This window comes from Enterococcus sp. HY326 (assembly GCF_026157065.1).
GTDB lineage: Bacteria > Bacillota > Bacilli > Lactobacillales > Enterococcaceae > HY326.
In genome coordinates this window covers 57,672-115,342 of sequence record NZ_JANLGQ010000005.1, presented here as the reverse complement: position 1 = coordinate 115,342, position 57,671 = coordinate 57,672, and the positions used below count along the sequence as shown (strand labels likewise).

The window sequence follows — 57,671 nt, the reverse complement described above, 5'->3', positions numbered from 1 at the left end:
AGATTCAAAGTTAAAAATTGAATCGAGACTGGAGGAAATCTCGTTTTGAAAATTTATTTATTATATGGAGGAAAAAGTGCCGAGCATGATGTCTCAATCATGTCCGCTTTTTCAGTACTCAACGCAATTTATTTCAATTATTATCAAGTGCAGCTGGTGATGATTACCAAGCAGGGCCAATGGTTGAAGGGACCTTTATTAACTGAGGCACCTGAAACGGCAGCTGAATTGGACTTGGTTGCGCTAAATAATGGCGAAGAAATAAACCCTGGTATGATTAAAGATGAAAATGGAATTGTTTTTCCAGTTCTTCACGGTCCTAACGGCGAAGACGGAACAATTCAAGGATTTTTGGAAACCTTGAACATGCCTTATATTGGCGCCGGTGTGATGACGAGCGCCACAGCGATGGATAAAATTATGACCAAATATGTTCTGCAGGCGGCGGGAATTCCTCAAGTTCCTTATGTCTCAGTGTTGGCGTCTCAATGGAAGGAAAATCCTAAGCAGGTTTTTGATGAATGTGAAGGAGCTTTGTTGTATCCGATGTTTATTAAGCCAGCCAATCTAGGCTCTAGCGTCGGCATTTCAAAGGCGGAAAATCGTCAAGAGTTACAAAAAGGTCTATTGGAGGCTTATCAATACGATTCCCGCGTTATCGTCGAACAAGGGATTGAAGCCCGTGAAATTGAAGTAGCTATTTTAGGAAATGAAGATGTGCGCACCACTTTGCCGGGGGAAATTGTAAAAGATGTGGCCTTTTATGATTATGATTCAAAATATATCGACAATAAAATTGAGATGGCGATTCCCGCTCAGGTGCCGCCGGAGGTTGCTGCCAAAGCCCGCTCTTACGCTGAAAAAGCTTATGTAATGCTAGGCGGCGCCGGTTTAAGCCGCTGCGATTTTTTCTTGACGGCTCAAAACGAATTATTTTTAAATGAATTAAATACGATGCCTGGCTTCACCCAATTCAGCATGTACCCTTTGCTGTGGGAAAATATGGGCGTCAAATACAGCGACTTAATTGAAGAGCTAATTCAATTAGGCTTAAATCGTTTTAAACAGCGTCAGAATTTTTTTGAATAGGTAGCGGGAAGTGTGCAAAGACAAAAATATCTCAGCAAATTTGCATTTACAAGCAAAGAGCTGTAATGTTTTCTTGAGCTTAATGCCAACCGTAACTGGATTTTCCAATTCAGATTTAATCAAGGTTTGTGACATAAGGCCCTGGGCTTATGCCGCAAACCTTGTCTTTTGTTCGACTGCTAGCGGGTTAAGTTAGCTGAAATTTTTCAACTATGTTAAGCAGACTAGCACTTTAACAAAACACGCAAGAATTGCCTAAGGTTCTCTTATATGAAATTGTCGTTTAAAATTCTTCTAAGAGGATTACCAATTAAGCGACATCCTATACGGCAGGAGCATCAAACTAATTTTCGGCACGAAAATTAGTACCTTAATACGAGTAAGGATGCGAGTTCCGTTTTCGGCAGTTTTCTAGCAAATAGAAATCAACTTTTGTCTTTTACACAAGGCAACAAATGATGTAGTTTAACGGAATCGTATACGGCAGGAGCATCAAACTAATTTTCGGCACGAAAATTAGTACCTTAATACGAGTAAGGATGCGAGTTCCGTTTTGACGGTTTTCTAGCAAATAGAAAGCATCATCTGGTTTTATGCAAGGCAACAAATGATGCAGTTTAACGGAATCCTATACGGCACGAGCATCAAACCAATTTTCTTCACGAAAATTAGTACCTTAATACGAGTAAGGATGCGAGTTCCGTTTTGACGGTTTTCTAGCAAATAGAAAGCATCATCTGGTTTTATACAAGGCAACAAATGATGTAGTATAACGGAATCGTATACGGCAGGAGCATCAAACTAATTTTCGGCACGAAAATTAATACCTTAATACGAGTAAGGATGCGAGTTCCGTTTTTAGCAGTTTTCTAGCAAATAGAAAGCATCATCTGGTTTTATGCAAGACAACAAATGATGTAGTATAACGGAATCGTATACGGCAGGAGCATCAAACTAATTTTCGGCACGAAAATTATTACTTTGAAACGAGTAAGGATGCGAGTTCCGTTTTTAGCAGTTTTCTAGCAAATAGGAAGCATCATCTGGTTTTATGCAAGGCAACAAATGATGTAGTCTAACGGAATCGTATACGGCACGAGCATCAAACTAATTTTCTTCAAGAAAATTAATACCTTAATACGAGTAAGGAGCGAGTTACATGAAATTTACAGTTCAGGAAATTGCCCAGGCGGTTAATGGCGTTGCGGTGAATGAGGAAACAGCTATCGTAACCAGTCTTGAATTTGACAGTCGCAAAATTAAACCAGGGGGATTGTTTGTCCCGTTGGCTGGTCAACGGGACGGTCATGAATTTGTCGAGATGGCCAAAGCAAATGGTGCAACTGCAACTTTTTGGAGTCGTGATCTCACGGAGGCCCCTAGCGGATTAGCGATTATCCAAGTTGCGGACGTCCTGCAGGCACTGCAAATTTTGGCGACTTATTATTTAGCGGTGATTAATCCTGACGTGATTGCCATTACCGGCAGCAACGGCAAAACCACCACCAAGGATATGACCGAAGCTGTTCTGGCTAAAAAATATCAAACCTATAAAACCCAAGGGAATTATAATAATAATATTGGGCTGCCTTACACGGTTTTACAAATGCCGGAAGCAACGGAAAAAATTATTTTGGAAATGGGCATGGATCACGCAGGTGAAATTGCTCTGCTTTCTGAAATTGCTGAGCCGGATGTGGCGGCAATTACCATGATTGGGGAAGCCCACATTGAAAACCTTGGCTCTCGGGAGGGTATTGCCCAAGCGAAAATGGAAATCGCTGAGAATTTAAACGAAGATGGCTTGCTGTTGATTCCATATAATGAACCGCTGTTGACGCCTTTGACTCGTAAAATTATGCAGACGGTCACCACTTTTGGAATTGAAGAAGGGGTGATTGCCGGTAAAATTTTAGCGGAGCAGGCCCATAAAACAATTTTCAGTATCAATGACGAAATTTTTGAAATACCTGTACTAGGAGCATACAATGTCACCAATGCACTGATTGCTTATGGCATCGGGCAGTGGTTTGGTTTAAGTGATGAAGAAATCCGCCAAGGTTTAGCTGACTTTCAATTGACGCAAAATCGCACGCAATGGCTGAAGGCGGAAAACGGTGCGGATTTATTGAGTGATGTTTACAATGCTAATCCAACGGCGATGGCCTTAGTCTTAGATACTTTTGCTGAATTACCACAAGAAGGTGCCAAAAAAGTTTTGTTGGGAGACATGCTCTCTTTAGGAAAAGATTCACCGGCGATGCACGCGGCAATGGCGGAGCATATTAACCCGGAAAAAATTCAAGAAGTCTTTTTATTTGGTCCTGAAATGCAAGTCTTGGCAGAAAAATTGAATGCCGTCTATCCTAATTTGGCGCTGACATATATTGCAGAAGATATGACGCAATTAATTCAAACGCTGCAGGAGAATTTGCAGCCAAGAGATACGTTGTTATTGAAGGCCAGCAACGGTATGCACTTGAATCAAGTCGTCGATGCCTTGAAAGTTTCTGAAAATAAAAAGGAAATAGATTGAAAAACAAGCTTTCCTGTGTTATAATGTGGCATTGCAGAAAAAGAAATGATAGCAAAAGTTTAAATCTTTTTGATAAATGATAAATGATAGGTTGAGATAAGCAGTCCATGCTCAAGCTTCAAACAGCTCGAAGTAGTCGATTTGCTAGTTGAGACAGAGGACAGATGAAGCTGTTCTTGCCATAAACTACTTTTAAGCTCATCCTTTGTTCGGAAGAGAGACCTGATGCAATAGCCAGTGGCTTTTGTTACAGGTCCTTTCCTTTGTTTATATCTTTTTCTGGAAAAAATTCATCATGAAAAGAGGCGCCTGACTTAGCAGCAGCTGAGGGGTGGAGACGAACTTTCGTTGGCCTCAATTTCCATGAACAAAGAAAAACTAGGAGGCTTTATATTTGAAATTCAAAGAACTAAATTTATCCCCAGAACTATTAACCGCAGTAGAACGCTCAGGCTTTGAAGAAGCAACCCCCATCCAAGAAGCAACAATTCCCTTAGCATTAGAAGGTAAAGACGTTATTGGTCAAGCTCAAACAGGTACTGGTAAAACAGCCGCTTTTGGTTTGCCAATGTTAGAAAAAATCGATGCCAAAAATCAAATCTTACAAGGTTTAGTAATTGCGCCAACCCGTGAGTTAGCGATTCAAACCCAAGAAGAATTATTCCGCTTAGGCCGGGATAAAAAAATTCGTGTTCAAGCAGTTTATGGTGGAGCGGATATCGGTCGCCAAATCCGCGGCTTGAAGGATCGTCCACATATCGTTGTGGGAACTCCTGGTCGGATGTTGGACCATATCAACCGCCACACTTTAAAATTAGATACTGTCCAAACCTTAGTGTTGGATGAAGCAGATGAAATGCTGAACATGGGCTTTCTAGAAGATATTGAAAAAATTATCTCAAAAGTACCGACTGAACGCCAAACATTGTTGTTCTCAGCAACAATGCCACCAGCAATTAAAAACATCGGCGTTAAATTTATGAAAAATCCTGAGCACGTTCAAATCAAAGCCAAAGAAATGACGGCTGATTTGATTGATCAATACTATGTGCGGGCTAAAGATTATGAAAAATTTGATATTATGACTCGTTTGTTAGATTTCCAATCACCTGAGTTAACAATTGTCTTTGGTCGGACAAAACGTCGGGTGGATGAGTTGGCTCGTGGTTTAGAAGCACGAGGCTTTAAAGCTGAAGGAATTCATGGCGACTTGTCACAACAAAAACGGATGAGCGTGTTGCGTTCATTTAAGAGTGGTAATTTAGATATCTTAGTTGCAACGGATGTGGCAGCACGGGGCTTAGATATTTCTGGCGTCACCCACGTTTACAATTATGATATTCCTCAAGACCCTGAAAGCTATGTTCACCGGATTGGTCGGACAGGTCGGGCCGGTAAAGATGGTATCTCCGTAACGTTTGTAACACCAAACGAAATGGGTTACTTGCATGTGATTGAAGAACTAACGAAAAAACGGATGTCACCAATGCGTCCGCCAACCGAAAAAGAAGCCTTCAAAGGTCAATTAGGCAATGCCTTAGAAACGATTGAAACCAAGCTTGACGAAAACGGATTGGATCGTTACTTACCAGCAGCAGATAGTTTATTAGAAAAATATTCTGCACAAGACTTGGCAGCCTTGCTGATTAAAACCTTAGCGAAGGATCCAAGTGATGCTGTACCAGTTAAAATTACTCCAGAACGTCCATTGCCTTCACAAAAACGTGGTGGCGGCGGAGGCGGTAAACGCTCCGGCAATTATGGTGGCAAGAACAATCGCAATCGTCGCAGCGGCGGAGGCGGTGATCGTCGAGAAAATAATTATCGTGGCGGCGGCAAGAGCAAAGATGGCTATAAAGGCAACAAGGATAATTACAAAGGCGGACAACGCCGCAGTAATGCTCCCCGTGGCGAAAAGAAAAATTCCGGCTTCACGATTCGTAAAAACAACGATTAATTAACGAGATAAAAAGCGCCAGCAAGCGTAGATTTCATTTCTGAAGTCAAGAGCTTGCTGGCACTTTTTTTATTTTCTCAGCGTTAAAAATCGTTCGAAATAAAAGGCAGTCATTTCAGGGCTGTCAATAAAAACATTATGGCCGGTGTCATTGAGAATAGCGACCTCCAATTGATTAGTTGGAGTAATCAAATTCAGCTGTTGTTGAAAACCGACGACATCATCATTTTTTCCTAAGAGGATTGTGCCACGGTAATCATCTGATTTTTTTTGGATGTCAGCTTCAATGCTTAGGGTGTACTTATTTTCCGGTGAAAATTGGATCTGATGCCAAGCCGCACTTTTAAAGCGGCTGACTCCCGGTAAAATTGCCTGCTGATAGATAAGCCAGTGCTGCTGGCTGATGTTAACATTCATTGCCGCAAAGTTTTCCCAAGCAGGATGGGGATCAACATAATTGTCTAATAAATTAGTTTTAATCTGTGCTATCTGTCTGTTGCGATTATTGGCGACAACAACTGGTGCCGTCAAGAAAAGCTGATCAACCTGTTGTGACATTGCTTGGGCAATTGCCAAGCAGAGATAGCCGCCATAAGAATGGCCGCAGAGCTGGAATTTTTCCTGCGGACTGTCTTGTTTAATGAAGGCCAATAGTAAAGCCAGAACATCATCAGAGGATTCAAGGTCGGCTGGCATTTCAGATTGGCCCATGCCTGGCAAATCAAGATAGACCCGCCGAAAGGTCCGCCCTTTGAAAAAAGGCTCATAAATCACCTTCATGCTAGTTAAGTCGATACCTAAGCCGTGAAGAAAATAAATAGTCGGTCCACTGCCGATGATTTCATAATGCAGAAAATTTTCAAATTTTGCCATCGGTTTGCTCTCCTGCAAAGTCTTGTAATAGCGTAAACAATTCTGCTAAAGCTGCCGCCGGAATCAAATCCAAAGATTCGCCGATTGAAATTTCACAGGCGCATTCATTTTCGCTGATCACCGTCAAATTTCCAGTGATGCCAATGCCAGTTTCATTTTGCAATTTTGTTAGAAAGGCTGCTGTTTCATCAGAATTTTTTGCAAAATGCAGATGGAACATATTGGTCACTGGGACTTGTGGTAGCGTGGAAACTTTAGCGGCGCCATTAAATTTCTCTGCTAAAAGCTTAGCCTGCTGATAGTAATGGGGCATGCGCTGAATATGTTTCTCATAAAAATAATCGGCTGAAAGAATATACGGATAAAGACTGATTAAATCTCCGCCGTAGCGGCACTTCCAGATTTTGCTGGCCTCCGTCAGTTCTGTGGGCCCCGCCAAAATGGCGCCGGCAATCCCGTTTAATCCTTTGTAAAAAGAGACATAGACACTGTCAAATAGATCACAGATTTCAGCAGCGGTTTTTTGATAATAGGGTAGACATTCCCACAAACGAGCACCATCCAAGTGAACATAGATGCCATTTTCATGGCAGTAATCAGTGATTTCCTTTAGCTGGGAAAAACTCGGCAATTGACCGCCAATTTCTCTTTGGGGCAATTCAATCAAGAGACAAGCAAATTTTTCATCGAGTTTTTTTAAATCGGCTAAGGTAAAGAGTCGATTTTTTTCCCCTAGCAGAATTGTTTCAATGCCCATCAGCTTTTTAATGCCATCCTGCTCATGAATTTCTAAGTGAGCGAGTGGATGATAAGCAACTTTTTTATTTTGCTTTTGATCACACCAATAGCGCAGGCCGATTTGCTGGGCCATCGTGCCGCTAGGAAAGAATACTGCGGCAGGCTTGCCTAAGACTTGAGCCATTTTTGTTTGGAAATCTTCGATAACGGCTCCCGTGCCATAAATATCACTGGGAGTATCATCAGGAATTTCGGCTAAAGTCTCCTTCAATAAGCCAACCTTTCGCTCACCGCTGCCGCGAATTTTATAGGCGGTTTGTTGATAGCTTTCAGATAAAGTAGATGTCATTTAATTCTTCCTTTCTTGTTATAAAAACTTTCGTTATCTATCGTAAAGTGGCTGACAAAAATATAGATGCTTAATTAAATTTTGGTAAGCATAGAAAATTTCGCTTAAAAATATTATAGCAACTATTTTTAAATTATAAAGGTGACCGCAAACTAATGTAGTGCCTTAAAAGAACTTCTCAATGGAAAAAATGAAAAGTTCGTTTATGCGTGATTCGTTTTCAGCAAAAGAGAGTGTATTAGCACCTTAAACTTTTCGCTAATATTATTGAAATAGTTTAAAATTTGCTGATTCTCAGCTAAAATTCTGTGGAATTTGCTATAATTAGGTTGGGATTAGCTAAAGGGGGAGTGAGGATGAAAAAAGAAAAAAAACGTGAGCCGCAAGAAGAGCTACCAGATAAACATTTTCTGCCATTGAATAAGGCGCAAGTTGGCTGGTTGGTCGCCTTGGTCTTGTTAACCTTTGTCTGGTTAATTTATCCGGGATATGGATGGAACCATAATGTTTTCACGGCTTTAGCCGGCGATAGTGGCTACTATTCAGACGACTATGATTATGATGAAGACTATGATTATGACTATGAAGCTTTTGCTTTGGAAAATATCGATTCAGTTGGAAATTGGACACGGGAAATTTATGATGGCGTTGAAATTGCAACTACCAGATATGATGAGGATTATGAAGTAGAAAGTTATTACGGTGGTGATGACTTTGAAACATTAGAAGAGCAAGTCGGTCGCCCTCGTTCCACCTATCGGGACGATTGGACAGGCTTTGACACCATCACGGCCACTTGGGAATATAGTTCCGGCAATGAATATATCTCGATTGATATCACCTATCTTGAGGAAGATGGCATGATTATCAGCAAAGATATTTTTGGTTACGATGATTAAGCGGCAGAGAAAATTAGAAAATATAAAAACAATCGTTGAGATTCCTGCAGATGATGCAAACTCTGAAAGCTAGTTCAAAGACTAGCTTCACAGTTTCTGCTGCAAGGGAATTTCAACGATTGTTTTAGTTTCAATCCATTTCGACTTTGGTGATGGTCACCCAGATAAAAAAGAGCAACGTCAAAATAAAGCTGAGCCACAGTGTCAGTGAAGCCTGCAGTAAATTAATTAAACTGCCGACACCGACGCCGAGAATAAAAATTAAAATGGCAAAACCGATTTCGGAAAATTCTTTACGGGCAGTTTGATCTTTATCAATCAGCCATTTATAAAGATTGTTCATTAGATTTTTTGTATTGCCGGTCATGATGCCATCATTAACAGTGGCGATGCCGACCTTTCTGAAAATAGTCAGCTCAAAACCAGCTAGACCACCCAATAAAAAGACCATCAGCGCATCAAAAATTTGTTGTTGGAATAAAGCAAATATTAAGAGTATCAGACTTTGTAATAAAAGCATGATCTGATATTTTTTGCGGGTGGTGCCGCTGACTTTTTCCACCAGCCACTCCCCGCCAAAAGCTCCTAAGGCAAAACCAGCAAAGACGGCAATATGACCAAAGGCCTGACTGAATTGGCCGGTAAATAGTTTACTGCTGAAGGCGACCATATTTCCGGTTTGGGCGCTGACAAAGACGCCGCCCTTTTCCATAAAGGTATAAGCATCAATGAAGCCCATCAAAAAAGTTGCAAATAAGGTTAAGACGGTCAAGGAGCTGAGGGAATTAATTTTTTGTTTGGCCTGTTCCATAGGCTTCCTCTTTTCTAGCAAAAACAGAGGTCAAAATTTAGGCAGATTCCTAAAGTTTGCACCTCTGCAGCTGTTTATTTAATTAAAAAACATCCTTGGCGTTCAAGCCATCACTTTCTTCTTGGTCGAAGGGGTTGCTGCTAATGTGCTTGGCAGCGGCCTGATTGATTTTATCTTGGTCAAACCAAATAACTGGTGAAGCCGCTTCTTCTTGAGGCAGGCTTTCAACAAATTCTTTGGTTAAGTTCAAATGGTCAGCGACAATTTGTGACGGTGTGGTTGCCATCCATTTGTTTAAAGAAATATCTGAGTAATCAGGATTTTTGAAGACTTCAACAAAAATTAATTTTTCTGTCCCGGTATTTTGGACATAGTGACCGGCAACTGTTGGCACATAACCGACATCCCCTGCTCGGTAGTCGAAGGTTCTAGCTAAACCATTTGAATTAAAAACAGTCATGCGAGCTTGACCTTGAATGTAATACTGCCATTCAGCACCTTTTGGATGCCAATGCAATTCCCGCATACCGCCGGGCTCAACTTCAACAATGGCTGCTGAAATCGTCTTAGCAGCTGGGAAAACTTTTTGATCAATAATCCAAACACGGCCAGCTTCAGACTCAATTGGTTTTAAAGAATCCATGTGGAAGGTCAATGGTAGTGGAGTTTCGCCATTACTATTAGGGCGTTTGACCACATCGATGGCTTCTGGCACAGCCGCTTTAAAAATGTATTTTTCTTTAGTCGGTAAACTTTGCAGCTCAGAAACTTTCTTTTTAAAGTTAGCAGCTACGATTTCTGGTGGTGTATGAGCCAGCCAATCAGTAATCAACATTGTATTATTTTCAGAGAAATCAGGTTCACTGAAGATAAGTAAAAATTCACAGCCTTGATCTAAACCTTGGATGGAGTGGGCGACACCTGCTTCAAAATTCCAAATGTCTCCGGCTTTGACATCATCGATAAAAGATTTGCCATTTTCATCAATCGCTGTAACGCGGGCATTACCGTAAAGCATCAAGCCCCACTCAGCTTCTTTGTGCCAATGCATTTCCCGATACACACCAGGTCCTAAGTTCATGTCGACACCTGCGACTTGGTCAGAAGCCGGAATTTCCCGATTAGTGACTTCCCGAGCCCAGCCGCCTTCTTCTAAACGATTGCGGACGTCATCATAGCTGAAACGCATATTTGGTAAAGTACCGTGGTCAGTTGCCGGCGGAACTAAAAAATCGGGACCTTCAATATCTCTTAACGGATCATGAGGACCTCTGTTGTAATAGCCTTTGCCGTCAGATTTGCGAATGGGTTGTGGTTCTTTTTCTTCATGATTCATATTAAAAATCTCCTTTTCCATAGGTTAGATTTGGTACCGAATTAATGAACATCAAAAAATTTTGAAAAATCACTAGCGAGGGAAGGATAAGCGAAAACCATTTCCCGCAATTGCGTGAGTGTAATCTTCATCTTTAATAGAAGCGTAAAATAATTAATTAATAAATCAGCTTCATTGCTGAGACTGGTGATGCCGACAATTTGCTGGTCGGCTTTGCGAATTACTAATTTTGTGCGGGCAATTGGTTCATTGCCCCGATGATAATTCAGCCAATGGGCCATGTCGATTTCAACAATTTCATAGAGCTCCGGCTGCTTAACAGCATCGTTAACAAAAATTCCTGTCTGGGCAATTTTAGGATTGCTAAAGACTGACATCGAAGGAATCGGATAGTCGATGGGCTTTAAAGTTGCTGCGGTTAAAAAATCCGCCAGATAATTGGCTTGAAATTCAGCGTAGTTGGTTAATTTTGGTGCTGGCGCATCATTGCAATCGCCAATGGCATAAATATCAGCATTGCTAGTTTGCAGGTAGGAATTAACCGCCACACCTTTACTTGAAAAGGTGATACCCGCTTCTTCCAAGCCCAAATTTTCAACATTGGGAATGCGGCCAGCCACAGAATAAACGACATTTGTTTCAAAAACGAGGCCTTCCTCCGTTGTAACTTGATACAAATCAGCTTTCAGTTGAACAATTTTTGCAACTGTATTATCAAAATGATAGTCAACGCCCCGTTCCTTTAATAAAGCAACTAAATCGCCGACTAATTCAGGATCAAAAGCTCCTAAAGCCCGCTGATTATGCTGCAAAACATGGACATGATCGCCGATGGCACTGGCAATATTGGTAATGGCAAAGGCGATGATTCCAGCGCCGATAATGGTGATGGATGGGGGTAAACTTTCGGCATTGAGAAAATGCGAACTGTAATGGACATGCTCGTTCCCTTCAAAATCTAACACCCGTGGTCTAGCTCCTGTTGCCAAAATAATTTTTTTGCCTTGGTAATCGACGTCATCGACAGTAACGGTGTGGGAATTTTTAAATTTTGCGGAACCGAAAATAGTGGTGATGCCAGCCTCCTCTAAGCTGGTTTGTAAAACAGTTGAGGTTGCCGCAATTTGCTTGTTTTTAAAAGTCATCAAGTCTGACCAAATTATTTCTGGCACTTGATCGAAACCTTTACCGAGGTGACTTTGGATAGCTTGCTTAGCTTCAACTGCCGCCAATAAATATTTTTTTGGTGTGCTGCCATGATTGGCAGTAGTGCCGCCCCATTGATAAGATTCGATAATGGCAACTGTTAAATTTGCTTGTCGCAATCTTTTGGTAGCGGTTAATCCGGCGATGCCCCCGCCGACAATGAGAACGTCAAAATTGGTTTCCATAACACACCTCCAATTGAAATTTTTAGTTGCTTGAATAATTTCAGTATAACCCTTCCGCCAGATTTCCCTAAATAAAACGACTTTGAAAAAAGCCAAAAATCAATAAAAAAACTGTCAATTTAAGTCAGTCAGGCTCACTTAAATTGACAGGATTATTCTTTTTAAATTTAAAAATCTGAAAAACTAACCTTCATTGCTTCCGCATCAAAATGGGCATAGGCGCCAATCGGAGTGGTCATCATCGGGCGGGTATGGCAGCTATCATATTCGTAGATGACCGGTAGAGGATTGCCATTCAAAACCTCCAATAAAATATCAATCGGTTGTCTGCCACTACCTAAGTCGTCATAGTTAGCATGCTTGCCTAAGATAATGCCTTTGACCATTTCAAAAACACCAGCCGCCTTCAGCATGGCAAAATTTTTCTCGACTGTAGCAGCGTCCTTTTCCGCATCTTCAATAAAAAGTAAGCTATTAGGGGTAATTTTAGGGAAAAATTTGGAAGCGAGAAAGCCGTACATGGTATTTAAATTGCCACCGACAATTCGCCCCTCTAGCTTGGGAGCTTCAGTAAAGCCCCACTGATTTTTCTGCATGGTTAACGGTGCTTGATAAGTTTCCCAATTTTTTTGATCCTCGGTCCACAGCTCTGGAGCAGTCAGCGTGATGGCGGCATTTTTTCCCGTACAAATTATTTTTTCTAAATAATCCCATGTCTCCTCTGCCAACGGTGGAAATTCACCGAAGGAAGCGACTAAAGCCGGACCATATAACACTCGGCAGGTTGGTGCCAAGCTGCGAACAGCTAACAAAAAAGCTGTTGCATCGGAATAGCCGACGATAATTTTCGGATGATTTTTTAAGTATTTAAAATCAAGATAAGGCAGCAGAGAATTTGAATTCGTTCCGCCAATCGTTGAAATAATCATATCTAAGTCATCATTGTGAATCAGCTCGTTTAATTCTGCGGCCCGCTCTTTAATGCTGCCGGAGCGATAAAAATCCTGCTGGCCGGTCAAACGGCCCGCCACCAAAGTATGGCCTTTAGAAGCAAAAAATGCTTGCGCTCGTTCAAAGCGCTGAGGCGCAAGAGCAGTGATGGGTGTCGCTGGCGAGTAAAAACCGATATTCAAGTGGAGGTCCCCGTTTCTTTTTCATTTGCAAAGTCCTGTTTCAGTATAGCAAAAAGACAGCTGTCAGCCATGATTTTTTTTGATTTACTAGACTAAAGTCAAAATGCCGACAACGAGGGAAACCAAAACTTCAAAAAGAGTCACACCAAAGAGGACTTCTGAACCGCCGATAACTTTGTCAGTGGTTTGGTATTGAGTTTGCTTTTCCAACTGACGTTCTTTTAACCAAGGAAGGCAGCGGTAAGCGTAATAAATACCAAAGAGCAGTTGGGCAATTAGCAAAATAACTCTAATCCGCAAGTCTAAATGCGTCGCAAAATTTGCCAGAAAAAGAGTGAGCCCGGTAACGATAAAGCTGCCGGTGACAAACCAGTTTTCAAAACTTTTGGTGTCACGGCTTAATTTTTTTTGCATCTTCAAATCTCCTTTGATTAAGTCATCTAAAGAAAGCTGATACAAATCACTCAAGGCCACTAGACTATAAATATCTGGCAGGCTTTTACCAGTCTCCCAGTTAGAAATGGTCTGTCGGGAGACCTGCAGTTTTTCTGCAATTGCTTCTTGGGTATAACCTAATTGTTTTCTTTGAGCCTGCAATTTCTGATTGATGTCCATGTAGCGCTCCTTTGTGTTTGTCAGTTTCCTGACTTTAATTGTAGAAGAAGGTCGAGGAACTTTCTGCCAAAAAAGCTTGACAGAATCAGCTTGTCAAAGGATTTTGACAAAATTTTTGGTTAAGTTTTGTCTCGTTTTTGACACTATCAAAGCTTTCCGATAAAACTCAATTCTCTTTTAGTAATCCTTCAAATAATTCATCAGGCTGTGTCGCAGGCCTTCAGCTAATTGCTGGGAGGCTATCAGATGAAAATAAATGGCCGCTAGAAAATTTTCAAAAGCTGCTAGTCGTTGGAAATCCACCAATTCAACTAAAGGAAATTCTAGCTGGTCAATCCAAGCGGCTGTCGCTTCGGCACTCAGCACACCATTTTGAATAGCTTGATAGATGACTGTTGCTAAGCGTCGTTCTTCTCCGGCGATAAAGGCTTCAGGGAGCCTGAGGAAAACTCGGGCGATGGTTGAGAAGACTTCTGGCTTCAATTCCTCTGGGAAATCTTGATGCAAGAGAGCATAAAGTAAAAAATCTGCACCGTGGGCAAATCCATGGACCCACCCGTAGGACTCTGAATGACCGGTAAAATCTTGTTCTTCATTTAAATAGGCTAGCGCCCGTTGGAAAAAATAATCTCGTTCTTGATTTGTCAAAAGCTGATGATAGCGGGAATCTTTTCGATTGTCAGAGTCTAATAGCATGCCATTCAACAAGGCTGCAAAAGTGCGGGTGACCGTCGCTGGCAGCCCTTCGTTTATGTGATAAAAAATTAAATCTTGTTCAATAGTTTGCTGAGTTAAAAAATGAAACTGCTCTTTTGTAAAAGCATTTTCTCCCAGCCCGCGAGCTAATAGCAAGTAGACAATTCCATCACGGGTTTGACCATCAGGATGGCCGATATTTTCCATGAGCCAAGTAGTTTCTTGATTGGAAAAGGCGAGTGTCGTCTGTTGCAGTTTTTCTTTTAAAATTGCTTCCATTTATTTATCAACTCTTTTCTTTTATTGAATAACATTTTGCAAAATTCTCAAAAAATAATTTATTTTTGAGGAAAATATCAGGTATACTGCTATTATAGCCAATTTTTATTTGGCGGGGTAAATTTTTTCGGCAGAAAATTTTTGATCGAGCTAACAAAAATGTTATCTAAAGAAATGCTTAATCAAGCGCTTGGCGATAGGCTTTTTACCAAGTTTTTGATAAAATGAATGCATTCTGATAGGAAAAGAGATTGAGGTTATGATTAAAGGGATTGGTATAGATGCGGTGGAGTTGCGCCGCATGGAGGAAATTATTGCCAATAAACCACGGTTTGCTACTAAAGTGTTAACCGAAAAAGAGCTGGAGCAATATAACAAGCTGAGTTCGCATCGCCAAGTTGAATATTTAGCGGGGCGCTTTGCTTGTAAAGAGGCTTTTGCAAAAGCGTGGGGAACAGGCATTGGCAAAGTGGCCATCCAAGAAATCGAAGTGCTCTCCAATGAATTAGGTGCGCCTGTAGTCACACAATCTCCTCATCAGGGTAAAACTTTTGTGACGATTACCCATACAGACACTGTGGCGATTGCCCAGATTTTGTTAGAGGAAGAAGGAAATTGATGTGATTACGTCTTATCATCGCCCCACCAAGGCAGTGATTGATACAGCAGCGATTACTACAAATGTCGCTAGTGCGGTCAAAAAATTAACCGGCACCAGCGAATTGTTCGCAGTTGTCAAGGCCGACGGTTATGGTCACGGCGCCCACGCTGTTGCCCATGCGGCGATTGCCGGCGGTGCAACGGGTTTTTGTGTGGCAACGATTGATGAAGGAATTGATTTGCGGCAGGCGGGTTTTACCCAGCCGATTTTAATTTTAGGCGTTACCGATGCCCGCTATACAAAAATAATTTTAGAATATGATTTATCTATCACTATCGCAACCCTCGCTGATTTGGCAAAATTTGAACGAGAGCTGGCGACGATAGTCACCTCGGGAAAACTAAAAATCCATTTAAAAATTGATACTGGCATGGGCCGAATTGGTTTTTTGAACACGGCTGATTTGCAGATGGCAGTTGAAAAAATATCAACCCGTGTTAATATGGAATGGGAAGGTATTTTTACCCATTTTGCAAAAGCTGATACCGAAGATGATACTTACTGGCTGGAGCAGCGGGATATTTTCAATGCATTTTTGGCAAGCTTAGCTGAGCTGCCACGTTACATACATATCAACAACAGCGCAACAACTTTATGGCATCCAAATCAAATTGGTAATTTGGTCCGCTATGGCGTGGCCATGTACGGTTTAAATCCTTCTGGAGGCGAATTGGCTCTTGAAGAAAAATTACAACCAGCTTTTGAATTAGTTTCTGAATTGGTACAGGTGAAACGAGTGCCAGCGGGAACACATATCAGCTACGGCGCAACTTATACGAGCCAGCAGGCGGAATGGATTGGCACGGTACCAATCGGTTATGCGGATGGCTGGCTAAGAAAAATGCAAGGCTTTGCCCTTTTGGTTGAAGGGTCATATTGTGAAATAGTAGGTCGAATTTGCATGGACCAGTTAATGATACGTTTGCCGCAAGAATTTTCTGTGGGGACAAAGGTGACATTGATTGGCAAAAATGGCGGGGAAACCATTACGATGCAGGAGGTGGCCGATTATTTAGGAACCATTCATTATGAAGTTGCTTGTACAATTTCTGATCGGGTTCCGAGGGAGTACCGAAAATAAGGGGGAAAAATAATGGTTAAAAGAGGGGATATTTTTTATGCCGATCTCTCGCCTGTGGTGGGTTCAGAGCAAGGCGGCATTCGCCCGGTGTTAGTGATTCAAAATAATTTAGGTAATTATTTCAGTCCGACGATTATCGTGGCGGCCATCACCGCCAAGCTGGCCAAGCCCAAGCTGCCGACCCATATACAGATTGATGCGAAAATCAGCGGTATCGAAAAAAATTCGATTATTTTGCTGGAGCAAATCCGCACGATTGATAAAAGCCGACTGCGGGAAAAAGTTTGCCGCTTGGATCGGCGGGCGATGGAGGATGTTAACCAAGCCTTGTTGGTGAGTGTCGGTGTCGAGGCGTTAACGAAATCCGGTTAAGAATACATAGTTTGTTTCGTACATAGGAGATTGTGATACAAGGATTATCAAAATAAAAGACCAAAAAAAAGTTGTTTGGCGCAGGCCAAAGCAGGCGGTTTTAAATGAAACTGCTTGTGAGACTTATTAGAGGGACTTTTATTTTGAAACTTGTGTGGCAGTCTTTTTCTTTTCACAGTAGTGCTGGATATGATGGAGGTGAAGAAAGCATGAATTATCTTTTTTTGATTGTCGTACTAATTATTTTTTTATTTTTTGTCGCTCGAGCTGTCAGGCGAGCCATCCGCAATGTAAAGCATCCACGGCAAGTTTTAAACGGGTTGATTATTGAGAAATACAGCGACTCCCAAGGGAAATATCGAATTGTTTTTCAAATCCGTGACCAAGAAACCCATTACGAAATCTCACCTAATTTATTTCCAAGCGTTCAACCGCCAATGCGGGTAACCTTGACGGTGGCTGATGACAAGGTGATTACCTTTGACCCTTTGTAAAAAGGGGATTTTGATTCTGAATATAATTCTTTTTACAGATGTAATACTATCTGAATCATCTTGGTTTTGTTACTGTGGTTCAGTCGGTCGGCGAGCTAAAAAATACCTGTGCCTCTGCGGTCTGGTAAGGCTGTGCCGCACTTCTCAAAAATTAAGTAACATTTGCTGAATATTATTGGAGGAAATTATATCTGTCTTCCCTTGTATCACAGCAGTCTTTTTTTGAAAAACTAGTGGGAAATGTTAGATTTTTCTTTCAAATTCCGCTAAGATGTTTAAAGAACTCTTCCCATGACTGGCAGAAATAACTGACTATTCAGAAAATATCAGCAATTTTTGCGAGTTATGCCACGACAATATTAGGAAAGGAAAAAAATTAATGATTAAAAAGCTCATGGAAAATATTGGCGAGTATAAAAAGCAAAGCATCATCACGCCATTATTCGTAACCGGCGAAGTCATTTTGGATATTATTATTCCATTGTTAATGGCTCGCTTAATTGACCGGGGAATTGAAGGTCAAGACAGTCAAGAAATTATTCGTTTGGGAATTGCTTTATTCCTCTGTGCCCTTGTGTCATTATTCTTTGGCGCCATGTCTGGTCGCTATGCGGCAGTGGCCTCAGCCGGCTTTGCCCGCAACCTGCGCCGCAACATGTTCGCCCGCATTCAGACCTTCTCTTTTTCAAACATTGATCGCTTCTCCAGCTCAAGTTTAGTCACACGTCTGACTACCGACATCACCAACGTCCAAAATGCCTATCAAATGATTATCCGCATTTTAGTCCGCAGTCCTTTGATGTTAATCTTTTCATTGATTATGGCCTTTTCAATTAACAGCCAGCTCTCAATGATTTTCTTAGGCGTGGTGCCTGTGTTGGCAATTGGTCTAGGGATTATTATCCACTTCGCTTTCCCAGTTTTTCAACGGGTCTTCAAAATTTATGACCGGTTGAACAATGTTGTGCAGGAAAATCTGCAGGGCATTCGTGTTGTAAAATCTTATGTGCGGGAGGACTATGAAGAAGGAAAATTCGGCCGAGTGTCGACGGATATCTTCAAAACCTTCTCGAAGGCGCAGCGAATTGTCGCCTTCAATATGCCAGTGCTGCAAACTTGTGTATACGCTTGTATGCTTTTGCTTTCGTGGTTGGGTGCCCGCTTAATTGTTGAACAAACTTCTTTAACTACGGGTGAATTAGTTAGTATGTTCACCTACACGATGCAAATTTTGATGAGCTTAAATATGCTGTCAATGGTGTTTGTGATGGTGATTACCGCCCGGACTTCTGCCGGTCGGGTCGTCGAAGTTTTAAATGAAGAAAGTGATTTAAAAAATATTGCCAACCCGATTACTACTGTTCCAGATGGTAGTGTAATTTTTAAAAATGTCGCCTTCAGCTATGCCGATGATAAAAATAAATTGGCGTTAGAACCGACCAACTTATCGGTGAAGTCCGGTGAATTTATCGGTATTATCGGAGGAACTGGGAGTGCTAAGTCAACTTTGGTGCAGCTGATTCCCCGTTTGTATGATGTCACCGAGGGAGAAGTTGAAGTTGGCGGTGTTGACGTCCGCAACTATGATTTGGAAACGTTGCGGGATGAGGTGAGTATGGTGCTGCAAAATAATGTGCTCTTCTCCGGCACCATCAAAGATAATCTGCGCTGGGGAAATCCTAACGCAACCGATGAAGACATTATTCGCGTCTGTCAAATCGCTCAAGCCGATAGTTTTATTGATGAGTTTCCTGACAAATACGACACGATGATTTCCCAAGGGGGAACGAATGTGTCCGGTGGTCAGCGTCAGCGTCTGTGTATCGCCAGAGCCTTGTTGAAAAAACCAAAAATTTTAATCATGGATGATTCAACCAGTGCGGTGGATACTAAAACCGACCGTAGCATTCGGGAAGGCTTGAAAAAAGAAATTCCAGGTACGACAACGTTTATTATTGGACAACGGATTTCTTCTATTCAAGATGCTGACCGGATTATCGTCATGGAAAATGGTGAAATCAACGGCATCGGCACCCATGATGAATTGCTACAAAGCAATCAAATTTATCAAGAAGTCAACGAATCTCAAACGAAAGGATTTGGTCAAAATGAAGAATAAAAATCAACGTCCAACCGGCCACAATCCTGGAAAAACTTTGGGTCGTTTACTGTTAACCATGTTTCGTCTTTATCGTTTTCGTTTGCTTTTCGTCTTAATTTTAATTTTGCTCAGCGCCTTTGCTAACGTGCGGGGTTCCTTGTTTTTGCAAACGGTCATTGACCAATACATCACGCCAATGATTGGCAGCAGCAATCCTGATTTCAGCGGCTTGCTGAAGGCTGTTATGATGATGGCGGGAATTTACGTGGTGGGGATTGTCGCCGGGTTGATTTATAACCTGATGATGGTGACCATCAGTGAAGGCACTCAGAAAAAAATCCGCGACCAGATGTTTGAGCATCTGGAAAGTTTGCCAATTCGCTATTTTGATACTAATTCTGACGGTAATATCATGAGTCATTTTACGAATGATACCGATACCTTACGCCAAATGATTTCCCAAAGTATTCCCAGCCTGCTTTTAGCGATGGTTACCTTTGTGGCGGTCTTTATTGCGATGCTCAGCCTGAGTATTCCGCTTACTATTTTCGTTATCTTTTCTGTTAGCCTGATGTTTTTTGTGATTCGCTTTGTCGCAAATCGCAGCGGTAAATATTTCGGGGCGCAACAGCGGGACTTAGGTCAGGTTAATGGCTACATTGAAGAAATGATGCACGGTCAAAAGGTCGTGAAAATTTTTAATCATGAAGAAAAAGTAATCGATGATTTTGATGTCTTGAATGATGAGCTGCAAAGTAGTGCGACCAAAGCTAATGCCAATGCCAATCAGCTGATGCCAATTATGATGAACCTATTGAACATTCAATATGTTTTGGTTGCGATTATTGGTGGCTTGTTATCAGTTTATGGTGTTTCTATCTTATCAGTCGGGATGATTGCTTCATTCTTACAGTTGAGCCGCTCACTGAACGGCCCAATCTCACAAATTTCGCAACAAATTAATTTTGTTATCATGGCTTTAGCCGGTGCGGAACGGATTTTCGAATTATTAGATGAAGAACCGGAATCTGATGATGGTTATGTGACTTTAGTCAACGCCACTGAAACCAATGGCGTTTTAAGCGAGTCCGTCGACCGGACAGGCATCTGGGCTTGGAAACATCCCCACGATGACGGCCATGTGACCTACACTAAATTAACCGGCGACGTTGTCTTTGAAGATGTTGACTTTGGTTATGAGCCGAATAAAATGGTGCTCCACGATATCAATCTCTACGCCGAGCCTGGTCAAAAAGTCGCCTTTGTCGGCGCAACTGGTGCCGGAAAAACGACGATTACTAACTTAATCAATCGTTTTTACGACATTCAAGACGGTAAAATTCGTTACGATGGCATCAATATTCAAAAAATTAAAAAGCATTCCCTGCGGCGTTCTCTAGGAATTGTGTTGCAGGACACGCATTTATTTACGGGAACTATCCATGAAAATATTCGCTATGGAAAATTAAATGCCACCGATGATGAGGTGGTGGAGGCGGCGAAATTAGCTAATGCCGATTGGTTCATCCGACATCTGCCGAACGGCTATGAAACGGTGATTACTGGTGACGGTGAAGGACTGTCGCAAGGACAGCGGCAATTATTGGCGATTGCCCGGGCGGCGATTGCTGATCCGCCGGTGATGATTTTAGATGAAGCGACCTCTAGTATTGATACCCGGACTGAACGCATTGTTCAAGAGGGGATGGATAAATTAATGGAGGGGCGGACCGTTTTTGTTATCGCCCACCGCTTGTCAACGATTCAAAATTCCAGCGTTATTATGGTGATGGATCACGGCCGCATTATTGAACGGGGCGACCACGACTCCCTATTAGCTGAAAAAGGTATGTATTATCAACTTTACACCGGTAAGGTTGAGCTAGATTAAATAAAGTAATCCCTGAGAACCACAGCGTTGTTTGCTGTAACGACATCAAAAACTATTTTTGGTGTCGTTACATGCCGCTAGATTCTCAGGGATTTTTTTGCTATTTTTTTTTCAAGTTTTGAAATAATTCCGCAAAATCTCGACGTCTTAATAGAAATAATAATAAAGCGACCACCAATAATGCCATCCGCAATCTTGGATCGCTAATAAAGCCTAAAAAGATATTTGCCAGATAAATTAAGCAGACAATCAAGGTGATAATGTTTAACCAATTTTTTTTATTCATGCGTTGTTTCCTTCTTCTCTATAGTTCATAGCTCGGATGTCTATGATTGTATCATAACAAGCATAGCAGACTAAAGCGCTAGCTAAAAGCAACTATGCAAAGTTTAAAATTGGATTTTGGCGATAGTGGGAAATGATGTTGCTGGCGCAAAGAATATGCACTAGCAATTTCCGCAGAATAAATTGCTTGTCCTGTTTAAAATTTTTAGCGACGAGCCTAGTTTTTATTTTCTAGAGGTCAAAATTTTTCAAGCTATTTCCCTATCCACGCACAACAAACACCTTCAAAGCTATCAAAATTATCTGAACTTTTTTAATCAGGCTCCCTCTTCTCTCAAAAAAATTAATTTCTGAAAATTAAAATAATTTCATTGACAAGGGATAATTATTAAAGTACACTCATTAAAAATTAATAAAATTCTATTGAAGAGCAGAAGTAATCTGGGAAGTAGTATAGCGAGGTCTGGTGAGGGTGAAAGTCAGCCCTACGGAAAGGATGAAGGATGGGCTTGGAAGAAAATTGTCTCAGACAGTTTCGGAAAATTTCCGTTATCAAAAACCAATTTCATTTGGTGAGGAAAGCTTTTAAGCTTTTGAATTAAGGTGGTACCACGTTTCGTTAATACGTCCTTTCGCTACTCAAAACGAGCGAAGGGATTTTTTATTTTTATTACAGCAATCAGGGGGAAAAAGAATGAATAAGTTTTTTAAAGTAACGGGAATAATTGGCTTAACAGCGCTGCTTTTAGCGGGTTGTTCTAGCGACAGTAACGCAACGAATGATTCTTCGCAGGCAGCATCATCGTCCAGCACACAAATGGCTACAGAACAAGCTATTGATGTCAGCTTGCCGGCCCAATTGTCAACGTTGGACACCACTCAGACAACTGATAAAGTGACCTTCACCGTCGCCCAACAAATTTTTGAAGGCTTGTATCGCTTGGATGAAACCAGTACGCCAGTGCCTGGTTTGGCAGAATCTGTTGATATTAGCGATGATGGTTTAGTTTACACCTTCCATCTGCGGGATGATATTCATTGGAGCGATGGGACGCCGATTACATCCAATGATTTTATGTATGCGTGGAAAAAATTAGTCACACCGGAAACAGCTGCACCAAATGCTTATTGGTTAGACAGTGTGGTGAACAGTGCGGATGCGAGACAAGGAAATGCTGATGTCGATTCAATCGGCTTAGCTGCGCCAGATGACCAAACGTTTGAAGTGACACTAGCCAATCCCCAGTCGTCATTTCTTTCAGTGATTTCGATTGCTTGGTTAGCCCCGCAAAACGAAGAGTATGTGGAAGCTTTAGGGGACGATTATGCTTCTTCTAGTGAGAATATGATTTACAGCGGACCGTTTATTTTAGAAAACTGGAGTCAAGTTTCTAATACATGGACGTTGACAAAAAATCCAGAGTATTATGATGCGGATGTAGTCCAACTGGCAACAGTCGAAGGCTCAACGATTGTTGAAGAAAATACCGGCATCAATATGTTTGATACCGGCGAGTTGGATTTAACCCGCATCAGCGGTCAATTCGTTCAACAATTCCAAGACAGCGAAGCCCTGGTCAACCAACAGGAAATTTCAAATTATTTCCTAGATTTTAATAAAACCACCAATGATGCTTTAGCCAATGCCCATTTGCGTAAAGCGATTGCCCTGGCGATTGATAAAGAAGGCTTAGTCAACAATGTCTTGGCCGATGGGTCTACTGTTTTAAATGGTTTGATTCCAGCCAATTTATACACCAATGAAAATACTGGCGAAGATTTCCGCGCTTACAGCGGTGAGTACAATGTGTATGATCTTGATGCAGCGGCTGAAGAGTGGGAGCAGGCCACCAGTGAACTAGGCGACAGCATTTCCCTATCACTGTTAGCTAATGATTCTGATAACGGCAAACGAATTGCGGAATATATTCAAGCGCAATTGCAGGACAACTTAGAAGGATTAACAGTGACAATTGACCAGCAGCCTTCAAATAATTTAAACCAGTCCCGCAGAGATGGCAATTATGAAATGTCTTTATCTGGCTGGATTGCCGGCAGTAACGATTTGAATTCTTATTTCAACTTATACCGCAGCGGCTCATCTTATAATTATGGCGGCTATGAGAATGAGGAGTATTCAGCCTTAGTCGAGCAAGCCAACACGACTGATGCCAATGACATTGATGCCATGTTTACCGACTATCAGGCAGCTGAGGAAATTTTATTAGCTGAAGATGCTGCACAGGTGCCATTGTACCAAAGTGCTGCCAATTATTTAGTTAATCCTAATTTGCAAAATGTGATTTATCACAGCTATGGCGACTACTACAATTTCCGTGAAGCTTATTTAACGGAGTAAGGTGGAATTATGAGTGAGTTACTAAATGATTTTATCGAATTTGTCAAAATCAACACCCGTTCGGATGAAAGCTCAACAACCATTCCCACAACCAGTGGTCAAATTGTCTTAGCAAAATTGTTAGAAGAGTGCCTTAATGGAATGGGTTTAGAAAATGTTGCTTACAACGAAGCGAACAGTTTTGTTATCGGCAAACTTGCCGGTAATAGCGAGAAACTGGCTATCGGATTTATCGCCCACGTCGACACCGCCGATTACAATGCTGAAAATAATCAGCCGCAGATTTTTAAAAATTATGACGGCCAAGATGTTTTGTTAAATGCTAAAGAGCAGCTGGTGATGGAGGTCGCTGAATTTCCCAATTTAAAAGATTATGTTGGAGAAACCCTGATTACCACCAACGGCTTGACCTTATTAGGCGCCGATGATAAAGCTGGCATCGCAGAAATTTTAGCTTTGCTCCGCTATTATCTGGCCCATCCGGAAATTGAAAGAGGCGACATCTGGGTGGCCTTTGGTCCCGATGAAGAAATCGGTCGTGGGGCGGATCGTTTTATTGCTGAAGATTTTCCGGTGGCCTTCGCTTACACGATTGATAGCGGCCGAGTAGGGCATTTTGAATACGAAACATTTAATGCTGCCAAAATTGAAATTACTATAGCCGGGACAAGCGTCCATCCCGGCACGGCCTATCACATGATGGTCAATGCTTTAAAATTGGCCAAAGAAATTGACAATGCTTTGCCAGCCGATGAGGTGCCAGAGGAAACTCGTGGTTACGAAGGATTCTATTTGCTCCACGAGTTATCAGGCACCATCAGCGAAGCCAAGTTGAGCTATATCATCAGAGACCACGATATGGACAAATTTAACGAACGAAAAATACGGATTGAAACAATTATCGCTGCAATCAATCAGCGCTTTGAACGCCCACGAATTACGTACCATATGTTTGACCAATATTACAATATGCGCCAAGTCATCGACCAAGCGCCGCTTTCAAAAGAGCTACCGATTGCCGCTATGAAAAATCTCGGCATCGAACCAAAAATTACCCCTTTTCGTGGCGGCACAGATGGCTCAAAAATTTCCATGAAGGGCATCCCTACGCCGAATATTTTTACCGGTGGCGAAAACTTCCACGGACAATATGAATTTATCACTTTGGAGGCCATGGAAAAAGCTCGGGACACGCTGATTGAGATTGTGCGGTTGGCGGGGCTGGAATAAAAGAAATGAACTTGAGATGATAAAAGAAGAAACGGCTGAAGGGATTGTCCTTTAGCCGTTTTGGTTTGTATGACATGGATAAGAGTTGGTGATATAATAATTTTATACTAACTAAATAGTTTGTCTTGAAGGGCTAAAGGTTAGCAAAGGAGGAGTATCTCATGTGTGAATTGTTTGATGAGTATGCCAATTATAGTGAAGATGATTCAACGCTGTATTTTGTCTATGGCCGGACCTATTCGGAATTCGAAAATGAACCGCTGAAATTTTTTTCTGCAGCGACTCTGGCACTATCTTTTGAGCCAGCACCAAAAGGAAAATACTTCCACGACTTTATGGTAGTCTTTAACGAGAAGAAACCAGAAGTAGCCGACCATCCGAAACTTTTGGAAGTAGCCCGTTGGACCGATTATGGCAGTGTGTTGTATCGTGTCAAAACGCTTATTTCAAAGCAAGAGCTTTTTCAGGCGGTGGCAGAGGAGTTTTCCTTAACTTCAGAGGATTTTCTTGTTTCTGGGACAAAACTCGATTCCCGTTTCATTGATATTTAAAAAATGTTGAGGCTTTGGCAGCTAATTTGTGCTAAGCCTTTTTATTTTCCTGTCAATCATAGGAAAATTTTTGCGCAAGTCACCGTCAATATTTATAAAGTTCTCCATGATTATGCTAAAATTAGGCTAGAAATAAGTTTAGAGGTGAAGTGGATGAGCTATTTTGAAAATCTGGATATATCAGATCTTTCCAATGTTGAACAGGAAATCTATCGGTATATTGTCAACAACCCTGAAAAAATTCCTTATATGCGGGTGCGGGATATTGCAGAGAATTCCCATACATCGGCGACCTCCGTCTTTCGGTTTATCAACAAAATTGGTTACGAATCATTTACTGAATTCCGCTTGTCCTATAAGCAAAAATTGAAATTAGCTGAGGCGCAAGAGGGAATCAATGACAATATTGACCACCATTTTCAGATATTAAAGCGGGATAATTTTAATCAGGATTTAGCTTATCAAATTGAGAAGGTCACCAATATTTTAAGACAGGCAGACATTACTCTGTGTTTTGGAATTGGTCAATCTGGCAGCATTGCGGAATACACTGCCCGAAAAATGCTGAACCAAGGCTTTAATGCGATTGGGATTAAGGATTTTATTTATCCAATTAATAGCCACTTTCACCGCAACCAAAAAAATGTACTGCTAGTATTTACTTCCTCTGGTGAAACCCAAGAAATTTTGGAACGGATTGCCAGCATCGAGTTGCGGCAGGAGGTTTTTATCTGCTGCATAACTAAAAATCGGAACAGTCCAGTCGCCAAACTATGTGATTATGTAATTGACTACACTATTCAAAATGCTAAGCGGAATGTCCTACATATTGATTTTTCTACACAGCTACCAGCCATGTTTATCGCAGAATTGTTAACAGATCACTTATAAGCGTCGTCGCCCGCTATGGAACAAGCTGTTCCGTAGTGGGATTTTTTTTATTGTTATAGTATCCGGTTCTTTAATGAATGAAAAGGGTTACATCCTGTGGTTTATTATGATTAAATGCAATCAGATATTATTTTAAACTTAAATACTGATTGGGAAGGTGGGACGTAAGACTGGCTTTAACTGAGAGGTAAGCACTTATTTTTTTTAGAAAATATTTTTAAAGAGCAAAAACGATGAATACTTTTATTAATGAAAAAATATTACCACCGGTTTTAAAATTCGTTAATACGAAAGCGATTACAGCTTTACGTAACGGGATGCTTTACACCATGCCATTTACGATTGTCGGATCTGTATTTTTACTTTTGGCAAATTTCCCAGTGCCAGCTGTTTCTGAATTTATAACTAATCAAGGCTGGGCGGATTATTTCAATCAAGCATATGGCGCATCTTTTGCAATTATGGCGTTATTTGCTGTAATGGGAATAGCCTATTCCTATGTGAAGACAGAAGGCTTCGAAGGATTGCCAGCTGGGATGATTGGTTTAGTTATTTTCCTTTTGACTATGCGTTCAAGCGTGACAGATGCAGAATCTGGTGTAACGATTGCCAATGTCATTGATAAAACTTGGACTGGCGGTCAAGGAATGATTAGTGCCATTTTAGTTGGTCTATTCGTTGGTTGGGGTTATTCTTGGTTCTTGAAACGCGATGTACGGATTAAATTACCTGAACAAGTTCCTGAAAATGTTGCGAACTCATTCACTGCTTTGATTCCTGCAGCGGTTTTAATTACTTTTGCGATGTTTGTTTACATTTTATTTGATGCTTTGATGGACACTACAATGGTACAATGGATTTATGATGTGATTCAAAGCCCAATGCAGGGTGTGACTGATAGTTTAGGTGGCGCATTGATGCTAGGTTTTTTGGTACCATTTTTATGGTTCTTCGGAGTCCATGGCTCCACGATTGTCGGCGGGATTATGGGCCCAATTTTACAAGCGAACTCTTTAGAAAACACTGCAATCAAAGAATCTGGACTTGAATTAACAGTTGCAAACGGCGGTCATATCGTAACACAACAGTTTTTAGATCAATTTATGACAGTGACTGGTGCTGGTATGACAATCGGGATTGTCGTTTACATGGTATTTTTAGCACGGTCTGCACAATTTAAGCAATTAGGTCGTTTATCAATTGGCCCGGCTTTCTTTAACATCAATGAACCAATTATTTTTGCAACACCAATTGTAATGAATCCAATTATGGCTATTCCGTTTATCTTGACACCAGTTGTTTCTGGAGTTGTCACATACTTCGCCCTTTATACCGGACTTGTGCCGCTGTTTACGGCCGTACAAGTGCCATGGACAACACCACCAATTATTTCTGGTTTCTTAATCGGGGGCTGGCAAGCAGCATTGTTGCAAGCTTTTGTATTAACACTTGGTTTCTTTATCTACTTGCCGTTTATCAGAAAAGTAGATTCTATGAATTACGCCCAAGAAAACGGCATGGACGAATTAGCAGCAGTCGAACAAGGCTAGAAAGTGGTTATAAGAATGACAATTTTAAAAAAAGATTTTCTATGGGGCGGTGCAGTTGCCGCCCATCAATTAGAGGGCGGTTGGCAAGCAGGCGGCAAAGGAGTTAGTGTTGCCGATGTGATGACGGCTGGAGCCCATGGCGTTCCCCGCAAAATTACGGATGGCGTGCTGCCGGGAGAAAATTATCCCAATCATGAAGCGATTGATTTTTATCATCACTACAAAGATGACGTGAAATTATTTGCTGAATTAGGTTTGAAATGTTTCCGGACTTCCATCGCTTGGACACGGATTTTTCCAAAGGGGGATGAAGCGGAGCCCAATGAAGCTGGCTTACAGTTTTACGATGATTTATTTGATGAATGTCTGAAATATGGAATTGAACCAGTGATTACTTTGTCGCATTTTGAAATGCCTTATTATTTGGTGACAGAATATGGCGGCTGGCGCAATCGCAAAGTCGTTGACTTCTTTGCAAAATTTGCCGAAACAGTTTTCACCCGTTACAAAGATAAAGTGAAATTCTGGATGACTTTTAACGAAATTAATAATCAAGCAAACTTCAATGAAGATTTTGCCCCGTTTACCAATTCTGGTTTGAAATATGAAGCCGGGGAAGACCGGGAAAAAATCATGTACCAAGCGGCCCATTATGAGCTAGTGGCCAGTGCTCAAGCGGTGGCAATCGGCCATCAGATTAATCCCGATTTTCAAATTGGTTGTATGATTGCGATGGTGCCGATTTATCCGGCCTCCAGCAAGCCTGCTGATATGATGGCGGCAACTGTGGCGATGCAACGACGCTATTGGTTCACGGATGTGCATTGTAAAGGTGCCTATCCAAGTTTTATTGAAAAATATTTTGAACGGAAAAATTTCCAACTGGACCGCACAAATGAAGATTTTGAGTTACTAAAAGCGGGCACAGTCGATTATATCGGTTTTAGCTACTACATGTCATTTGCAGTTGCCGACCAAGATGGTGCACCGGCCTTCGATTACGACGAAGCCAAAGATTTAGTTCGCAATCCGTTTGTGGAGGCCTCTGACTGGGGTTGGCAAATTGATCCGCTGGGCTTGCGTTATTCCATGAACTGGTTCAATGAACGCTACGAAAAACCATTATTTATTGTTGAAAATGGATTTGGCGCCATCGATGAAATTGATGCAGCTTCTCACCGTGTAGAAGATGATTATCGGATTGACTATTTGCGGGCCCACATCGCCGCAATGAAGGATGCTGTAGAGTATGATGGTATTGATTTGATGGGTTATACGCCGTGGGGCTTTATTGATTTAGTTTCTGCTGGCACCGGTGAAATGAAAAAACGTTATGGATTTATCTATGTAGATAAAGATAATGAGGGAAATGGCACCTTAGCCCGCAGCAAGAAAAAATCCTTCGACTGGTATCATCAAGTCATCGAAAGTAATGGCGAAGATTTAGGCTAAACAATTCAAAAACTAGTTAAAAACAATCCTTTAGTCACACGGCTGAAGGATTGTTTTTTTAGTTTGTTAAAATCACTAAATGATTGAATTTAAGGAACTTTTTCTAGTCCGTGTAGGCTAAAAGGTCGCAAGTTTAGACTTTCTTACAAAATCTTCTTAGAAAGGCTAAGCAGCAAACACAAAATCTTCACAATTTCCGGTTAATATTAACTCATCCCAATAAAACAAACCCAATAAAACACTTTTTCATTTTTTACTCCTAGCCCAGCGGTCCCCGCCGATGGGCTCCCTTTTTGTCCTTAGAAAAGTTTTTCTTAGGTACAAACGGGCCGTATAAGTTCAACTAAGAGCGAAGCGGAAAATTGTATAAGAGTTGATGGAAGTTGAACTAGTATCCTAAACCCGCCAGTCCCCGCTGGCGGGTTCTATTTTGTTTTCAGAAAAAAATTCTAATAACATTAACCAGGCCTCAGCAACACCAGCTGCATAACAACTAAAAATCTAACTTATTTGGAAAACTTTTTATTAAAGAGTACACTTATTTTGAGGAAGGTGATTGTTTATGAAACGTTTTGCTATCAAGGATTATGGTGATCCAGAAAAAGTTTTTATTGAAGTAGCTGCTGAGCCGCGGGAAATGTCTCCCAAACATGTACGAGTAACGTTACAAGCTTTCGGAATTAATCCCTATGATGTTGGTCTTCGTCAGGGGAAAATGAAAGACGCTCGACCTGTGAAATTTCCTTATGTTCTCGGCAATGACGGCGCTGGAACGGTGATTGAAGTCGGCAGTGACGTTACCAACGTCACAGTTGGGGATGAAGTAATTGTTCATGCAGTCGGCGGGACTTACGGCGAAGAAATTGTGGTTCCCGGCAACAAAGTGTATCGCAAGCCTGAAAATATGAGCTGGAGCGAAGCGGCTGGGCTGCCAACGACCGGGATAACTGCTTATCATTTACTATTTAGCCTGTTATCCATTATGCCTGACCAAACGATTGTTGTTTTGGGAGCATCTGGTGGCGTGGGCTCCTTATTGGTTCAATTAGCTAAGGCAAATGGCAATCGTGTGCTGGCTTCAGCTTCAAGCAAGAATGAAAACTATGTTCGCAGCTTGGGGGCAGATAGTTTTGCTGCCTATGACAAGGAAAATGTTGGTCAGATTTTTGAAAATCAAGGAGACGTCGTGATTGATGCGACTAAAGGTAGTCGGGACTACGAAGCGGGAATGGACATCGCTAAGTATGGGGCGGATTATGTCGTTTTAAATGTGCTACCACCTGTAGAGTTTCGCAAACCAAATGTAGAATATCATCACTACGGTCCTAATCGAGACTATAGTGACCAAGAAGCTTTTGCAACGCTAGTTAAAAATTTCGAAAAGGAACAGCTGAAAATTAATATTGCCGAAGTATTTCCTTTTACTTTGGCATCAGTAATTGAAGCCCACGAACGAATTGAAGGGCATCCTTCAGCTGGGAAATTGATTGTTAAGAAGTAAAAATGCAGAGTCTAATCAATCGAATCCGTCACGGTGGATACGATTGATTAGATTTTTTTGCTGCACAACTGAGAAATGGCTAGTTCCATTTGCAAAAAAAATTAAAATTGGTATGATTTCAAAGGAAGAAATTTTTGTGAATGAGGGGCTTGGATGAGTAAAAAAAAGAATATGAATAAAAAAATTATTGCTGGTGTCGTGGTTGTTCTTGGATTGATGTTCGGGGGTAGTCAGGCGCTGCCAGAATTAGCGGAGAGCTGGCTGAATGGTGATGATGCCACAACTATTCTAGGTAATTTAACAGCGGGAAATAGCCAGATAACCGACAATGGCGGCAACACTGGGACCTTGCCTTACAATCAGGCAACCTATGATGAGCTGGCGGCTTTGGATTTTGCTAGCGGTGATGAGGCTGTGGTGACGGTCAATGACAATCAAGCGAGTCTAAATATTGCAGATTGGCAAACGAATCACGCCGTTTATGGAAATTTAGATGAATTGAATAGAACAACATTTGTTACAGCCTATATTGATGAAACGAATTTAGGCTCTTCGGAAAATCGTGGCAGTCAGGTCTGGCAGCCAACAGGATGGCATCAAAAAGAAGTCGACGGGCAGCCGATTTATAATCGCGGCCATTTATTGGCTTACACGAGCTCATTTAATTTAGATGAGGATGGCAATTATTTAGAAGGTGCTGAAGGCAGCGAGGACAATCCGAAAAATTTGGCGACTCAAAGCGCTTATTCCAATCAGCAGGTGCAAACAAAATTCGAAGCTAAGATTCGAGAGGCTCAAAAAATTTCCGGCAATCGGGTGCTCTATCAAATTGTCACGGTATTTCGTGGCGATGAATTGATGCCCCGGGGATATTGGCTACAGGCTGTGGACAGTGCGGGGACATTAGATTTCAATGTCTATGAATTCAATGTGCAGCCCAATGTGGTTTTTAACTACAGTGATGGTTCCAGTAAAATTGACCGAAGTATGACGGTTGCTGAGTAAGTTTCTAAAATTTTATTTTGAAAAATATCAGTCCAAAAGGCTGTGACATTATTCTGATTAACAGACGAAATTCTAAATCAAATTCTGGTTGTTTCTATGGTCAAATTTTTTACGACCAAAGAAGACACAGACAACAACGATTCAGCAGCATTTGCTAATCATGTTTTAGGAATTTCGGTTCTGGTATCACGAATGTCACAGCTTTTTTGCGTACCCATTTGTAGCAAAATTTAATTAAGACAGTAAAAATGGTCACAAGGAATTGAAATTTGTAAAAAAGAGTGGAAATCTGCAAACTGCCCGTTTAGCTCTCAAAAAAATTTTCAAGGACCTGTTATGATAGCCTTGTAAAAACTCAAGGGGGGCAACAAAATGAGCGAAGAGGAATTAGTTAAATGGTTGCGTTTGGCAAAAGCAGGTGACTCTGAAGCTTTTGGAAAACTTTTTGATCAGTACCGGCCAGTCGTTTTAAATTTGGAGCAGCAGTACTATTTACGGGATTTGGATCACGATGATTGGTTGCAAGAGGGGCGCATGATTTTCTTTCAAACAATTTTCCATTTTGATGATAATCGGGGGACCACCATCGGTCAGTATTTTAAAGTGGCCATGAGCAATCGTATCCGTTCTTTGCTGCGAAAACAACAGGCCTATAAACGGCGGGGCCAATATGAAAGTCTGTCCCTGGATGCCGATGAGCTACGTTATCGAATAGCGGAGCGTTATGACATGACTCCGGGAGCAGAAAATTATTTATTGCTGCGGGAAAAACTCAGTAGTTATGAAAATTTATTTTCACCACTGGAGGAGCAGGTGATGGGCTATTTTTTGCAGGGATTTGATTTAAAACAGTTGCCAGAGCTATTAAATGTCTCGCAAAATTGTATTCGAGGCGCCTTTGATCGCGGTAAAAAGAAATTATGCCAGCACTTATTAAGTGATAATGGTGAAGAATAAATGTGAATCTTAACTTGATGAAAAAAATCAGTTGATTTTCAAAAAATCCTATGATAAACTTGAATTTTTTGTGAAAATGAGGTAGAATGGTATTCGAGGTGAATTGTATGGCAACTACTTTAGCTACGATTAAGCAAGACCTTGAATGTCGCATCGGCAGCAGAATCATGTTGGTGGCACAGACAGGGAGAAAGCGTCAAACGGAACGTAAAGGTATTTTAACAGAAACTTATCCATCCGTTTTTGTTGTCGATCTAGATCCAGAAGAAAACTCTTTTGAACGGGTGTCTTACAGCTACTCAGATGTATTGACCAGAACCGTTGAAATTGAATTTCTTGGTGAAGCAGTGTAAATAAATCAAAGGACCAGCCGTAGCGCTAGTCCTTTTTTATTTGGTCTTTTAAGGGGGACCTCTAGCAATATTTAAATATTGCGGCAGCTTCAGCTACAACAAAAGCATTTTTTTCCAGCTTTTGTCAAAAAAATTTAAGAAAAAGTTTTATTGAAAAAGTGCAGTTTTGAGGTAAAAATGACAGATTTCAATCCTGCTGCTGCCAACTGACTACTGAGCCAAGAAAACAAAATGTGAAAAAGTAGCCTTTAAAATACTTGCTAAGCAAAATTTTTCGAAAATCTTCATTCACTACTGATAGCTGGTGCCTGTTTATTTAAAGGGGTTTATAAGTTTTGATAAATGCTGCGATTTCTGTCAGAGATTCAGAAAAAAGAATTTGCTTGCGGTCTTCAGCAGATAAGAAGCCCTGCAGGACCATTTCATCAAACATTTTTTCAAGTGGGGCATAATAGTTAGCCACATTGAAAAAGATACAGGGATAAGGATTTTGACCGACACGGGTCCAAGAGACCATTTCACTTATTTCCTCCAATGTCCCCGGCCCACCTGGCAAAGCGATAAAGGCCTGTGCAAGGGAAGCCATTTTTTGTTTTCTTTCAGACATGGAATCAACGACATAAAGTTTTGTTAGGCGAGGATGGGCTAGTTCTTTTTTCTGTAAAAAAGTAGGGATGACACCAATTGCTTGACCGCCTGCTGCAAGCACGGCATCTGCGACTGCACCCATCAAACCAACTTTACCACCTCCATAAACCAAAGAATTGTTATTTTCGACAATCCAATTACCGAGACTGATGGCGGCCTCTTCATAAATTTTTTGCTTCCCTTTGTTGGCGCCACAGTAAACTGCAATTTCCATGGAAAAGCCTCCTTCAAATTTTCTTGGAAATAGTATACCATAAGGAAATACTTAACTAAGCAGCGAGGAAAGATTTATTTAATCAGCAAGAATTCTGCTTTAAAAAAATAATTTTTAAACCCGTCAGCTGTGAATCAAACTAAATCATTTTAGGAGCAACTATGGAACATAACATAAAAAATTTTTCGGAGCTTAATACGTTTGAGTTGTATCAGATTGTCAAAGAGCGGATTGCTATTTTTGTAGTGGAGCAGGACTGTCCTTATCAAGAGGTGGATGAAGTGGATTTGGTGGCCTTCCACAATTATTTTAGTGAAGATGAAGAAATTATTGCCTACAATCGCATTTACGGCGAAGAGGTCATTCATATCGGTCGGGTGATTGTCAAAAAAGACTGGCGGGGGACACAGCTCGGGGTCGAATTGATGCAGGCGGCACTAGCTTTTATTGAAGAAAATTTTCCGGAAAAACCAGTCGAAATTTCTGCTCAGGCCCATCTGCAAAATTTTTATGGCCGAGTCGGCTTTGTCACGGTTTCTGAAGAATATTTGGAGGATAATATTCCCCATGTGCAGATGCGGTTGAAGTAAGCAAGCATAACAGTAGCGAAAAATGCAGGATACACAAACTGATTAAAGAGTTTTTAACTATAGAATAGATATGAAACTTTGTGCAAATAAAAAAACTATTCAGCTATTGTTGAATAGTTTTTTTGATTCATTTATCTAATTAATTTGAAGAACAAGTAGTTACATCTTCGGCCGCATGTCCTCTTTATCCCCAGAAGATTGCTCGCTTGCTAATAAATCGCGAATTTCCTTTAAGTAATCTTCAGCGGTTGGTGCAGCTTCCGCAGTTTCTTCTGGTTGTTTTTTCATGTCACGGGCTTTATTGATTGCTTTGACAACCAAGAAAAGCACAAGTCCGGTAATTAAAAAGGTAATGATTGCGGTGACGACAGCGCCGAATTGGAATTCTTGATTCCAAAGGGTAACATTTAAACTGTTGGTCGTATCTTCAATCGAACCACCACCAGTAATGCCGTAGATGACTGCACCAATTAACGGTGTAATCACTCCGTCAACAACATCTTTGACAATTGCGGTGAATGCCGAACCAATGACAACCCCAACGGCTAAATCAACGACATTTCCTCGTAAAATAAATTCTTTAAATTCTTTAATCACAGTAGTAACCTCCATTTATTTTTCATTATTAGTATAACGAATGACCTCAGAGATTTGAAATATTTGGCTTTAAAAGCAGTCCGCTTGTTCAACTTTTGACAAAATTTCTTTTCTTCAAATAATAAAGAAATTCAGCGGAATAGTTGATAAATTGAGCTTGCTTTCTAAAACATCCGCTAGTTTGCCGAAATGAGCACAAGATTTTCCATGAGTCCCTCAAATTTTTCTGAAGTAATAAAAAAAGTGAACGAGCAATTTGCTGGCCCTTCGCCTTAGTCATATTCCACGGGGATAACGCTCCCCTGTGCTATAATGAACAACAGAAGTCATTTTAAAAAAGAGCAGCCCGACAAGTTTGTTTAGACACGTTCGGTGATTTTTTTCAAACGATTGCCGATAATTTTGTGACCGGCATCAACTAAAAATCATTTGCTAACTGTTAAACAATTTCAATGTCGCAGCTCTTCACGGAAACATAAATCAGAAAATCAAAGGAGCAAAAGAGATGGTTTATACACTGCAACCAGGAGTTAATCTTCATGTGATTGAAACGCAAAAATATAAAACAGTCCGTTTTTTTATGCGCTTTACCAGTCGTTTAGATAAAAAGACGATGACCAAACGGGCTTTACTGACCAGCTTAATGGAAACCAATAGTTTACATTTTCCTGATCAAACGCAATTGAGTGGGAAACTGGCGGATTTATATGGCGCCAGTTTTGGCATGAATGTCGGCCGCAAAGGAAATTTCCATTGGGTTAATTTGAGTATGAGTCTAGTTAACGGCAAATATGTGGAGGATGAAAATTTGTTAGCAGACTCTGTGGATTTTCTGCGGGAAATTCTATTTTATCCACATGTGCTTGGGGATAAGTGGGAGGAACAAACCTTCCAAATTGAAAAAGACAATCTGAAAAGCTATTTAGAAAGCTTAAAAGAAGACAAGCAAACCTATGCCTCATTGTCTTTACAGGAGTTATATTTTGATGGCGATGAGAATCAAAAAACACCTAGTGTGGGAACCATTGAAGACTTGGAAAGCTTAACAGCAAAGGATTTAGCGGAGTATTATCAAGTGATGATGGCTGAAGACCAAATTGATATTTTTGTGGTGGGGGATGTGACGGAAGCGGAAGTAGTGAAGCTGATGAAACAGCTGCCTTTTGCTGCAAGAGATGTTCAACGCCCAGAAATTTTTTACACACAACCTGTGGATAACATTGTGAAGGAACGGCAGGTACAAGAGCCGGTTGTCCAAGGAAAATTGAATTTAGGCTACAGCACTGACATTTATTACGGCCAAAATGACCGTTTTGCCTTGATTGTTTTCAACGGATTATTTGGCGGCTTTCCTCATTCAAAATTATTTATGAATGTGCGGGAAAAAGAAAGCTTGGCATATTATGCCTCCAGTAGTGTCGATACCTTTAGAGGCTTTATGAGTGTTCAGACGGGAATTGAAAGTAAAAATCGCCAGCGGGTGTTGCATTTAATTAATCAGCAGCTGGAAAGTCTGAAAAAAGGCGAAATCAGCGAGTTGGAGATGGAACAGACAAAAGCGATGCTCGTCAATCAATATCTGCTTTCTTTAGATAATTCACAGGCGGCGGTTGAAACGGATTATTTAAATTTCTGGTTGCCACAGACAGAAATATCCGATGAAGAATGGTTGCGCCAAATTGAAAATGTGACTGTCAAAGATGTGCAGCGGATAGCAGCGAAAATCAAATTGCAGGCAATTTTCTTCTTAGATGGGGTAGGTGCACATGAATAAACAATATTATCAACAAATCAACGAAACATTGTATGAAGAAACGCTGGCAAATGGCTTGAAGGTTTTCCTTTTGCCAAAAAATGATTACCACAAAATTTACGGCCTGTTTACTACAAATTATGGTTCCATTGACAATGAGTTTGTGCCTTTGGGTCAAGAAGATTTTGTCCATGTACCTGACGGCATTGCCCACTTTTTAGAGCATAAAATGTTTGAAAAAGAAGACGGCGATGTCTTTCAAAAATTTGGTCAGCAGGGGGCTTCCGCCAATGCCTTTACCAGCTTTACCAAAACGAGTTATCTGTTTTCCACAACAGATAAACTGGAGTTAAACTTAGGTACGTTGCTAGATTTTGTGCAGGCGCCTTATTTTACCGAAGCGACTGTTGAAAAAGAAAAGGGCATCATCGGCCAAGAAATTCAGATGTATGACGATGATCCGAATTGGCGCTTGTTCTTTGGAATTTTGGGCAATTTATATCCCAATCATCCGCTGCATATCGACATTGCCGGTACGGTGGATAGCATTGCTGAAATTACGGCAGAAGATTTATATACCTGCTACCACACGTTTTATCATCCGAGTAATATGACCTTGTTTGTCGTTGGTAATTTTGAACCGGAAGCCTTGATGACATTTATCCGCAACAATCAAGACAGCAAAGAATTTGCGCCGGCTAAAGAAATTGCCCGCCATTTTCCTGAAGAGGACGGCGCTGTCATTAAAGAAGGCAAAATTCAAATGGCCGTGTCTCGACCAAAGGCGGTCATGGGCATCAAAGGTTTGGATCAGCTGCCAACTGATGGACGGGCCTTATTAAAATACCGCAATGCTGCCAATTTCTTTTTACAACTGCTTTTAGGCAATACTTCACAAAATTATTTACAGTTGTATAATGAAGGTCTGTTGGATGACAGCTTCGGCTATGAGTTTAACTTGGATCGGGGCTTTCATTTTCTTGATGTCAGCAGCGATACGGACCATCCAGAAGAATTATTGAACCGGGTGACCGAAATTTTTGAGAATTTCGCTACAGATGGCGAAATGACCGAAGAAAATCTTGCTTTATTGAAAAAGAAAATGCTCGGCAAATATTTCCAATCTTTAAACTCTTTGGAATATATTGCCAATCAGTTTAGCCAAAATCTTTTTGAAGGCATCACCCTTTTTGATGTGCCAGAGGTCATTCAAGAAATTACCTTGGCAGATGTGCTAGCAGTCGGTAAAGCACTGCTTGAAAAAGGCGCAACCAGCCGCTTTTATATTTATCCTAATGACTAGTAAGATTCCCTTGAGGAGAAGTCAGCCTGTTAAAATGATTGAGAAAAATTAAAATTCTCAATCAGAGGGCTTTTCTCTATCCTCAAGGGGATTTTTTTGTGGTATGCTTAGAGGTGATATCTGAAAAAACGCTGGTCGTCATATTTAGGCGATGAACATCGAAAGGCGTCGGATATTTTTAATTTTACCGAGATAGATTTTTGACTTAGCTGAGGATGCTATGTATAAATAAATGAACAGTGAATGGCCAAACAACCAAATACTTTGGGGCTTTTATTTTTTCCTTTAATAGCGGGTGCAAAAATCTCCTAACTTATACTAGATGATTGATTATTAAATGGAGAAGGATGAGAAAACGTGCAGCAGAGAACAGTTGGTACTAGACTACATAACGCCCGGCAGCAGCAGGGTTTAACAATAGAAGAATTACAACAGAGAACAAAAATTCAAAGACGCTATTTAATTGCTTTAGAAGATGATGATTTTGATGCCATCCCCGGCACTTTTTACGTGCGGGCTTTTATCCGCCAATATGCCGATGCTGTCGGCGAAGACGGCGACGAGTTAGTCGATATTTTTGACGGCAAAAAAGCGATAGAAGAACCGCTGCCGCCAGCTCCGGAAAAAGCCGAGCCAGAGGAAGAACTGAGTCGCAGTCGGCACCAAGAGGAAGTGCCGCGAGATTTTTGGAGCTATCTACCGATGATTACTTTAGGTGTGGTGGCCTTTGCGATTATTTTCGTTGTCGGTTATATGATGATGGAAAATTTTCAAAGGGATCGCTTAATCACGACACCTTCAAGCTCAGTGGTGGTGGATCGTTCCAGCAGTTCAACCACCGAATCCAGTTCCTCTACAGAAGAAACAAGTAGCTCGACCACCGAAAGCTCAACAACTGAATCCAGCAGCGAAGCACCAGCGATGGAAATTGCTTTTGACAGCGAGTCCGGTCGCACGGTGGCGATGACCGCCAATAATGTGACCGATCCTGCCACGATTTCCTTTACCGCAACAGGAGCTTGTTGGGTGGGAGTTCAAGTCAACGGCGAGTATGTTTATCAATACACGTTAGCAGCCGGCGATACTCAATCGACCGTCCTGCCAAGCGGAGCACAAGCAGCGACGATTGTTTTAGGCGCCTCTTTAAACGTTTCAATTCAATTGAATAATGAAGCCTTAAACTTTAACCCTAATAGCACGACGACGCAACGCAGAGATATTAGTTTGACTTTGAACTACTTAACAGCTTAGTTTGAAAATTTTAGCCAGCCGGCATACTTCTTGCGGCTAACCTGAAGAGGAAAGAGGAGCTTATCAAAAATGAATTTACCTAATAAATTAACGGTGTTGCGGATTTGCATGATTCCGCTTTTTATTGTGATTGTGACAGTCAATTGGGACTGGGGCATGGTCAATCTTGCGGGAACAAGTTTGGAGGTCACTCATCTTGTGGGCGCAATTATTTTTGCGCTAGCTAGCTTAACGGACTGGCTGGATGGAAAAATTGCGCGGGCCAATAATTTAATCACCAACTTCGGCAAATTTGCTGATCCATTGGCGGATAAAATGTTAGTTATGACAGCTTTTATCATTCTAGTTGGCTTAGATAAAGCGCCAGCTTGGGTGGTGGCGATTATTGTCTGTCGTGAATTAGCAGTGACAGGTCTCCGTTTATTGTTAGTCGAACACGGGGAAGTTATGGCAGCAGCTTGGCCTGGTAAAATCAAAACGGCAACCCAAATGTTTGCGATTATTTTCTTATTTATCAATAATATTCCTTTTAGTGCCATCGGTTTTCCACTAGACCAAATTTTACTGTATGTCTGCTTGATTTTCACCATCTACTCAGGTGTTGACTACTTCTTGAAAAACTTGGACGTCTTCAAAGGTTCAATGTAATAAAAATAAAAGGCCCCTCGGGAAAAATCCGAGGGGCCTTTTGCATGCTCACAATTTATCTGGTCGATTTTTTTATGTCTCACAGTTACATGGTTCGAATCGCATAGGCATCCAATAAAATTCGGCCGATAATTGATAAAGGCAGACGGGAACGCACTTCATAATCAGGAAACAAAGAGCCCTCCGCTTTATAGCCGACTAAGGGAATGTCAATATATTGCATCAAACTGGAACTATTGGAGGCGGTAATGGCGATGGTACCAATTTCATTTTGGTAGCAGTTTTTGGCGGCCGTCACCAGTTCCTTGGTTTCACCATTTAAGGACACGAAAATCACTGTATCGTCATGATGGATTTTTTTGCTGATATTTTTGATAATTTCCGGATCTTTATGAAATTCGCAGTATTTCCCCGTCAATTGAAATTTGACGGTCATCTCTTCGGCAATCAGCTCCGAAAAACCACGGGCAAAAATCAAGACCCGCTGAGCCGCTTTAATTTTTTGAATGGCATCTTCAATATTCCACGTATCCAGCATGTTTAAAGTGCGGATAACTTCCTGTTCATTTTTCAAAATCACTTGTTTGATGCGGTCGTCGATTTTGTCAATGGCGGCAAAATTTAGATTGGTGTTGTGATTGTCCTTTAGGTGATGCTTAAAGGAGGTGAAGCCGTCATAGCCTTTTTTCTTCATCGTTCGCACAATGGTAGCCGTTGAAACACTAGCCTCTTCACTGAGTTTCGTGATGGAATAATCGGGAATCCGGTGAATGTTTTTTTCTATAAAACTCCAGAGATACGCTTCTGAATCGCTGAGTTTGGTTTCCATAGCTTGACCGCCTTTTCGTTTATTCTGGCTTCATTATACTCAAATAACGCTAAAGATGAAAACCTTAACAGTAAAAATTGACAAAGCTGAAAACATTTACATCAATTTGTCAGGCATAATAAGGATAAGCAGAGAGGAGGTAAAAACATGACAGTTTATACCTGTACGATGAATTTAGCCATTGACCTTTTTATTGAAACTGAAAATCTTTTGCCTCATACGGTTAATCGCACAATCGATGATGATATTCAAGCCAACGGCAAAGGGGTCAATGTTTCCTTAGTTTTAAAAATGTTAGGGATTGATAGTACCGCCTTAGGATTTAAGGCCGGTTTTACTGGAGATTATATTGATGATTTTTTGCAGGAGCAGGGAATTGCGACGGATTTTGTAAAAGTTCCCGGTATGACCCGCATCAATGTTTTTACACAAGTGGATCAAACGGATGAGGAATTTAAATTGGTAAACAGAGGGCCGGAAATACCGCCTGAAAAAGTTGCCTCATTAGTTAATCAAATCAAAAAATTACAAGCGGGTGATTATCTTTGCGTTTCAGGGAGTTTGCCCCGTGGTGTTCAACCAGACATTCTGATTGAAATTAGCCGAATTTGTTACGAAAAGCAAGTTCACTTAATTCTTGATAGTAGCTATCGAGAAATTTTGGATTGCTTGCCTTATCAACCTTTTTTACTCAAGCCGAATGAAGAAGAGCTGGCAGAGTGGTATCAACTAGAGAACCCTCAAACAGATGACTACTTGCAGGCAGCCGAAAAATTAATTCAGGCTGGTGCTCAGAATGTGTTACTTTCCCTAGGGGGACAAGGCGCCGTCTTTATCAATCAAGAAGAAATTTTAGCGGGGAATGCTCCCCGTGGCAAAGTTGTCAATACGGCTTGTGCTGGGGACACTTTACTGGGTACCTTTTTAGGAGAATTAATTTTGAATGAGTCCACTGGGGCAGGTTTAAGAAAAAGTATCGCTGCCGGAAGTTCAACGGCATTTCGCAAAGGCTTAACCGATTTTTCAGACGTAGCATTTTTAGAAAAACAAATCCAGATTAACAGAGAGGAAGAAATTGAGCTATGGAAAAAAAATATCAATTAATTGCAGCGACTGGCTGTCCGACGGGGATTGCTCATACTTATATGGCACAAGAAGCTTTGGAACAAGCGGCCAAGCGTCAAGGAGTGACGATTAAAGTCGAAACTCATGGACAAGTTGGTGTGGAAAATCAATTGTCGCCAGAAGAAATCGCCGACGCTGAAGCCGTGATTATTGCTTCTGATAAAGATGTTCATGCCGAACGTTTTGCTGGAAAACGAATTATCGAAGTGCCGGTTGCAAAAGGTATTAAAGAAGCTGATAAATTAGTCGCCGATGCTTTAGCTGGCAAAGGCTCGATTACCGCTGAAGCCGAAGCTGTCGGTGAAGTCGAAGAAAAAAGTTTTGAGTTAAAAGGCATTGGTCATACGATTTATAAACACTTGATGAATGGTGTTTCCCACATGCTGCCGTTTGTCGTCAGCGGCGGTGTCTTAGTAGCAATTTCATTTTTGTGGGGCATTTATTCTGCTGACCCCACCAATGCTCAGTACAATGAAACAGCCGCTTTATTAAATACTATCGGCGGTACTGCCATGGGCTTGATGGTACCAATTTTATCAGCATATATCGCAGAAAGTATTGCCAAACGTCCAGGTTTAGTCGTTGGTTTTGTCGGTGGGCTAATTGCCGCAAATGGTGGCACTGGTTTCCTCGGTGGGATTCTTTCCGGTTTTCTAGGTGGTTTTGTAATTCTTGGATTTAGTAAATTACTAAGCCCATTGCCAAAATCATTGGATGGTTTGAAGGCGATTTTCTTATATCCGGTATTAGGTGTGGCAGTGACCGGCGTTGTGATGAGCTTATTATCCGGTCCGATGTCAGCCGTTAATGAAGGCATGATGTCCTTTTTAGCCGGCTTTGAAAATTCCAGCCCGATTGTTTTGGGCATTATTGTTGGCTGTATGTCAGCCTTTGATATGGGAGGGCCAATCAATAAAGCTGCTTATGTCACCGGGACAGCCCTATTGGCTCAGGGAAATACTAGCTTTATGGCGGGAGTTTCAGCCGCATGTATTGCACCACCATTAATTACTGGGTTTGCAGTCTTACTGTTTGGAAAATGTTTTGACACAAATGACCGTAACGCTGGTTTAGTTAATTTCATTTTAGGCTCAACCCATATCACTGAAGGCGCAATTCCATTTGCTGCTAAAGATCCATTGCGTGTGTTGCCAACGATGATGTTAGGTTCTTCTATTGCAGCCGTCTTGACTTATATGTTCGGCGTCCAAGTCCCAGCGCCCCACGGTGGCTTTTTAGTTCTGCCAGTGGTGACCCATGGCTTACTTTGGGTCTTAGCAATTTTAGCCGGTTCAATTGTCGGCGGTGTGATTCTTGGCTTCATCCAAAAGAATCGTGTTCAAAAGGAAGTCAAAGAAGAGTCCGTTGCGCCAGTTACCGAAGGATAAGCAAACTAGAGGAGAATGTAAGATGAGTGTGATTCAAGAAGAGCAAATTTATTTGAACCAAGAATTTAGCGACCAAGATACCATTTTCCAATTCTTAGCGGAACAAACAGTTGCGTTAGGAATTGCAGATGATGCTGCGGCGGTGTATGACAGTTTAAAATTACGGGAATCAGAAGGGACCACCGGGATGATGGATGGATTTGCGATTCCCCATGCGAAAACCTCCGCTGTCAAGCAAGCGAGTATTTTAATTATGCAGCTGACCCAAGGAATTAACTGGGAAAGTATGGACGGCCAACCAACAGATTTTATCATTGCTTTGTTTATTCCAGAAGCAGAGGTTGGTGCCACCCATTTGAAATTATTGTCAACCATTGCCCGCATGTTGATGCGCAGTGAATTCAAAGATGAATTAAAACAGGCACAAACCAAAGCAGAAATTGTCGCATTACTAAATAGAAATTTAAGTGAGGAGCAATAGTCGTGACGAATAAGCAGACTTTTTTGAAAAATATCCTAAATGAGGATGGCATTATCAGCGCCTTGGCGATTGACCAACGGGGCGCTTTGAAAAAAATGATTGGCAAATACAAAACATCAGGGGCCGCAGATCAGGATATTATTGAGTTTAAGAAAATCGTTTCGGCTGAATTAACGCCTTATGCTTCTTCAATTTTACTAGACCCAGAATATGGCTTGCCGGCTGCTGAAGTCCGGGCCAAAACAGCCGGCCTATTGTTAGCCTACGAAAAAACCGGCTACGATGCCGCAACACCAGGCCGCCTGCCGGATATTTTAGACGTCTGGTCGGTTAAACGCTTGAAGGAAGCTGGCGCAGACGCCTGCAAATTCCTCCTATATTATGATGTCGATGAATCCGCAGCAATCAACGACCACAAAAAAGCTTATATGGAACGCATTGGTTCAGAATGTACAGCTGAAGGACTTCCATTCTTCTTAGAGGTTGTCTCTTATGATGCAAGTATCACCGATGCTAGCTCAAAAGAATATGCCGCAGTGAAACCCCGCAAAGTGATTGAAGGGATGAAGGAATTTGCCAAGCCCCGCTATGGAGTGGATGTCTTGAAAGTCGAAGTTCCTGTTAACATGAACTTTGTCGAAGGCTACGGCACAGAGGTAGTTTACTCAAAAGCTGAGGCCCAAGAATATTTCAAAGAACAAAGTGCCGCCAGCGCATTACCATTTATCTTTTTGAGTGCCGGCGTTTCCGCCGAACTCTTCCAAGAAACGTTGCGCTTTGCCAAGGCAGCTGGCTCAACCTTCAACGGTGTCCTCTGTGGTCGGGCAACTTGGGCTAATGGCGTGGAACCTTTTATTACCAAAGGGGCGGATGCTGCCAAGACATGGATGGAAAATCAAGGCCGCCAAAATATTGAAGAATTAAATGAAGTCTTAAAAGAAACTGCAACTGCTATTACATTATAAAAGCAGTATTGTGAAAATAAGTTAAAATGCGATACCCCGACTGTGGATTGTTTTAGCTAATTGCCTGTTTTTCAAACAGCGATTGAAGATGAAAACAATTTTTTGCGGTCGGGGTATTTCGTCTTTTCTCAAAAAATAGCAGCTACAAGTATCCCCTTAGATAATTAGGAATATTTGTAGCTGCTATCTATTATTTAACGAGCCGTCCGAATGTTGACGAATTTTTCTACAAGATATTCTTCTACGCCGTAAGTACCGTTCTCACGACCAAAACCGGAATGCTTAATGCCGCCAAACGGTGTGGCGGAACTCTCAAGGTCAGTATTATTGACGCCCACCATACCGTAGGCCAATTTTTTGCTGACATTGTCAATCGTGTGAATGTTGGTGGCAAAGAAGTATGAGGCCAAGCCGAATTCTGAATCGTTAGCAGCCTGAATAACTGCTTCTTCATCGTCAAATTCAATCAAGGGAATCACAGGTCCAAAGGTTTCTTGGTAGAAAATGTCCATGTCGGTCGTAACTAAATCCAGCACAGTTGGCTCAAAGAAAAAGCCATGCTGATAGTCGCCTTCGGTTAACCGTTGCCCACCAAACAAAATTTTAGCGCCTTTGTTTTGGGCATCTTTTAATTGCTCCTCAACTTTTTTACGACCCTCTTCATTGATTAAAGGACCAGTTGTTGGATCATCCAAGCCATTGCCAACAGTTACCTCAGCCATTTTTTCTAAAATTAATTTAGTGGCCTCTTTTTTGATATCCTTGTGTAAAAAGATGCGGTTTGGCGAAGTGCATACTTGTCCGTTATTGATAAATTTCGTTTCAATCAAAGTGGTCACCGCCAGCTCCAAATCAGCATCAGGGAAAATAATATACGGTGCATGGCCTCCCAATTCCATAGAAACTTTTTTCAAAGTTGGTGCCGCTTGTTCGTATAAAGTTTTGCCAACTTCAGTTGAGCCGGTGAAGGTAATTTTCTTCACCACATCAGATTTGGTTAAGGTTTCACCGATAGCCGCAGCATCTCCGACAATAATATTTACAACACCCTTTGGTAAGCCGGCTTTTTCAAACAATTCGGCTAAAGCCAAAGCAGACAGCGGTGTATCCTCTGCCGGTTTCAAAATAACCGTGCAACCGGCAGCAAGCGCCGGCGAAATCTTACGGATAATCATATTTGAAGGGAAGTTCCATGGTGTGATTGCCCCAACGACCCCAATCGGTTGTTTTTGCACCAGCCACTTATTCGTATCTGGCGAAGGAATAATATCTCCCAACACCCGTTGGCCTTCTGCGGCATTCCAACGCAGATTTTCAACGTTTGAGATAATTTCACTTTTAGCTTGAGCGAGGGGTTTTCCCTGCTCCATGGTCATAATTGTCGCCAAACGAGTGACATCAGCTTCAATTAAATCAGCTAATTTAGTTAAAATGCTGCCCCGTTCAGCCGGTGCCATTGTTGACCAATCCGGTAAAGCCGCCTCAGCTGCCGCAATCGCAGTCTCGGCTTCTGCTGCACCTCCCCAGTGGACCTCCGTTAAAACTTCCTCAGTTGCAGGATTGATTACAGGATGTTTATCCTGAGAGCCATCCTGCCAGTTTCCATCAATAAAAAGACGAGTTTCGACTTCCGGTAATTCGTGTTTTGCCATGTTTCGATTCCTCCTAATAGTATTCAAGTAATGTTGCCCGTCACTGCGTACAAACTTTTATTAAAAAAGTTTGCTTTAAACGAGTTCACTTAAGTGGCTGTGACACAGTTAACCTAACATGATTTGAAAGTGGTCTCAAAAATGGCGCCTGTTATTTTTATCAGGTGATAAAAATTGCTTACTAAAAAAAGTGTGAGGTACCGACAATCAATGGTGATATCTCAAGTGATTTCAGCAATCAAAGCCCTTGGGTTGGAGAAAAAAATCAATTCACCCTTCATTTTTTTCATTTGAAAATCCAAAGGTGAGCTAATTATTTCAAAAATATTAGCAGATATTCTCCTTTTTTTATTTTTTTACAGGCACAAAAAACTTGTCCAAAAATTTATTTTCAGACAAGTTTTGATTTTCTATTTAGTTTTTTATCGGAATAATTTTGTTCAAGTTACCCCAATTTCTGCCGCCGTTTTTTGATTTTTTTAGTCCAAAAACCGCCGGAGATATATTTCGGTTCGTAACTGATGATAAAGGCCCGTTCTTCGATTTCTTTTATCAGCTGGTAGAGCTGTTTTTCATCTTTGCGGGGGGATAAAATTTCTAAAATTAGACGGGGACCATTCAAGCCCTCGCCTAAACTTTCGGTTACACCAAAGCCAGCTTCCCGTAAACGTTGCGGCAAGACACTGATTTCTTCAGTGTTGCTGGGCAAAATGGCGGTGACCATCGTATAGCCTAAAGCTAATTTGTCTTCGATTTTGATACCGACGCTGACGCCGATTCCGTAACCTAAAGCGTAAACGATTAAATTAATTGGATTGTCTAATCGATCCAAGACCATGGATAATCCTAAAACATAAATGACGATTTCCACCATACTAATCAGCGGAGCAATGACGCGATAGCCCTTCATTGCTAGCATAAAGCGCAATGTGTTCAACGTGATATAAGCAAAATTTATTAGGAAAATCATGGCTAACATTTTAAAATCCATTTTCCAACCCCCAAGCATTTCCCCTAGATTACCAGAAAATGCTGCAATTCGAAAAAAATCTGATTTTCTTAAAAAAATTTTTGATTCTCGGGTTAATTTTTCTCGGCAAAAATGAAACTGTGCTAAAATATTTACGAGGCAAATGCGTAGTTTATAGAGAAGAGGAAGTAACTTATGAGAGCAGAAATAATTGCTGTCGGCACAGAATTATTATTAGGCCAAGTCGTCAATACCAATGCGACGTATCTTTCAGAGTCATTAACAGAATTGGGCTTTGAGATTTATTACCACACGGTTGTCGGTGATAACCCTAAGCGACTTGAGGAAATGATTCAATTAGCCGATCAGCGCAGCGACTTAATTGTTTTGTGCGGCGGCTTGGGCCCGACGGATGATGATTTGACCAAGGATGTTGTGGCGGCTCATGTGCAGGAACCTTTAGTTCAAGATGCAGAAGGACTAGCGCATTTGGAAAGTTTTTTTGCAGCCGGTAAGCGCCAGATGACAGAAAATAATCTGCGGCAAGTATTAACTATTCAAAATGGCATCACCCTGCAAAATCCAACTGGCCTAGCTCTTGGTTGTCTCTACCAAGGAGTTTCTGCAAGCTATTTACTTTTACCGGGGCCACCTAGTGAAATGAAGCCAATGTTTGCGCAGATGGCGTCACCAGTTTTGCGGGAGGTTTTTCCAGCAAGAGAAAAATTATATTCCCGTGTGCTGCGCTTTTTTGACATCGGTGAGTCAGCGCTGGTGACTGAGCTGGCGGACTTAATTGAAGCACAAACGAATCCGACCTTGGCACCTTACGCTAAACCCAACGAAGTGACTTTGAGAATTACCGCCAAAGAAGCGGATGAGGCTCAGGCACTAAAGCTGATAGATGAGATGGAACAGGTGATTCAAGCCCGTGTCGGAAAATTTTTCTACGGTTATGGTGACGACAATTCCTTAGCAAAAGTTGTTGTAGAATTACTAAAGGCCAAAGGGAAGACCGTAACAGCCGCAGAAAGTTTGACAGCGGGTGAATTTCAAGCAGCATTGGGAGATATTCCAGGTGTTTCAACAGTCTTTAAAGGCGGTTTTGTCACCTATTCGCCAGAAACTAAAGTCAAATTTTTAGGATTGGATCCTGAAAAATTAGCGGAGGTTGGCACAGTCAGTGAGTATTGTGCGACCGCCATGGCGGAGTCTGCATTGCAATTGGCAGACAGCGATTTTGCAGTTTCCTTTACAGGTGTGGCCGGGCCCGACGAATTAGAAAATCAACGGCCGGGTACAGTTTGGATTGCTTTGGCGCAAAAAAATCAGCCCACCGTTGCCACAAAATATCACTTCACGAGAGACCGCTCCTATGTTCGCAACAGTGCTGTGATGCGGGGCTTGGATTTGATTCGGCAGGCCGCTTTATAATGAAAAATAAAAAGCGAACAAACATTCGCCTTTTTCTTGCTTTTTTGCAGTAAAACAGCTATGATAAATACAGTTGAAATAGTTATAGACAAGCTACTTGTTGAATTTATATAAGGAGGATTTTCGATTGGCAGATGATCGTAAAGCGGCTTTAGATGCTGCACTTAAAAGAATTGAAAAAAATTATGGAAAAGGTTCTATCATGAAGCTGGGGGAAAAAATTGACCAGCAAATCGCAACGATTCCCAGCGGCTCATTGGCGTTGGATGTTGCTCTAGGTGTCGGCGGTTATCCCCGCGGCCGGATTATTGAAGTCTATGGACCAGAAAGTTCTGGAAAAACGACGGTTGCTTTGCATGCAATTGCCGAAGTTCAAAAACAAGGTGGCACAGCAGCCTTCATCGATGCGGAGCATGCGTTAGATCCTCAATACGCTGCAAAACTTGGTGTTAATATTGATGACCTCTTACTTTCACAACCAGATACTGGTGAACAAGGCTTAGAAATTGCTGACGCTTTAGTTTCCAGTGGTGCAATTGACATCGTGGTTATTGACTCGGTGGCCGCTTTGGTTCCCCGTGCGGAAATCGACGGTGAAATGGGCGATACCCATGTCGGCTTACAAGCTCGTTTAATGTCGCAAGCCTTGCGGAAATTATCCGGCTCAATTAATAAGACGAAAACCATCGCTATTTTCATCAACCAAATTCGTGAAAAAATCGGCGTGATGTTCGGAAATCCCGAAACAACTCCTGGGGGCCGGGCGTTGAAATTTTACGCAACGGTTCGTTTAGAAGTTCGCCGGGCTGAACAATTAAAACAAGGAACCGATATTGTCGGGAACCGCACGAAAATTAAAGTGGTGAAAAACAAAGTTGCGCCGCCATTTAAAGTGGCGGAAGTTGATATTATGTACGGCTTGGGTATTTCTCAAGAAGGCGAGTTGCTGGATATGGCCGTTGAAAAAGATATTGTCGATAAGAGCGGCGCTTGGTACGGCTACAAAGACGACCGGATTGGTCAAGGCCGGGAAAATGCCAAGATTTACTTGATGGAGCATCCAGAAATGATGCAAGAAATTGCTGAGCGGGTACGGGCAGCCTACGGTATTGGCGATCCAGTCGAAGTCGAAGAAACAGTTGAAGAGGGCCAAGAAGAACTACCTTTAGACTAATAATGATAAAAAAACTGAGTAGGATGGCGAACATCTTACTCAGTTTTTTTATTTACCTGAAAGGTGTTACTAAATTTTAAGAAGTTAGAAGCTAAAAATACCATGGATTCTGCTTGCTTTATAAGATAAAAATCAAGGAGCAAAAAGCATAGCAACTCAAAGCTTTTTGTTTCTTTTTTATGTTCAGCTAAGAAAATTTTCCTAAAGTTGAGGAATTTAACTTTTTTCTTTGTATTATTAGAAAAGGGAAGCGTGGTGTAAAGATGAAGGAAGAAGAGCTTTATTTAGGTTTACTTGAGCATGATGAAAGAGCCTATCAGCAGGTCATGCAGGATTATACAAAATTATTGTGGGCGATTGCCGCCAGTGTTTTAAATGATAAGAACAGGTTTTCGGCGATGGACATTGAAGAGGTCGTCAGTGATGTCTTTATTCGTCTGTGGCAGTATCCAGAGAAATTTAATCCCAGCAAAGGTAGCTTGAAAAGTTATCTGACGGTGATGGCGAAAAGTCTGGCGATTAATAAATATCGTCAAAACCAAAAGAAAAATGTGCTGCAGTTGATTGACAATCAGGAAGCCAAGGAGCAGGCTATTGCGCTTGCGGAGGAAGATTGGTCGGAATTATACAGTGCGATTCAGTTGTTAGAAGAACCTTTTAAGGAAATAATTATTCGCCGATTCTTTTATGAAGAAAAACCTAAGGAGATTCGGCAACGGATGAAGCTTTCGTCAAAGGAAGTGGACAACTTTTTATATCGTGGCAAACAAAAGCTCAAGCGAATTTTAGGTGACCGTGAATATTTGAAAGAGGTGTGAAAAATGACTGACAAAAAGAATGAAATTCCTTTAGAACATTTAACAGATGAACAGCTGGATGATTTTTTGAGTTACACGGAGACTTTTACTGAGGATAATTTTCAAAATATTCAACAGCGGTTCATGGAGCAGCGGGATACATTAGCGGATTCGCCAGTTCTTCATAAAAAGAAAAAACGCAAAAAAATTGGTTGGCTGATTGCGGCGGCAGCATCCTTGATGCTTTTGACCGCCTTTACTCAAGCGGATCGTTTGATTAGCATTTATTATCGGCTATTTGGCAATCAAGCAGAGGAAATGTTGCTTAATACAGATAAACTGACGGAGACAGTCAGTGACCAAGGTCTAGAGCTGCGGGCGTTGGCTAGCTTCCGGGACACTAACAGCACCCATTTTTTAGCGGAGCTGACAGATTTGACGGGGGACCGTCTAAGTGGCGACATGATTTTAAATGATTGGCAGATGAATGGTGGCGGTAATGCTCAGGTGATTGATTACAATCCAGATACGAAAACGGCGACCATCCTGGTGCATTCGATTGATACCTTTGACGGAGGAGCAAACAATTATGCCTTCGCTCTGAATAGTTTTTCTAGTCGGCAGGTGGAAAACAATGAGGTAGTGGAGGTTGATTTGTCCCAATATTTAACCAAGGATGCCACTTGGACTAAAGATTCAGAACGAAGTGGTTTTGGTGGCGGCATGATACCTGAGCTAGAAAAAAAATATGGTTTCACCCTGGAGGAATTGGGAGCAGAAATGCTATTACCAGAGGAAAAGACGGCGGTGATTTCTGAAGAAAAGCAGGTCAGTCTATCGAATATTGCCTATAAAGATGATTTGTTACATCTACAAATTAAAGAACCAAACACTGTCCAGCGGCAGTATACCTTCGTTTCTTTTGTCAATAAGACAACTGGAAAAGAGATTAAGGAGATTGCTAGTTTTGGAATTGATTATGGCACCCACAATAACGAGACTGGGCGAGGTGATTATGAGGAGCTTGTTTTTGATTTACCTCAAGATGAGCTGAGTCAATATGATTTAAAACTTGAAAGTCTTGATTATGAAGTCTATCAAACAGGAGACTGGGCAATTAAACTAAAAGAACCGCAAAGTTTGCCGACAGTTGAGCTCGGGGATGTGGACATTACTTCTGCCGGCTACAAAGTCGCTTTAAAGGACGTAAAATTATCGGGTATCAGCTTAAGTTTTGTTTCTGATTTACAAACGAAGGAAGATTTATCGGCAGAGGAATTGCCGCTGAACATTCAAGTGAGGATGAAGGATGGTCAGGAGTTTCCTTATTACGATGAGGACTCATTAACTGTGGCCAGCTACCAAAAAACTGAAGATGCTCAAATTTTCGGCGAGTATTTAGATGTTGATGATGTCGAAGCTTTAATCATTAATGGGGTTGAAGTTAAGGTAGGATAAATGAATTTAGAAAAGCTGTTTTGCAAAGATTAGATTTCTTTGTAGAACAGCTTTTTCTTGTGGGAGAAAGCTTAATTTTGTTTTTGCTGACAATTGGGAAGGGTGCGTTTGTTAAAGGAAAGGAACTGAAAAGTGATTAGAATTTTATTTAGCGGTTTCTTTGCCATTGGCATTATGGCAAAAGCAGGAAATTGAGTTGACACTTGCCAAGACAAACATTAGAATAAAGTTATGTGTCAGTAGGCACTATTTATGCATGTAGGCATATTGATAAGAAGAGATTTATCAAAAAAGCTACACGATTTTATGAATAAAAAAAGATAGTTTGGGAGTGGAGTACATGGACTTTATTAGCCTTCTCCTCGCTATCATCGGTTTAATTGCCGGTCTGGCTTTAGGATTCTATCTAGCGAAATCTAAGCACGAAAAAGAAATCGCTGGAGCGAAAAATTCTGCGACGGGTATCCTTGAGGGAGCCCAAAAAGAAGCAGAAACCCTGAAAAAAGAAGCTTTGTTAGAAGCTAAAGAAGAGAACCAAAAGTATCGACAAGAAATTGAAAGTGAGTTGAAGGAGAGCAAACAAGAGCTAAAAACACAAGAAAATCGCTTGCTTCAAAGAGAACAGTCTTTAGACCGTAAAGACGACTCTCTTGAAAAACGAGAAAACTCACTTGAAGACAAAGAAGAGAAACTTGGTGCTAGACAGCAATTAATTGACGAGCGAGAAAAAGAAGTAGAAAACTTAATCACTGAACAGCAGGAAAAACTTGAACAGGTGGCTGCTCTATCTAGAGAAGACGCCCGCGGTTTGATTATGAAGTCAACGGAAGAAGAGTTGACCCATGAGATTAACGTGCGAGTGAAGGATGCTGAACAGCGTGCCAAAGAAGAATCAGATCGTAAAGCGAAGAACTTGCTTTCACTGGCCATTCAACGGGCTGCTGCTGACCAAGTGTCAGAAGCCACAGTTTCCGTCGTGGCATTACCGAATGATGAGATGAAAGGTCGCATCATTGGTCGTGAAGGTCGGAATATTCGTACACTAGAAACGCTGACGGGTATCGATTTAATTATCGATGACACACCTGAAGCAGTTGTTCTTTCTGGTTTTGATCCGATTCGCCGGGAAATTGCCCGGATGACGTTGGAAAAATTAATTCAAGACGGTCGGATTCACCCGGCACGAATTGAAGAGATGGTTGAAAAATCTCGTAAAGAAATGGATGAACGGATTCGTGAATACGGCGAACAAGCGGCTTTTGAAGTCGGTGCCCACACTCTACATCCTGACCTAATCAAGATTTTAGGCCGCCTACGTTTCAGAACAAGTTACGGACAAAACGTCTTGAACCATTCCATTGAAGTTGCCAAACTTTCCGGAGTTTTAGCAGCCGAATTGGGAGAAGATATTCAGTTAGCCAAACGTGCCGGCTTACTTCATGACATTGGTAAAGCTCTTGACCATGAGATTGAAGGTTCCCACGTTGAAATCGGTGCTGAATTAGCAGCGAAATACAAAGAGAATCCGGTAGTCATCAACGCAATTGCTTCCCACCACGGAGACGTTGAAGCCACTTCAATCATCTCTGTCTTGGTAGCAGCGGCCGATGCACTATCCGCAGCGCGGCCAGGTGCCCGTAGCGAATCATTAGAGAATTACATTCGCCGCTTAGAAAACTTGGAAAATATTTCTAACGGCTTCACTGGAGTCGAATCCAGTTTTGCTGTTCAAGCAGGACGAGAAGTTCGTGTCATGGTGAAACCGGAAGAAATTTCCGATATGGATGCGGTCCGCTTGGTCCGCGACATCCGCAAGAAAATTGAGGATGACTTGGATTACCCAGGTCATATCAAAGTTACCGTTATTCGGGAAACCCGGGCAACGGATTATGCGAAGTAACTAGTAAAAAAGGAGAAATCACACAGCTTGCGGGCTGTGTGATTTTTTTTGACATGAATTATAGAGGGTACATAAACACGTAAGGAAATGTCCCTTTCTATTTTTCTTAGTAACCGTTTTCTTAAATTAATCAGAGAAATTTAATAGTAAATTCAATTGAAAACGTTTGATTGCATGTTATAAGAAATTACATATGGAACATAGGAAGTTCCCCGTAACAGCTACTAAATGAAGTATAATTTGGTTAAGTTAATTAAGGCACAATAAATGGTAAAATATATTTTATATTGAAAATTCCGATAATTTTGCTTTGTCTAAAAGGAAGATGTTTAAAATGTATAAACGATTTAGTCTCTTGAATGTTTTGTTTTCAGTAATGAATAGTTCTGAGTATAGCAGTCTAGATAATATCCTAGCACAATATTTCATAAAAAATTTTGAAAGACTGAATCAGCTCAATATCCATGAGGTAGCTGAGGAGTGTTACTGCACAAGGCAAAGTGTTCGACGTTTTTGTAATAAAATTGGTTTCCCTAATTTCAGTGAATTGAAAAATTATTCAATTCGCTATGGTTATATTCGATGGGAGCATTTAAATCGATTAAGAACGCCCGATTTTTCAAAGACCTTGCAGCAAAAAATTGATGCGGCCATCCAAAACATTAATTTGTGCATTGAAAGAGGTGAATTAATCACATTGGCCGCAACTATTAATCAAGCAGATACAGTTGTTTTTTTAATTGATGATAGTTTAGCATCGTTGGTATCAAATTTTCAGAGGTCAATGCGCTATGCAGGAAAACTTGTCAAAATTGTATCCAACACTTTTGGTGGAGATAATCTTTTAGAAAATTTGTTTGAGACGAATAAGAAAAATACAAATGCGACCTTAAATTCTTTAGGAGAAGAAGATCTTTTGATTACAATCTCAATGACCGGCAATTTCGCAAGAGTGACAGAAGATATTGTTGTGCAGCTAGAAGTACAAAAGGTACTGCTCACAGTGAATCATGAAGAAAATTTTTCCTTCTATAACACAGTTTTTTTCTTAAGCGAAGAAGACCAAGGACATGAAGGAATCAATGCTTATACAAACTACGGGCTAAATTATTTTTTAGATAATTTGTTCAATACTTATTTCAATAACTATGGCGATAAAAGATTACTAGACGAGATGGAGAGGAATTGACACATGAAAATATTGATCGGCCATTTTACAACAGAATCAAATGAGCACATACCCGGAAAGCGGGAGTTGAAAGATTATGTTTTAGGTTATGGTGAAGAAATTCAGGATTTAATGGAATTAAGAGATGTTTTTGAAAAAAATCAAGTTGATGTTATTGGTTCAATTTATGCAAATGGACATTCTTCTGGTCCAGTGGAAAAAAACGCCTTTGCTTATATTGCTAATCGATTAATTCGTGATGTTGAAACTTACCGAAATGATTTAGATGGGATTTTATTGCTATTGCATGGAGCGAGTAAAGTGGAAGATTTAGTAGGCAGTAGCGGTGAGCCATATATTTTAAATAAGCTAAGAGAAATTATGGGGCCACACTTTCCTATAGCAATAGTAGTAGATCCCCATGGTAATTTGAACCAAGACTATGTCAACCAAGCAACAATTATGAGAAGTTATCGAGAGTCTCCCCACACTGACATGTTTGCTACCCATCAAATTGTAGCTCAAATGCTGATTGATTTAATTAGAGATAATCGTAGAACTAAAGCCATTTATCGTAAATTACCATTAATCTTAGGAGGAGAGCGATCAGTCAGTAGTGATGAGCCAGTGAAATCAATCAATCAGCTCTTAGATCAGGTAGAGAAAGATCCTAAAATTTTGTCAGCTTCGTGGCATGTTGGTTATATTCGTCATGATTCTCAAAATATCGGCTGCTCCATTGTCGTTGTTCCGACGAAAATGGAATATCAAGAATATGCAACAGAGATTGCTGAACAGCTAGCGCAATTTGTAATGGAACGGCGACGAGAATTTCATTTTCATGGAAATGCGCTTGAGCCGGAACAGGCTCTTGAGGAGGCTCTAAATTTCAAGGGTGGTAGAGTTTTCATTACAGATTCTGGTGACAACACAACTTCGGGGGCGACTGGTGCGAATACTTTAATTCTTAAGCAGTTTTTGAGATTGACTGACTTCAATAAAAAGAAAATTCTTTTTGCTTCTATTAATGATCCTGAAGCAACTCGATTATTATTGAGGAGAGAGATAGGTGAAGTAGTTTCGATTTCAGTAGGGCAGGGGTTTGATGAGCTATGCCAGCCTATTGCACTGACAGGCAAGATTCTAGCTAAAGGTGATGTCGGTAATCTACATGGTATAAGGAAAAAATTTGGTGATGCTGTGACAATTAGCTTAACAGATTATCCGATAGATGTAGTGGTTGCCAATACTGGCATTAGTTTTGCAGAGATGCATCAATATGATGGAATTCATGTGAATCCATTGGACTATGACATCGTGATTGTAAAACAAGGATATATTTTTCCTGAAATCGACGAAATTGCAGACCTAAGCATTATGTCATTGACACCGGGGGCTACTTATCAAATTGCCGAAAAAATACCATTTAAATTAATCAGTCATCCAATGTTTCCGATTGATGACTTCTAGGAGAAGCGTATGAGATTGATAAATAAAGAAGATATTGAACTTAAATCATTAGCAGAACCTCAGCAAAGTTTCCCAATAGCACCAATCCAACTGACAGACGAGACTATGGTGGAACGCAAAATGAAAATTTTGAATCTGATGTCAGAGGTAAATTTGGACTGTCTTGTGATTTATGGAGATCTTGAGCATGGGAGCAATTTTGAATATTTAACCGGCTTCTTAACTCGTTTTGAAGAGGGAATGCTAGTGCTTCATAGAGATGGAAATGCTTATCTGCTTTTGGGCAATGAAAACTTAAATAAGGCGGATAAGGCTCGTTTAATTGCAAAATCTATTCATGTACCACATTTTTCTTTACCTAATCAGCCGATGGATGGGGAAGAACCTTTTGAAACATATTTGCAAAGAGCAGGAATTAAA

General features: G+C 41.1%; 51 protein-coding genes (1 of these 51 only partly in view). 37 read left to right on the top strand and 14 right to left on the bottom strand.

Translation table 11 applies throughout. The annotated features are described in order from the left end of the window. Positions 1-45 precede the first annotated feature (45 nt). The 3 genes from ORH16_RS13285 to cshA all read left to right on the top strand — a co-directional run bounded on the left by ORH16_RS13285 (position 46) and on the right by cshA (position 5,582). Positions 46-1,089, top strand: coding sequence for a D-alanine--D-alanine ligase (locus tag ORH16_RS13285; protein ID WP_265459336.1), 1,044 nt, complete (start codon positions 46-48; stop codon positions 1,087-1,089). A 1,159-nt stretch (positions 1,090-2,248) separates the two neighbouring features. Further along, entirely contained in the window at positions 2,249-3,625 is a 1,377-nt protein-coding gene (locus ORH16_RS13280; protein ID WP_265459335.1) for a UDP-N-acetylmuramoyl-tripeptide--D-alanyl-D-alanine ligase, read from the top strand. A 394-nt stretch (positions 3,626-4,019) separates the two neighbouring features. Then, complete coding sequence (cshA, locus tag ORH16_RS13275) at positions 4,020-5,582, top strand: degradosome RNA helicase CshA (RefSeq protein ID WP_265459334.1); 1,563 nt, start codon at positions 4,020-4,022, stop codon at positions 5,580-5,582. Positions 5,583-5,651: 69 nt separating this feature from the next. Here the strand turns inward: cshA and ORH16_RS13270 are convergent, their stop codons facing one another. Together ORH16_RS13270 and ORH16_RS13265 are read right to left on the bottom strand one after the other, a co-directional pair. Next, entirely contained in the window at positions 5,652-6,455 is an 804-nt protein-coding gene (locus ORH16_RS13270) for an alpha/beta fold hydrolase (RefSeq protein ID WP_265459333.1), read from the bottom strand. Beyond that, positions 6,442-7,542 (bottom strand): threonine aldolase family protein, encoded by a 1,101-nt coding sequence (locus ORH16_RS13265; RefSeq protein ID WP_265459332.1) that lies wholly within the window; start codon positions 7,540-7,542, stop codon positions 6,442-6,444. Before ORH16_RS13265 ends, ORH16_RS13270 begins: the two co-directional genes overlap by 14 nt. Before the next feature lie 356 nt (positions 7,543-7,898). On the opposite strand from ORH16_RS13265, the gene ORH16_RS13260 reads away from it, so the two are divergent. After that, a complete protein-coding gene (locus ORH16_RS13260; protein WP_265459331.1) occupies positions 7,899-8,441 on the top strand; it encodes a hypothetical protein in 543 nt (180 codons plus the stop codon). A gap of 130 nt (positions 8,442-8,571) precedes the next feature. Here ORH16_RS13260 and ORH16_RS13255 read toward each other — a convergent pair whose 3' ends face one another. From ORH16_RS13255 to ORH16_RS13230, 6 genes are all read right to left on the bottom strand, one after another. After that, positions 8,572-9,252 (bottom strand): YoaK family protein, encoded by a 681-nt coding sequence (locus ORH16_RS13255; protein ID WP_265459330.1) that lies wholly within the window; start codon positions 9,250-9,252, stop codon positions 8,572-8,574. An 82-nt stretch (positions 9,253-9,334) separates the two neighbouring features. After that, positions 9,335-10,588, bottom strand: coding sequence for a cupin domain-containing protein (locus ORH16_RS13250; RefSeq protein WP_265459329.1), 1,254 nt, complete (start codon positions 10,586-10,588; stop codon positions 9,335-9,337). A 41-nt stretch (positions 10,589-10,629) separates the two neighbouring features. Continuing rightward, positions 10,630-11,979, bottom strand: a complete 1,350-nt coding sequence (locus ORH16_RS13245) for a dihydrolipoyl dehydrogenase family protein (RefSeq protein WP_265459328.1) — start codon at positions 11,977-11,979, stop codon at positions 10,630-10,632. Positions 11,980-12,146: 167 nt separating this feature from the next. Next, positions 12,147-13,112, bottom strand: coding sequence for a S66 family peptidase (locus ORH16_RS13240; protein WP_265459327.1), 966 nt, complete (start codon positions 13,110-13,112; stop codon positions 12,147-12,149). A gap of 87 nt (positions 13,113-13,199) precedes the next feature. Beyond that, positions 13,200-13,727 carry a helix-turn-helix domain-containing protein gene (locus ORH16_RS13235; RefSeq protein WP_265459326.1) on the bottom strand — a complete coding sequence of 176 codons (528 nt, stop codon included), beginning with the start codon at positions 13,725-13,727 and terminating at the stop codon, positions 13,200-13,202. A gap of 177 nt (positions 13,728-13,904) precedes the next feature. Beyond that, the gene (locus ORH16_RS13230) at positions 13,905-14,702 is read right to left on the bottom strand and encodes a DUF2785 domain-containing protein (protein WP_265459325.1); all 798 of its coding nucleotides are present in this window, start codon (positions 14,700-14,702) and stop codon (positions 13,905-13,907) included. Positions 14,703-14,961: 259 nt separating this feature from the next. Between ORH16_RS13230 and acpS the strand changes: the two genes are divergently transcribed. The 6 genes from acpS to ORH16_RS13200 all read left to right on the top strand — a co-directional run bounded on the left by acpS (position 14,962) and on the right by ORH16_RS13200 (position 21,302). After that, on the top strand, positions 14,962-15,321 hold the full coding sequence (gene acpS, locus ORH16_RS13225; RefSeq protein ID WP_265459324.1) for a holo-ACP synthase: 360 nt from the start codon (positions 14,962-14,964) through the stop codon (positions 15,319-15,321). 1 nt (position 15,322) lies between these two features. Then, positions 15,323-16,444 (top strand): alanine racemase, encoded by a 1,122-nt coding sequence (alr, locus tag ORH16_RS13220; protein ID WP_265459323.1) that lies wholly within the window; start codon positions 15,323-15,325, stop codon positions 16,442-16,444. Positions 16,445-16,456: 12 nt separating this feature from the next. Then, positions 16,457-16,816: a type II toxin-antitoxin system PemK/MazF family toxin gene (locus ORH16_RS13215; protein ID WP_265459322.1), complete on the top strand. Its 360-nt coding sequence runs from the start codon at positions 16,457-16,459 to the stop codon at positions 16,814-16,816. Positions 16,817-17,025: 209 nt separating this feature from the next. Beyond that, positions 17,026-17,310: a hypothetical protein gene (locus ORH16_RS13210; protein WP_265459321.1), complete on the top strand. Its 285-nt coding sequence runs from the start codon at positions 17,026-17,028 to the stop codon at positions 17,308-17,310. 379 nt (positions 17,311-17,689) lie between these two features. Then, positions 17,690-19,429 carry an ABC transporter ATP-binding protein gene (locus tag ORH16_RS13205; protein ID WP_265459320.1) on the top strand — a complete coding sequence of 580 codons (1,740 nt, stop codon included), beginning with the start codon at positions 17,690-17,692 and terminating at the stop codon, positions 19,427-19,429. Then, a complete protein-coding gene (locus tag ORH16_RS13200; protein WP_265459319.1) occupies positions 19,419-21,302 on the top strand; it encodes an ABC transporter ATP-binding protein in 1,884 nt (627 codons plus the stop codon). The genes ORH16_RS13205 and ORH16_RS13200 overlap by 11 nt, the downstream gene beginning before the upstream one ends. A 100-nt stretch (positions 21,303-21,402) precedes the next feature. Here ORH16_RS13200 and ORH16_RS13195 read toward each other — a convergent pair whose 3' ends face one another. Next, complete coding sequence (locus ORH16_RS13195; RefSeq protein ID WP_265459318.1) at positions 21,403-21,588, bottom strand: hypothetical protein; 186 nt, start codon at positions 21,586-21,588, stop codon at positions 21,403-21,405. A gap of 693 nt (positions 21,589-22,281) precedes the next feature. Here ORH16_RS13195 and ORH16_RS13190 point away from each other — a divergent pair. The 10 genes from ORH16_RS13190 (at position 22,282) to ORH16_RS13145 (ending at position 33,436) form a co-directional block, all read left to right on the top strand. Further along, positions 22,282-23,946, top strand: coding sequence for a peptide ABC transporter substrate-binding protein (locus ORH16_RS13190; RefSeq protein WP_265459317.1), 1,665 nt, complete (start codon positions 22,282-22,284; stop codon positions 23,944-23,946). Between the two features lie 9 nt (positions 23,947-23,955). Next, positions 23,956-25,176 (top strand): peptidase T, encoded by a 1,221-nt coding sequence (gene pepT, locus ORH16_RS13185; protein ID WP_265459316.1) that lies wholly within the window; start codon positions 23,956-23,958, stop codon positions 25,174-25,176. A 161-nt stretch (positions 25,177-25,337) separates the two neighbouring features. Then, positions 25,338-25,727: a hypothetical protein gene (locus ORH16_RS13180; protein WP_265459315.1), complete on the top strand. Its 390-nt coding sequence runs from the start codon at positions 25,338-25,340 to the stop codon at positions 25,725-25,727. Positions 25,728-25,880: 153 nt separating this feature from the next. Next, positions 25,881-26,618, top strand: coding sequence for a MurR/RpiR family transcriptional regulator (locus ORH16_RS13175; protein ID WP_265459314.1), 738 nt, complete (start codon positions 25,881-25,883; stop codon positions 26,616-26,618). Between the two features lie 233 nt (positions 26,619-26,851). After that, complete coding sequence (locus ORH16_RS13170) at positions 26,852-28,168, top strand: PTS sugar transporter subunit IIC (RefSeq protein ID WP_265459313.1); 1,317 nt, start codon at positions 26,852-26,854, stop codon at positions 28,166-28,168. A gap of 15 nt (positions 28,169-28,183) precedes the next feature. Further along, positions 28,184-29,620 carry a 6-phospho-beta-glucosidase gene (locus tag ORH16_RS13165; RefSeq protein ID WP_265459312.1) on the top strand — a complete coding sequence of 479 codons (1,437 nt, stop codon included), beginning with the start codon at positions 28,184-28,186 and terminating at the stop codon, positions 29,618-29,620. Between the two features lie 562 nt (positions 29,621-30,182). Next, the gene (locus ORH16_RS13160) at positions 30,183-31,121 is read left to right on the top strand and encodes an NADP-dependent oxidoreductase (protein ID WP_265459311.1); all 939 of its coding nucleotides are present in this window, start codon (positions 30,183-30,185) and stop codon (positions 31,119-31,121) included. Between the two features lie 153 nt (positions 31,122-31,274). Continuing rightward, positions 31,275-32,126, top strand: coding sequence for a DNA/RNA non-specific endonuclease (locus ORH16_RS13155; protein WP_265459310.1), 852 nt, complete (start codon positions 31,275-31,277; stop codon positions 32,124-32,126). A 372-nt stretch (positions 32,127-32,498) separates the two neighbouring features. Next, positions 32,499-33,083, top strand: a complete 585-nt coding sequence (locus ORH16_RS13150; protein WP_265459309.1) for a sigma-70 family RNA polymerase sigma factor — start codon at positions 32,499-32,501, stop codon at positions 33,081-33,083. Positions 33,084-33,190: 107 nt separating this feature from the next. Next, positions 33,191-33,436 (top strand): Veg family protein, encoded by a 246-nt coding sequence (locus tag ORH16_RS13145; RefSeq protein ID WP_265459308.1) that lies wholly within the window; start codon positions 33,191-33,193, stop codon positions 33,434-33,436. Between the two features lie 316 nt (positions 33,437-33,752). Here the strand turns inward: ORH16_RS13145 and ORH16_RS13140 are convergent, their stop codons facing one another. Next, positions 33,753-34,298 carry a TIGR00730 family Rossman fold protein gene (locus tag ORH16_RS13140; RefSeq protein WP_265459307.1) on the bottom strand — a complete coding sequence of 182 codons (546 nt, stop codon included), beginning with the start codon at positions 34,296-34,298 and terminating at the stop codon, positions 33,753-33,755. A gap of 161 nt (positions 34,299-34,459) precedes the next feature. Here ORH16_RS13140 and ORH16_RS13135 point away from each other — a divergent pair, with 161 nt between their 5' ends. After that, positions 34,460-34,888: a GNAT family N-acetyltransferase gene (locus ORH16_RS13135; protein WP_265459306.1), complete on the top strand. Its 429-nt coding sequence runs from the start codon at positions 34,460-34,462 to the stop codon at positions 34,886-34,888. 159 nt (positions 34,889-35,047) lie between these two features. Here ORH16_RS13135 and mscL read toward each other — a convergent pair whose 3' ends face one another. Then, on the bottom strand, positions 35,048-35,485 hold the full coding sequence (gene mscL, locus ORH16_RS13130) for a large conductance mechanosensitive channel protein MscL (protein ID WP_265459305.1): 438 nt from the start codon (positions 35,483-35,485) through the stop codon (positions 35,048-35,050). A gap of 505 nt (positions 35,486-35,990) precedes the next feature. Between mscL and yfmF the strand changes: the two genes are divergently transcribed. From yfmF to pgsA, 4 genes are all read left to right on the top strand, one after another. Further along, a complete protein-coding gene (gene yfmF, locus ORH16_RS13125; RefSeq protein ID WP_265459304.1) occupies positions 35,991-37,259 on the top strand; it encodes an EF-P 5-aminopentanol modification-associated protein YfmF in 1,269 nt (422 codons plus the stop codon). Beyond that, on the top strand, positions 37,252-38,541 hold the full coding sequence (yfmH, locus tag ORH16_RS13120) for an EF-P 5-aminopentanol modification-associated protein YfmH (protein WP_265459303.1): 1,290 nt from the start codon (positions 37,252-37,254) through the stop codon (positions 38,539-38,541). Before yfmF ends, yfmH begins: the two co-directional genes overlap by 8 nt. A 357-nt stretch (positions 38,542-38,898) precedes the next feature. After that, positions 38,899-39,792, top strand: coding sequence for a helix-turn-helix domain-containing protein (locus tag ORH16_RS13115; protein ID WP_265459302.1), 894 nt, complete (start codon positions 38,899-38,901; stop codon positions 39,790-39,792). A gap of 69 nt (positions 39,793-39,861) precedes the next feature. Beyond that, entirely contained in the window at positions 39,862-40,440 is a 579-nt protein-coding gene (pgsA, locus tag ORH16_RS13110) for a CDP-diacylglycerol--glycerol-3-phosphate 3-phosphatidyltransferase (RefSeq protein WP_265459301.1), read from the top strand. Between the two features lie 85 nt (positions 40,441-40,525). On the opposite strand, the gene ORH16_RS13105 is transcribed toward pgsA, so the two are convergent. Further along, the gene (locus tag ORH16_RS13105) at positions 40,526-41,269 is read right to left on the bottom strand and encodes a MurR/RpiR family transcriptional regulator (protein WP_265459300.1); all 744 of its coding nucleotides are present in this window, start codon (positions 41,267-41,269) and stop codon (positions 40,526-40,528) included. A 147-nt stretch (positions 41,270-41,416) separates the two neighbouring features. Between ORH16_RS13105 and pfkB the strand changes: the two genes are divergently transcribed. From pfkB to lacD, 4 genes are read left to right on the top strand one after another with little or no spacing between them, the layout of a single operon-like run. Then, the gene (gene pfkB, locus ORH16_RS13100) at positions 41,417-42,373 is read left to right on the top strand and encodes a 1-phosphofructokinase (RefSeq protein WP_265459299.1); all 957 of its coding nucleotides are present in this window, start codon (positions 41,417-41,419) and stop codon (positions 42,371-42,373) included. Beyond that, positions 42,352-43,782, top strand: a complete 1,431-nt coding sequence (locus ORH16_RS13095) for a PTS fructose transporter subunit IIC (RefSeq protein ID WP_265459298.1) — start codon at positions 42,352-42,354, stop codon at positions 43,780-43,782. The genes pfkB and ORH16_RS13095 overlap by 22 nt, the downstream gene beginning before the upstream one ends. A 22-nt stretch (positions 43,783-43,804) precedes the next feature. Continuing rightward, positions 43,805-44,263, top strand: coding sequence for a PTS sugar transporter subunit IIA (locus tag ORH16_RS13090; RefSeq protein ID WP_265459297.1), 459 nt, complete (start codon positions 43,805-43,807; stop codon positions 44,261-44,263). A 2-nt stretch (positions 44,264-44,265) separates the two neighbouring features. Continuing rightward, positions 44,266-45,228 (top strand): tagatose-bisphosphate aldolase, encoded by a 963-nt coding sequence (gene lacD, locus ORH16_RS13085; protein ID WP_416207864.1) that lies wholly within the window; start codon positions 44,266-44,268, stop codon positions 45,226-45,228. Positions 45,229-45,422: 194 nt separating this feature from the next. On the opposite strand, the gene ORH16_RS13080 is transcribed toward lacD, so the two are convergent. After that, a complete protein-coding gene (locus tag ORH16_RS13080) occupies positions 45,423-46,880 on the bottom strand; it encodes an NAD-dependent succinate-semialdehyde dehydrogenase (RefSeq protein ID WP_265459296.1) in 1,458 nt (485 codons plus the stop codon). 445 nt (positions 46,881-47,325) lie between these two features. Beyond that, entirely contained in the window at positions 47,326-47,871 is a 546-nt protein-coding gene (locus ORH16_RS13075; RefSeq protein ID WP_265459295.1) for a DUF2179 domain-containing protein, read from the bottom strand. 174 nt (positions 47,872-48,045) lie between these two features. On the opposite strand from ORH16_RS13075, the gene ORH16_RS13070 reads away from it, so the two are divergent. The 8 genes from ORH16_RS13070 to ORH16_RS13035 all read left to right on the top strand — a co-directional run. After that, the gene (locus ORH16_RS13070) at positions 48,046-49,284 is read left to right on the top strand and encodes a competence/damage-inducible protein A (RefSeq protein ID WP_265459294.1); all 1,239 of its coding nucleotides are present in this window, start codon (positions 48,046-48,048) and stop codon (positions 49,282-49,284) included. Positions 49,285-49,411: 127 nt separating this feature from the next. After that, positions 49,412-50,458 (top strand): recombinase RecA, encoded by a 1,047-nt coding sequence (recA, locus tag ORH16_RS13065; protein WP_265459293.1) that lies wholly within the window; start codon positions 49,412-49,414, stop codon positions 50,456-50,458. A gap of 263 nt (positions 50,459-50,721) precedes the next feature. Further along, a complete protein-coding gene (locus ORH16_RS13060) occupies positions 50,722-51,276 on the top strand; it encodes a sigma-70 family RNA polymerase sigma factor (protein ID WP_265459292.1) in 555 nt (184 codons plus the stop codon). 3 nt (positions 51,277-51,279) lie between these two features. Continuing rightward, positions 51,280-52,713: a hypothetical protein gene (locus tag ORH16_RS13055; protein ID WP_265459291.1), complete on the top strand. Its 1,434-nt coding sequence runs from the start codon at positions 51,280-51,282 to the stop codon at positions 52,711-52,713. A 340-nt stretch (positions 52,714-53,053) separates the two neighbouring features. Further along, positions 53,054-54,613 carry a ribonuclease Y gene (gene rny / locus ORH16_RS13050; RefSeq protein WP_265459290.1) on the top strand — a complete coding sequence of 520 codons (1,560 nt, stop codon included), beginning with the start codon at positions 53,054-53,056 and terminating at the stop codon, positions 54,611-54,613. Positions 54,614-54,947: 334 nt separating this feature from the next. Then, positions 54,948-55,802, top strand: coding sequence for a MurR/RpiR family transcriptional regulator (locus ORH16_RS13045; protein ID WP_265459289.1), 855 nt, complete (start codon positions 54,948-54,950; stop codon positions 55,800-55,802). A 3-nt stretch (positions 55,803-55,805) separates the two neighbouring features. After that, positions 55,806-57,251, top strand: coding sequence for a M81 family metallopeptidase (locus tag ORH16_RS13040; protein WP_265459288.1), 1,446 nt, complete (start codon positions 55,806-55,808; stop codon positions 57,249-57,251). A 9-nt stretch (positions 57,252-57,260) separates the two neighbouring features. Further along, positions 57,261-57,671 carry the 5' end (the start) of a M24 family metallopeptidase gene (locus ORH16_RS13035; RefSeq protein WP_265459287.1) on the top strand. Its footprint extends 996 nt past the window's final position, so only the first 411 of its 1,407 coding nucleotides appear in the window; the start codon lies at positions 57,261-57,263; the stop codon falls past the right edge of the window.

What these genes read in the sequence shown, in the direction of transcription:
- ORH16_RS13280 (WP_265459335.1), top strand. Translation starts at nt 2,249, where the DNA reads ATGAAATTTACAGTTCAGGAAATTGCCCAGGCGGTTAATGGCGTTGCG.
- ORH16_RS13270 (WP_265459333.1), bottom strand. Translation starts at nt 6,455, where the DNA reads ATGGCAAAATTTGAAAATTTTCTGCATTATGAAATCATCGGCAGTGGA.
- ORH16_RS13265 (WP_265459332.1), bottom strand. Translation starts at nt 7,542, where the DNA reads ATGACATCTACTTTATCTGAAAGCTATCAACAAACCGCCTATAAAATT.
- ORH16_RS13260 (WP_265459331.1), top strand. Translation starts at nt 7,899, where the DNA reads ATGAAAAAAGAAAAAAAACGTGAGCCGCAAGAAGAGCTACCAGATAAA.
- ORH16_RS13255 (WP_265459330.1), bottom strand. Translation starts at nt 9,252, where the DNA reads ATGGAACAGGCCAAACAAAAAATTAATTCCCTCAGCTCCTTGACCGTC.
- ORH16_RS13250 (WP_265459329.1), bottom strand. Translation starts at nt 10,588, where the DNA reads ATGAATCATGAAGAAAAAGAACCACAACCCATTCGCAAATCTGACGGC.
- ORH16_RS13245 (WP_265459328.1), bottom strand. Translation starts at nt 11,979, where the DNA reads ATGGAAACCAATTTTGACGTTCTCATTGTCGGCGGGGGCATCGCCGGA.
- ORH16_RS13235 (WP_265459326.1), bottom strand. Translation starts at nt 13,727, where the DNA reads ATGGACATCAATCAGAAATTGCAGGCTCAAAGAAAACAATTAGGTTAT.
- ORH16_RS13230 (WP_265459325.1), bottom strand. Translation starts at nt 14,702, where the DNA reads ATGGAAGCAATTTTAAAAGAAAAACTGCAACAGACGACACTCGCCTTT.
- acpS (WP_265459324.1), top strand. Translation starts at nt 14,962, where the DNA reads ATGATTAAAGGGATTGGTATAGATGCGGTGGAGTTGCGCCGCATGGAG.
- ORH16_RS13215 (WP_265459322.1), top strand. Translation starts at nt 16,457, where the DNA reads ATGGTTAAAAGAGGGGATATTTTTTATGCCGATCTCTCGCCTGTGGTG.
- ORH16_RS13210 (WP_265459321.1), top strand. Translation starts at nt 17,026, where the DNA reads ATGAATTATCTTTTTTTGATTGTCGTACTAATTATTTTTTTATTTTTT.
- ORH16_RS13205 (WP_265459320.1), top strand. Translation starts at nt 17,690, where the DNA reads ATGATTAAAAAGCTCATGGAAAATATTGGCGAGTATAAAAAGCAAAGC.
- ORH16_RS13200 (WP_265459319.1), top strand. Translation starts at nt 19,419, where the DNA reads ATGAAGAATAAAAATCAACGTCCAACCGGCCACAATCCTGGAAAAACT.
- ORH16_RS13195 (WP_265459318.1), bottom strand. Translation starts at nt 21,588, where the DNA reads ATGAATAAAAAAAATTGGTTAAACATTATCACCTTGATTGTCTGCTTA.
- ORH16_RS13190 (WP_265459317.1), top strand. Translation starts at nt 22,282, where the DNA reads ATGAATAAGTTTTTTAAAGTAACGGGAATAATTGGCTTAACAGCGCTG.
- pepT (WP_265459316.1), top strand. Translation starts at nt 23,956, where the DNA reads ATGAGTGAGTTACTAAATGATTTTATCGAATTTGTCAAAATCAACACC.
- ORH16_RS13180 (WP_265459315.1), top strand. Translation starts at nt 25,338, where the DNA reads ATGTGTGAATTGTTTGATGAGTATGCCAATTATAGTGAAGATGATTCA.
- ORH16_RS13175 (WP_265459314.1), top strand. Translation starts at nt 25,881, where the DNA reads ATGAGCTATTTTGAAAATCTGGATATATCAGATCTTTCCAATGTTGAA.
- ORH16_RS13170 (WP_265459313.1), top strand. Translation starts at nt 26,852, where the DNA reads ATGAATACTTTTATTAATGAAAAAATATTACCACCGGTTTTAAAATTC.
- ORH16_RS13165 (WP_265459312.1), top strand. Translation starts at nt 28,184, where the DNA reads ATGACAATTTTAAAAAAAGATTTTCTATGGGGCGGTGCAGTTGCCGCC.
- ORH16_RS13160 (WP_265459311.1), top strand. Translation starts at nt 30,183, where the DNA reads ATGAAACGTTTTGCTATCAAGGATTATGGTGATCCAGAAAAAGTTTTT.
- ORH16_RS13155 (WP_265459310.1), top strand. Translation starts at nt 31,275, where the DNA reads ATGAGTAAAAAAAAGAATATGAATAAAAAAATTATTGCTGGTGTCGTG.
- ORH16_RS13150 (WP_265459309.1), top strand. Translation starts at nt 32,499, where the DNA reads ATGAGCGAAGAGGAATTAGTTAAATGGTTGCGTTTGGCAAAAGCAGGT.
- ORH16_RS13145 (WP_265459308.1), top strand. Translation starts at nt 33,191, where the DNA reads ATGGCAACTACTTTAGCTACGATTAAGCAAGACCTTGAATGTCGCATC.
- ORH16_RS13140 (WP_265459307.1), bottom strand. Translation starts at nt 34,298, where the DNA reads ATGGAAATTGCAGTTTACTGTGGCGCCAACAAAGGGAAGCAAAAAATT.
- ORH16_RS13135 (WP_265459306.1), top strand. Translation starts at nt 34,460, where the DNA reads ATGGAACATAACATAAAAAATTTTTCGGAGCTTAATACGTTTGAGTTG.
- yfmF (WP_265459304.1), top strand. Translation starts at nt 35,991, where the DNA reads ATGGTTTATACACTGCAACCAGGAGTTAATCTTCATGTGATTGAAACG.
- yfmH (WP_265459303.1), top strand. Translation starts at nt 37,252, where the DNA reads ATGAATAAACAATATTATCAACAAATCAACGAAACATTGTATGAAGAA.
- pgsA (WP_265459301.1), top strand. Translation starts at nt 39,862, where the DNA reads ATGAATTTACCTAATAAATTAACGGTGTTGCGGATTTGCATGATTCCG.
- ORH16_RS13105 (WP_265459300.1), bottom strand. Translation starts at nt 41,269, where the DNA reads ATGGAAACCAAACTCAGCGATTCAGAAGCGTATCTCTGGAGTTTTATA.
- pfkB (WP_265459299.1), top strand. Translation starts at nt 41,417, where the DNA reads ATGACAGTTTATACCTGTACGATGAATTTAGCCATTGACCTTTTTATT.
- ORH16_RS13095 (WP_265459298.1), top strand. Translation starts at nt 42,352, where the DNA reads ATGGAAAAAAAATATCAATTAATTGCAGCGACTGGCTGTCCGACGGGG.
- ORH16_RS13090 (WP_265459297.1), top strand. Translation starts at nt 43,805, where the DNA reads ATGAGTGTGATTCAAGAAGAGCAAATTTATTTGAACCAAGAATTTAGC.
- ORH16_RS13080 (WP_265459296.1), bottom strand. Translation starts at nt 46,880, where the DNA reads ATGGCAAAACACGAATTACCGGAAGTCGAAACTCGTCTTTTTATTGAT.
- ORH16_RS13075 (WP_265459295.1), bottom strand. Translation starts at nt 47,871, where the DNA reads ATGGATTTTAAAATGTTAGCCATGATTTTCCTAATAAATTTTGCTTAT.
- ORH16_RS13070 (WP_265459294.1), top strand. Translation starts at nt 48,046, where the DNA reads ATGAGAGCAGAAATAATTGCTGTCGGCACAGAATTATTATTAGGCCAA.
- ORH16_RS13060 (WP_265459292.1), top strand. Translation starts at nt 50,722, where the DNA reads ATGAAGGAAGAAGAGCTTTATTTAGGTTTACTTGAGCATGATGAAAGA.
- ORH16_RS13055 (WP_265459291.1), top strand. Translation starts at nt 51,280, where the DNA reads ATGACTGACAAAAAGAATGAAATTCCTTTAGAACATTTAACAGATGAA.
- rny (WP_265459290.1), top strand. Translation starts at nt 53,054, where the DNA reads ATGGACTTTATTAGCCTTCTCCTCGCTATCATCGGTTTAATTGCCGGT.
- ORH16_RS13045 (WP_265459289.1), top strand. Translation starts at nt 54,948, where the DNA reads ATGTATAAACGATTTAGTCTCTTGAATGTTTTGTTTTCAGTAATGAAT.
- ORH16_RS13040 (WP_265459288.1), top strand. Translation starts at nt 55,806, where the DNA reads ATGAAAATATTGATCGGCCATTTTACAACAGAATCAAATGAGCACATA.